The organism is Saccharopolyspora sp. 6V, from assembly GCF_020176785.1.
Lineage (GTDB): Bacteria > Actinomycetota > Actinomycetes > Mycobacteriales > Pseudonocardiaceae > Saccharopolyspora_C > Saccharopolyspora_C gregorii.
In genome coordinates, this window is sequence record NZ_JAIUKB010000042.1 from 1 (window position 1) to 56,835 (window position 56,835).

The 56,835-nt window shown below is 72.5% G+C and carries 48 protein-coding genes; 16 read left to right on the plus strand and 32 right to left on the minus strand.

The window, feature by feature from the left end:
- Nucleotides 1–544: 544 nt before the first annotated feature.
- Complete coding sequence (recA, locus tag LCD35_RS09770) at nt 545–1,588, minus strand: recombinase RecA (RefSeq protein WP_224955347.1); 1,044 nt, start codon at nt 1,586–1,588, stop codon at nt 545–547.
- Between the two features lie 223 nt (nt 1,589–1,811).
- Nucleotides 1,812–2,006, minus strand: coding sequence for a DUF3046 domain-containing protein (locus LCD35_RS09775; protein ID WP_224955346.1), 195 nt, complete (start codon nt 2,004–2,006; stop codon nt 1,812–1,814).
- Nucleotides 2,007–2,230: 224 nt separating this feature from the next.
- Between LCD35_RS09775 and LCD35_RS09780 the strand changes: the two genes are divergently transcribed.
- Nucleotides 2,231–6,820, plus strand: a complete 4,590-nt coding sequence (locus tag LCD35_RS09780; protein WP_225044067.1) for an ATP-dependent helicase — start codon at nt 2,231–2,233, stop codon at nt 6,818–6,820.
- A gap of 136 nt (nt 6,821–6,956) precedes the next feature.
- Here the strand turns inward: LCD35_RS09780 and LCD35_RS09785 are convergent, their stop codons facing one another.
- Nucleotides 6,957–7,739 carry a maleylpyruvate isomerase N-terminal domain-containing protein gene (locus LCD35_RS09785; RefSeq protein ID WP_225044068.1) on the minus strand — a complete coding sequence of 261 codons (783 nt, stop codon included), beginning with the start codon at nt 7,737–7,739 and terminating at the stop codon, nt 6,957–6,959.
- Nucleotides 7,736–8,272, minus strand: a complete 537-nt coding sequence (locus tag LCD35_RS09790) for an SAV_6107 family HEPN domain-containing protein (RefSeq protein ID WP_225044069.1) — start codon at nt 8,270–8,272, stop codon at nt 7,736–7,738. Before LCD35_RS09790 ends, LCD35_RS09785 begins: the two co-directional genes overlap by 4 nt.
- Before the next feature lie 388 nt (nt 8,273–8,660).
- Between LCD35_RS09790 and LCD35_RS09795 the strand changes: the two genes are divergently transcribed.
- Complete coding sequence (locus LCD35_RS09795) at nt 8,661–9,236, plus strand: GNAT family N-acetyltransferase (RefSeq protein WP_224955342.1); 576 nt, start codon at nt 8,661–8,663, stop codon at nt 9,234–9,236.
- 230 nt (nt 9,237–9,466) lie between these two features.
- Here the strand turns inward: LCD35_RS09795 and LCD35_RS09800 are convergent, their stop codons facing one another.
- Nucleotides 9,467–11,146: a DUF885 domain-containing protein gene (locus LCD35_RS09800; RefSeq protein WP_224955341.1), complete on the minus strand. Its 1,680-nt coding sequence runs from the start codon at nt 11,144–11,146 to the stop codon at nt 9,467–9,469.
- Nucleotides 11,147–11,261: 115 nt separating this feature from the next.
- On the opposite strand from LCD35_RS09800, the gene LCD35_RS09805 reads away from it, so the two are divergent.
- From LCD35_RS09805 to crtI, 3 genes are read left to right on the plus strand one after another with little or no spacing between them, the layout of a single operon-like run.
- Nucleotides 11,262–11,942 (plus strand): DUF3153 domain-containing protein, encoded by a 681-nt coding sequence (locus LCD35_RS09805; RefSeq protein ID WP_224955340.1) that lies wholly within the window; start codon nt 11,262–11,264, stop codon nt 11,940–11,942.
- Nucleotides 11,943–12,001: 59 nt separating this feature from the next.
- Nucleotides 12,002–13,150 (plus strand): polyprenyl synthetase family protein, encoded by a 1,149-nt coding sequence (locus LCD35_RS09810; RefSeq protein WP_374108059.1) that lies wholly within the window; start codon nt 12,002–12,004, stop codon nt 13,148–13,150.
- Nucleotides 13,150–14,613 carry a phytoene desaturase family protein gene (gene crtI, locus LCD35_RS09815; RefSeq protein WP_225044070.1) on the plus strand — a complete coding sequence of 488 codons (1,464 nt, stop codon included), beginning with the start codon at nt 13,150–13,152 and terminating at the stop codon, nt 14,611–14,613. Before LCD35_RS09810 ends, crtI begins: the two co-directional genes overlap by 1 nt.
- Before the next feature lie 103 nt (nt 14,614–14,716).
- Here the strand turns inward: crtI and LCD35_RS09820 are convergent, their stop codons facing one another.
- Together LCD35_RS09820 and LCD35_RS09825 are read right to left on the minus strand one after the other, a co-directional pair.
- A complete protein-coding gene (locus tag LCD35_RS09820) occupies nt 14,717–15,286 on the minus strand; it encodes a VanZ family protein (RefSeq protein ID WP_224955338.1) in 570 nt (189 codons plus the stop codon).
- A 356-nt stretch (nt 15,287–15,642) separates the two neighbouring features.
- Nucleotides 15,643–16,008 (minus strand): Rv2175c family DNA-binding protein, encoded by a 366-nt coding sequence (locus LCD35_RS09825; RefSeq protein WP_224955337.1) that lies wholly within the window; start codon nt 16,006–16,008, stop codon nt 15,643–15,645.
- A 167-nt stretch (nt 16,009–16,175) separates the two neighbouring features.
- On the opposite strand from LCD35_RS09825, the gene pknB reads away from it, so the two are divergent.
- Both pknB and mptB read left to right on the plus strand, forming a co-directional pair.
- Nucleotides 16,176–18,182 (plus strand): Stk1 family PASTA domain-containing Ser/Thr kinase, encoded by a 2,007-nt coding sequence (gene pknB / locus LCD35_RS09830; protein ID WP_225044071.1) that lies wholly within the window; start codon nt 16,176–16,178, stop codon nt 18,180–18,182.
- 106 nt (nt 18,183–18,288) lie between these two features.
- Nucleotides 18,289–19,986, plus strand: a complete 1,698-nt coding sequence (mptB, locus tag LCD35_RS09835; protein ID WP_224966420.1) for a polyprenol phosphomannose-dependent alpha 1,6 mannosyltransferase MptB — start codon at nt 18,289–18,291, stop codon at nt 19,984–19,986.
- A gap of 192 nt (nt 19,987–20,178) precedes the next feature.
- On the opposite strand, the gene LCD35_RS09840 is transcribed toward mptB, so the two are convergent.
- From LCD35_RS09840 to LCD35_RS09880, 9 genes are all read right to left on the minus strand, one after another.
- A complete protein-coding gene (locus LCD35_RS09840; RefSeq protein WP_224955334.1) occupies nt 20,179–21,180 on the minus strand; it encodes a zinc-dependent alcohol dehydrogenase family protein in 1,002 nt (333 codons plus the stop codon).
- A gap of 374 nt (nt 21,181–21,554) precedes the next feature.
- Nucleotides 21,555–22,373 (minus strand): carbohydrate ABC transporter permease, encoded by an 819-nt coding sequence (locus LCD35_RS09845; protein WP_224955333.1) that lies wholly within the window; start codon nt 22,371–22,373, stop codon nt 21,555–21,557.
- Nucleotides 22,370–23,293 carry a carbohydrate ABC transporter permease gene (locus tag LCD35_RS09850; protein WP_374108060.1) on the minus strand — a complete coding sequence of 308 codons (924 nt, stop codon included), beginning with the start codon at nt 23,291–23,293 and terminating at the stop codon, nt 22,370–22,372. The genes LCD35_RS09845 and LCD35_RS09850 overlap by 4 nt, the downstream gene beginning before the upstream one ends.
- Nucleotides 23,290–24,651, minus strand: a complete 1,362-nt coding sequence (locus LCD35_RS09855) for a sugar ABC transporter substrate-binding protein (protein ID WP_225044072.1) — start codon at nt 24,649–24,651, stop codon at nt 23,290–23,292. The genes LCD35_RS09850 and LCD35_RS09855 overlap by 4 nt, the downstream gene beginning before the upstream one ends.
- A 16-nt stretch (nt 24,652–24,667) precedes the next feature.
- Entirely contained in the window at nt 24,668–25,429 is a 762-nt protein-coding gene (locus tag LCD35_RS09860; protein WP_224955331.1) for a DeoR/GlpR family DNA-binding transcription regulator, read from the minus strand.
- Nucleotides 25,430–25,836: 407 nt separating this feature from the next.
- Nucleotides 25,837–27,255: a class II 3-deoxy-7-phosphoheptulonate synthase gene (locus LCD35_RS09865; protein ID WP_225044073.1), complete on the minus strand. Its 1,419-nt coding sequence runs from the start codon at nt 27,253–27,255 to the stop codon at nt 25,837–25,839.
- Between the two features lie 129 nt (nt 27,256–27,384).
- Nucleotides 27,385–28,422, minus strand: coding sequence for a 6-phosphofructokinase (locus LCD35_RS09870; protein WP_224978016.1), 1,038 nt, complete (start codon nt 28,420–28,422; stop codon nt 27,385–27,387).
- Nucleotides 28,423–28,578: 156 nt separating this feature from the next.
- Nucleotides 28,579–29,079, minus strand: coding sequence for a polyadenylate-specific 3'-exoribonuclease AS (locus LCD35_RS09875; protein ID WP_224955328.1), 501 nt, complete (start codon nt 29,077–29,079; stop codon nt 28,579–28,581).
- A 196-nt stretch (nt 29,080–29,275) separates the two neighbouring features.
- Nucleotides 29,276–30,043 carry a 1-acyl-sn-glycerol-3-phosphate acyltransferase gene (locus LCD35_RS09880; RefSeq protein ID WP_224955327.1) on the minus strand — a complete coding sequence of 256 codons (768 nt, stop codon included), beginning with the start codon at nt 30,041–30,043 and terminating at the stop codon, nt 29,276–29,278.
- A gap of 175 nt (nt 30,044–30,218) precedes the next feature.
- On the opposite strand from LCD35_RS09880, the gene LCD35_RS09885 reads away from it, so the two are divergent.
- Together LCD35_RS09885 and LCD35_RS09890 are read left to right on the plus strand one after the other, a co-directional pair.
- Complete coding sequence (locus LCD35_RS09885) at nt 30,219–30,986, plus strand: carboxylesterase (protein ID WP_224955326.1); 768 nt, start codon at nt 30,219–30,221, stop codon at nt 30,984–30,986.
- Entirely contained in the window at nt 30,983–31,432 is a 450-nt protein-coding gene (locus tag LCD35_RS09890) for a DUF308 domain-containing protein (RefSeq protein WP_224966976.1), read from the plus strand. Before LCD35_RS09885 ends, LCD35_RS09890 begins: the two co-directional genes overlap by 4 nt.
- A 57-nt stretch (nt 31,433–31,489) precedes the next feature.
- On the opposite strand, the gene LCD35_RS09895 is transcribed toward LCD35_RS09890, so the two are convergent.
- The 5 genes from LCD35_RS09895 to LCD35_RS09915 form a co-directional block, all read right to left on the minus strand.
- Nucleotides 31,490–32,449: an ROK family protein gene (locus tag LCD35_RS09895; RefSeq protein ID WP_224955324.1), complete on the minus strand. Its 960-nt coding sequence runs from the start codon at nt 32,447–32,449 to the stop codon at nt 31,490–31,492.
- A complete protein-coding gene (locus LCD35_RS09900; RefSeq protein WP_224955323.1) occupies nt 32,443–32,991 on the minus strand; it encodes a hypothetical protein in 549 nt (182 codons plus the stop codon). The genes LCD35_RS09895 and LCD35_RS09900 overlap by 7 nt, the downstream gene beginning before the upstream one ends.
- A gap of 33 nt (nt 32,992–33,024) precedes the next feature.
- Complete coding sequence (locus LCD35_RS09905; RefSeq protein WP_224955322.1) at nt 33,025–34,245, minus strand: ArsA family ATPase; 1,221 nt, start codon at nt 34,243–34,245, stop codon at nt 33,025–33,027.
- A 195-nt stretch (nt 34,246–34,440) separates the two neighbouring features.
- Nucleotides 34,441–34,881, minus strand: coding sequence for an SRPBCC family protein (locus LCD35_RS09910; RefSeq protein WP_224955321.1), 441 nt, complete (start codon nt 34,879–34,881; stop codon nt 34,441–34,443).
- Nucleotides 34,882–34,950: 69 nt separating this feature from the next.
- Nucleotides 34,951–35,739, minus strand: coding sequence for a metallophosphoesterase (locus LCD35_RS09915; RefSeq protein ID WP_224955320.1), 789 nt, complete (start codon nt 35,737–35,739; stop codon nt 34,951–34,953).
- 412 nt (nt 35,740–36,151) lie between these two features.
- Between LCD35_RS09915 and LCD35_RS09920 the strand changes: the two genes are divergently transcribed.
- Nucleotides 36,152–37,945, plus strand: coding sequence for a long-chain fatty acid--CoA ligase (locus LCD35_RS09920; RefSeq protein ID WP_224955319.1), 1,794 nt, complete (start codon nt 36,152–36,154; stop codon nt 37,943–37,945).
- Nucleotides 37,946–38,011: 66 nt separating this feature from the next.
- On the opposite strand, the gene LCD35_RS09925 is transcribed toward LCD35_RS09920, so the two are convergent.
- From LCD35_RS09925 to LCD35_RS09935, 3 genes are all read right to left on the minus strand, one after another.
- The gene (locus LCD35_RS09925) at nt 38,012–39,256 is read right to left on the minus strand and encodes a basic secretory protein-like protein (protein WP_224978014.1); all 1,245 of its coding nucleotides are present in this window, start codon (nt 39,254–39,256) and stop codon (nt 38,012–38,014) included.
- Nucleotides 39,257–39,389: 133 nt separating this feature from the next.
- A complete protein-coding gene (locus LCD35_RS09930) occupies nt 39,390–40,442 on the minus strand; it encodes an NlpC/P60 family protein (protein WP_224966978.1) in 1,053 nt (350 codons plus the stop codon).
- 394 nt (nt 40,443–40,836) lie between these two features.
- Entirely contained in the window at nt 40,837–42,255 is a 1,419-nt protein-coding gene (locus tag LCD35_RS09935) for an NYN domain-containing protein (protein ID WP_374108061.1), read from the minus strand.
- Between the two features lie 74 nt (nt 42,256–42,329).
- Here LCD35_RS09935 and LCD35_RS09940 point away from each other — a divergent pair, with 74 nt between their 5' ends.
- Nucleotides 42,330–44,048, plus strand: coding sequence for a DEDD exonuclease domain-containing protein (locus LCD35_RS09940; RefSeq protein ID WP_224966979.1), 1,719 nt, complete (start codon nt 42,330–42,332; stop codon nt 44,046–44,048).
- 72 nt (nt 44,049–44,120) lie between these two features.
- Here LCD35_RS09940 and LCD35_RS09945 read toward each other — a convergent pair whose 3' ends face one another.
- The 4 genes from LCD35_RS09945 to LCD35_RS09960 all read right to left on the minus strand — a co-directional run bounded on the left by LCD35_RS09945 (nt 44,121) and on the right by LCD35_RS09960 (nt 48,327).
- Nucleotides 44,121–45,788 (minus strand): cytochrome bc complex cytochrome b subunit, encoded by a 1,668-nt coding sequence (locus tag LCD35_RS09945; RefSeq protein WP_304612899.1) that lies wholly within the window; start codon nt 45,786–45,788, stop codon nt 44,121–44,123.
- Complete coding sequence (locus tag LCD35_RS09950) at nt 45,785–46,945, minus strand: ubiquinol-cytochrome c reductase iron-sulfur subunit (protein WP_224955315.1); 1,161 nt, start codon at nt 46,943–46,945, stop codon at nt 45,785–45,787. The genes LCD35_RS09945 and LCD35_RS09950 overlap by 4 nt, the downstream gene beginning before the upstream one ends.
- On the minus strand, nt 46,942–47,745 hold the full coding sequence (locus LCD35_RS09955; protein WP_224955314.1) for a c-type cytochrome: 804 nt from the start codon (nt 47,743–47,745) through the stop codon (nt 46,942–46,944). Before LCD35_RS09955 ends, LCD35_RS09950 begins: the two co-directional genes overlap by 4 nt.
- A 63-nt stretch (nt 47,746–47,808) precedes the next feature.
- On the minus strand, nt 47,809–48,327 hold the full coding sequence (locus LCD35_RS09960; RefSeq protein ID WP_224955359.1) for a heme-copper oxidase subunit III: 519 nt from the start codon (nt 48,325–48,327) through the stop codon (nt 47,809–47,811).
- A 265-nt stretch (nt 48,328–48,592) separates the two neighbouring features.
- Here LCD35_RS09960 and LCD35_RS09965 point away from each other — a divergent pair, with 265 nt between their 5' ends.
- From LCD35_RS09965 to trpD, 3 genes are all read left to right on the plus strand, one after another.
- Entirely contained in the window at nt 48,593–48,952 is a 360-nt protein-coding gene (locus LCD35_RS09965) for a hypothetical protein (protein ID WP_224955358.1), read from the plus strand.
- Between the two features lie 150 nt (nt 48,953–49,102).
- Nucleotides 49,103–49,510: a hypothetical protein gene (locus LCD35_RS09970; RefSeq protein ID WP_224955313.1), complete on the plus strand. Its 408-nt coding sequence runs from the start codon at nt 49,103–49,105 to the stop codon at nt 49,508–49,510.
- A gap of 27 nt (nt 49,511–49,537) precedes the next feature.
- A complete protein-coding gene (trpD, locus tag LCD35_RS09975) occupies nt 49,538–50,563 on the plus strand; it encodes an anthranilate phosphoribosyltransferase (protein ID WP_225044078.1) in 1,026 nt (341 codons plus the stop codon).
- 104 nt (nt 50,564–50,667) lie between these two features.
- Here the strand turns inward: trpD and LCD35_RS09980 are convergent, their stop codons facing one another.
- From LCD35_RS09980 to LCD35_RS09990, 3 genes are all read right to left on the minus strand, one after another.
- Nucleotides 50,668–50,946: an Lrp/AsnC family transcriptional regulator gene (locus LCD35_RS09980; protein ID WP_224955312.1), complete on the minus strand. Its 279-nt coding sequence runs from the start codon at nt 50,944–50,946 to the stop codon at nt 50,668–50,670.
- Between the two features lie 134 nt (nt 50,947–51,080).
- Nucleotides 51,081–51,479: a cytochrome c oxidase subunit 4 gene (locus tag LCD35_RS09985; protein WP_224955311.1), complete on the minus strand. Its 399-nt coding sequence runs from the start codon at nt 51,477–51,479 to the stop codon at nt 51,081–51,083.
- Nucleotides 51,480–51,515: 36 nt separating this feature from the next.
- Nucleotides 51,516–52,475, minus strand: a complete 960-nt coding sequence (locus LCD35_RS09990) for a cytochrome c oxidase subunit II (protein ID WP_224955356.1) — start codon at nt 52,473–52,475, stop codon at nt 51,516–51,518.
- 432 nt (nt 52,476–52,907) lie between these two features.
- Between LCD35_RS09990 and asnB the strand changes: the two genes are divergently transcribed.
- The gene (asnB, locus tag LCD35_RS09995; protein ID WP_224955310.1) at nt 52,908–54,836 is read left to right on the plus strand and encodes an asparagine synthase (glutamine-hydrolyzing); all 1,929 of its coding nucleotides are present in this window, start codon (nt 52,908–52,910) and stop codon (nt 54,834–54,836) included.
- Between the two features lie 67 nt (nt 54,837–54,903).
- Here the strand turns inward: asnB and LCD35_RS10000 are convergent, their stop codons facing one another.
- Nucleotides 54,904–56,355, minus strand: a complete 1,452-nt coding sequence (locus tag LCD35_RS10000; RefSeq protein WP_224955309.1) for an alpha-amylase family protein — start codon at nt 56,353–56,355, stop codon at nt 54,904–54,906.
- Nucleotides 56,356–56,600: 245 nt separating this feature from the next.
- On the opposite strand from LCD35_RS10000, the gene LCD35_RS10005 reads away from it, so the two are divergent.
- Entirely contained in the window at nt 56,601–56,816 is a 216-nt protein-coding gene (locus tag LCD35_RS10005) for an RNA-binding S4 domain-containing protein (RefSeq protein ID WP_225044074.1), read from the plus strand.
- Nucleotides 56,817–56,835 lie beyond the last annotated feature (19 nt).

Sequence of the window (56,835 nt, forward strand, 5' to 3'; positions counted from 1 at the left end):
CCCGCCCCCGGGCCTACAAACTTCCCCCCCCCCGCGCCCCCCCCGCCCGCGGCTACCCCCTGCCCCACAAGGGGGTCCCGCTGTCCGCCCGGGGGGGGGCCCCCCCCCCCCCCCCCCCGGTACACGATGTCGCGGGCCGAGGCCTCCGGGGACTGCGGCACGCCCGGCGGACGTTCCTCGCGGCGCTGCCCGCCACGCCGACCGCTCGGTGCGGGTTCGCCGAGTTCGGGTTCGCCGAGTTCGGGTTCGCCGGTGACCAGCTCGCTGCGGCGACGGCGCTTGCCGGTACGCGCGGCGGAACCGTCCGCCGACACGAACTCGGCGGACGCGCCGGTGTCCGGCGAGCTCGCCGCACCGGAGCCGGATTCCGCGGCATCGTCCGGCGAACGGGGCGCGTGGTCCGTGCTGCGCCACACGCCTCGCCCGCCGGAACCGCTGCGCCGCCGAGCCACCGAGCCGGCCCGCTGCCCGCGGGAACCGGCCCGGGAGGACTCGTCGTCCCAGGGCGAACGGGCGGAGTCGTCGTCTTCCGGCACGAGCGGGCTCAGAACTCGACGGGAGCCGGTTCCGCGGCCTGCTCGTCGTCGAGCTTGGCCCCGATGCCGAGCTTCTCCTTGATCCGCTTCTCGATCTCGTTCGCCACGTCCGGGTTCTCCCGCATGAACTTGCGGGCATTCTCCTTGCCCTGGCCCAGCTGGTCGCCCTCGTACGTGTACCAGGCACCGGACTTGCGGATGATGCCCTGCTCCACGCCCATGTCGATCAGCGAACCCTCGCGGCTGATCCCGATGCCGTAGATGATGTCGAACTCGGCCTGCTTGAACGGCGGCGCGGTCTTGTTCTTCACCACCTTGACCCGGGTGCGGTTGCCCACCGCGTCGGAGCCGTCCTTGAGCGTCTCGATCCGTCGCACGTCCAGCCGCACCGAGGAGTAGAACTTCAGCGCCTTGCCACCGGTGGTCGTCTCCGGGCTGCCGAACATGACGCCGACCTTCTCGCGGAGCTGGTTGATGAAGATCGCGGTGGTCTTGGCGTTGTAGAGCGCGGAGGTGAGCTTGCGCAGCGCCTGGCTCATCAGCCGGGCCTGGAGGCCGACGTGGCTGTCGCCCATCTCGCCCTCGATCTCGGCGCGGGGCACCAGCGCGGCCACCGAGTCGATCACGATGCAGTCCAGCGCACCGGAGCGGATCAGCATGTCCGCGATCTCCAGCGCCTGCTCACCGGTGTCGGGCTGGGAGACCAGCAGCGCGTCGGTGTCCACCCCGATCGACTTGGCGTACTCCGGGTCCAGCGCGTGCTCGGCGTCGATGAACGCGGCGGTGCCGCCGAGCTTCTGGGCGTTGGCCACCGCGTGCAGCGCGACCGAGGTCTTACCGCTGCTCTCCGGGCCGTAGATCTCCACGATGCGACCCCGTGGCAGGCCGCCGATCCCCAGCGCCACGTCCAGCGAGATGGACCCGGTGGGGATGACCTCGACCGGCGCCCGCGACTCGTCGCCGAGCCGCATCACCGATCCCTTGCCGTACTGCTTGTCGATCTGGGCGAGGGCCAGTTCGAGCGCCTTGCCCTTGTCCGGTGTCGCTGCCATCGGGGGTCCACCTCGGTCAAGTCGGACTTCGTCGTGTGCGCACGACGCTACGGGTTGGGACCGACACTCCGGTGGATGCCCTGGCCACCCGGTCGCCCGTTCTCCGGCGACGGGGCCCGGTCGAACACCGAGGTCCGGTCCGCGCATCCGATCATAGGCGAACGGATGTTCGATCACCGAGCCGACACGCCAACCCTGTCACCCTTGCGTGTGAAGAACGGGTTCAGCGGCGCGCGGCCGGGACCTCGAAGACGTCGCACAGCGCCAACCACACCTGCTTCGGCGAGTACCCGGCCTCCAGGGCCTGGTCCGCGGTGCGGCCGCCGAGCGTCGACAGCACGTGGTCCTCGGCGAGCATCTCGGCGCGCAGCCTGCCGAACTCCTCGGCCATGCGTTCGCGGAAATCGGTGTGTCGCATCGCGACCAGCCTACCGAGCGCACCGCCGGGTACCGTCGAGGTGTGCTGCCGATGCAAGCGGATCCGACCGGCCTCTCCAGCCCGCTGGGCCAGCTGGTGATCGCCGCGATGCTGCTGGTCGCGATCGTCGTCACCCTCCGCTGGCTCTGGCAGAACCGCCGCCGCTGAGGCCCCCCGCGCGGCGACCGGCGCCGGCTGTCGGTCCGCTGGTCCAGCATGGAGGGGTGGACGACGTGCTGGACCGCTTCTCCCCCGCCACCCGCGACTGGTTCCGGGGCGCCTTCGACGCGCCGACGCGGGCGCAGGACGGGGCATGGCGGGCGATCGGCGCCGGGGAGCACGCGCTGGTCGTGGCGCCCACCGGCTCCGGGAAGACCCTGGCCGCGTTCCTGTCCGCGCTGGACGGCCTGGCCACCGCACCGCTCCCGGAGGACCCGAAGCGGCGCTGCCGCGTGCTGTACGTGTCGCCGCTGAAGGCGCTGGCGGTGGACGTGGAGCGCAACCTCCGCGCCCCGCTCGCCGGGATCCGGCAGGCCACCCAGCGCCGCGGCGCGGCCCCGCCGGAGATCCGGGTGGGGATGCGCACCGGCGACACCCCGGCCGCCGAGCGGCGCACCTTCACTCGCACTCCCCCCGACGTGCTGGTGACCACGCCCGAATCGCTGTTCCTGCTGCTCACCTCGGCCGCGCGGGAGTCGCTGCGCGGCGTGGAAGCGGTGATCGTCGACGAGGTGCACGCGGTGGCGGGCACCAAGCGCGGCGCGCACCTGGCGCTGTCGCTGGAGCGGCTGGACGAGTTGCTGGCCGCGCCGGCGCAGCGCATCGGGCTGTCCGCGACGGTCCGCCCGGTCTCGGAGGTGAGCACGTTCCTCGGCGGCGGCCGACCGGTGCGCACCGTGCAGCCCGAGCACCCCAAGCAGGTCGAGGTGACCGTGGAGGTACCGGTCCCGGACCTCGCCGAGCTCGGGCAGCCGGCAGGCGAGGTGGACGGCCCGGCCGCCGGCGAGCAGCCGCGCACGTCCATCTGGCCGTCGGTGCAGGAACGCGTCCTGGACCTGGTCGACCGGCACCGCTCCACCATCGTGTTCGCCAATTCGCGGCGGCTCGCCGAGCGCCTCACCGCGGGCATCAACGAGCTCGCCACCGAACGCGCCGGGGAGGCCGCCGAACCGGACCGGTTCCCCGCGGAGGCGGTCGGCGGCTCCGGGATCACCACCGGCGCCGCCGTGGTGGTGGCGCGGGCGCACCACGGCTCCATGTCGAAGGACCAGCGCTCCGTCGTGGAGGAGGAGCTCAAGTCCGGCCGGTTGCCGTGCGTGGTGGCGACGTCCTCGCTGGAGCTGGGCATCGACATGGGCGCGGTGGACCTGGTGGTGCAGGTCGAGGCGCCGCCGAGCGTGGCGTCCGGGATGCAGCGCGTCGGTCGCGCCGGGCACCAGGTGGGCGCGGTCTCGCGCGGGGTGGTGTTCCCGAAGTTCCGCGGTGACCTGGTGAGCTGCGCGGTGGTGGCGGAACGGATGGCGGCCGGGCTCATCGAATCGCTGTCGTTCCCGCGCAACCCGCTGGACGTGCTGGCCCAGCAGGTGGTGGCGATGGTGGCGGTGGAGCCGTGGCCGCTGGAGTCGCTGGCACGCGTGGTGCGGCGGGCGGCCCCGTTCGCGGGGCTGCCGGATTCGGCGCTGCACGCGGTGCTGGACATGCTGGCGGGCCGCTACCCGAGCGAGGAGTTCGGGGAGCTGCGGGCCCGGGTCGTGTGGGACCGGGTGCAGGACGAGCTGCGGGCCAGGCCGGGTGCGCAGCGGCTCGCGGTGACCTCCGGCGGCACCATCCCGGACCGCGGCCTGTTCACCGTGACGACGCCGGGCGACGAGGAGGCCGGGCGCGGCGGGGTGCGGGTCGGCGAGCTCGACGAGGAGATGGTCTACGAGTCGCGGGTGGGCGACACGTTCCTGCTGGGCACCTCGTCGTGGAAGGTCCAGGACATCACCCACGACCGGGTGATCGTGGTGCCCGCGCCGGGGCAGGCCGCGCGGATGCCGTTCTGGAAGGGCGATTCGCCGGGGCGCCCGCTGGAGCTGGGCCGGGCGCTGGGCGCGTTCGTGCGGGAGCTGGTGGCCGCGGACCGGGACGACGCGGTCGAGCGGATGGCGCGGGCCGGGCTGGACGAGTGGGCGCGGGACAACCTGCTGGCGTACCTGGCCGAGCAGCGGGAGGCGACGCGGCACGTCCCGGACGACCGCACGATCGTGGTGGAGCGGTTCCGCGACGAGCTCGGCGACTGGCGGATGGTGGTGCACTCGCCGTTCGGCGCGCAGGTCAACGGCCCGTGGGGGCTGGCGATCGGTGCCCGGTTGCGGGAGCGGCGCGGGATCGATCCGCAGGTGGCGTCCTCGGACGACGGGATCGTGGTGCGGCTCGCCGACGCGCTGGACGAGGGGGGCGCGGACGTGCTGCCCAGCGCCGAGGACGTGCTGCTGTCCCCGGACGAGGTGCAGCAGGTCGTCACCGAGGAGGTGGGCGGTTCGGCCCTGTTCGCCGCCCGCTTCCGGGAGTGCGCGGCGCGGGCGCTGCTGCTGCCGCGGCGGGATCCGGGGAAGCGCTCCCCGCTGTGGCAGCAGCGGCAGCGGTCCGCGCAGCTGCTGGCGGTGGCCGCGCAGTACGAGCAGTTCCCGATCGTGCTGGAAGCGCTGCGCGAGTGCGTGCAGGACGTCTACGACGTCCCCGGGCTGGTGGAGCTGATGTCGCAGGTCGCGTCCCGCCGGGTGCGGGTGGTGGAGGTGGAGACGCCGTCGCCGTCGCCGTTCGCGCGCAGCCTGCTGTTCGGCTACATCGGCATGTTCCTGTACGAGGCGGACGCGCCGCTGGCGGAGCGGCGGTCGGCGGCGCTGAGCCTGGACCCGACGCTGCTGGCGGAGCTGCTCGGTTCGGAGGCGCTGCGCGAACTGCTCGACCCGGAGGTGGTCGCCGAGGTCGAGCGGCAGTTGCAGCGGCTCGCCCCGGAACGGCGGGCGAAGGACGCCGAGTCCGCGGTGGACCTGCTGCGGTTCCTCGGCGACCTGTCCGCGGCGGAGGCCGAGGAACGCGGAATCCGCCCCGAGTGGCTGGCGGAGCTGCGGGCGCAGCGGCGCGTGCTGGAGGTGCGCATCGCCGGGGAGGCCCGGTGGATCGCGGTCGAGGACGCGGGCAAGGTCCGGGACGCGCTGGGCGTCGCGCTGCCGGTGGGGGTGCCGGAGGCGTTCACCGAGCCGGTGGCGGACCCGCTGGGGGAACTGCTGATCCGGTTCGCGCGCTGCCGCGGCCCGTTCCCGGCCGAGGCCGCGGCGCGGCGGTTCGGCCTGGGTGTCGCCGTGGTGCACGACGTGCTGGACCGGCTCACCGGCTCGGGCCGGTTGGTGCGCGGCGAACTGCGCCCGTTGGAGGCCGGGGGTGGTGGCGCGCTGGAGTACTGCGACGCCGAGGTGCTGCGGCGGTTGCGGCGCGGCTCGCTCGCCCGGCTGCGGGCCGAGGTGGAGCCGGTGGAACCGGCGGCGCTGGGCCGGTTCCTGCCCGCGTGGCACGGCGTGGGCGCCCGGCTGCGGACGGCTCCGACGGTGGACGACGTGTACGCGGTGGTCGAGCAGTTGGCGGGGGCGCCGATCCCGGCGAGCGCGCTGGAGTCGCTGGTGCTGCCCTCCCGGTTGCCCGGGTACTCGCCCGCGCTGCTCGACGAGCTGACCTCCACCGGTGAGGTGTCCTGGGTCGGTTCGGGGGCGCTGGCCGGTGGGGACGGGTGGATCGCGTTCGCTCCGACGGACGTGGCGGACCTGCTGCTGCCGGATCTGCCGGAGGCCGCGGTGGAGAGCGCGCTGCACGACGCCCTGCTGTCCACGCTGGACGGCGGCGCGCAGTTCTTCCGCACGTTGGCCGACCGCGCAGGCGCGGTCCTGGTGGAGCGCGGCGAGCAGGCTCCGGCCGACGACGCGGTGATCGCGGCGCTGTGGGACCTGGTGTGGTCCGGCCGGGTCACCAACGACACGTTGGCACCGCTGCGGGCGCTGGTGTCCGGGAAGGGTGCGGCGCACAAGCCGCGCCGCAGCGCGCCGCGCGGCCGGTACGCGCGGTTGCGCACCGGCCGGCCCGCGATGCCGAGCCGCAGCGGCCCGCCCGCGGTGTCCGGGCGCTGGTCCCTGGCCCCGGCACCGGCCGCGGAGCCCACTCGCCGGGCGCACGCCAGGGCGGAGTCCTTCTTGGAGCGGCACGGCGTGCTGACCCGCGGCGCGTTGGAGACCGAGCGGGTCATCGGCGGTTTCTCCGCGGTGTACAAGGTGTTGCGCGCGATGGAGGAGTCCGGTCGCTGCCGCCGCGGCTATGTGGTGGAGGGCCTGGGGGCAGCGCAGTTCGCGGTCCCCGGGGCGATCGACCGGGTGCGCGCGCTGTCCGGTTCGGACGGCCGGGGGTCCGTGGCGGCCGACGCGGTGGTGCTGGCCGCCGCGGATCCGGCGCAGCCCTACGGCGCGGCGCTGCCCTGGCCGGACGCCGTCGGCGACACCCGGCACCGCCCGGGCCGCAAGGCCGGTTCGCTGGTGGTGCTGGTCGCGGGTGCGGCCGTGCTGTACGTGGAGCGCGGGGGCAAGTCGCTGCTGTCGTTCACCGAGGACGAGCAGGTGTTGCGCGCCGGGGCGGACGGGCTCGCGCGCGCGGTGCGGGACGGTTGGCTGGAGCAGCTGGTGGTGCAGCGGGCGGACGGCGAGGGCGCGTGGGGGTCCCGGTTGGCCGAGGTGCTCACCGACGCGGGGTTCCGCCCCACCCCGAAGGGCCTCCGCCTCCGCGCGTGACCACCCGCCGGATCGTGGCGGGCGGCGGAGCCGGCGAGGCGACCGCTGCGGTCCCGCCGGCCGAGCCCCGCGCGGGAAGGCGGACGGGGCGGTTCCGCCGCCTGCCCCGCCGCGCGGGACGAGCCCGCGCACGCGGTCATCGCGTCGCCAGGCGGAGCAGTCCCCAGAGCTGGGCCACGGCGTCCTGGTCCCCCGATGTCGTGATCTCCCGGTCCGGCAGCCGTCCCCACAGCCACAGGTAGAGCGCTTCCGGGTCGCCGCCGAGCACCGCGTCCGCGGACACGTGCGCGCCGGGACCGGTGCGGTGCACGACGGTGCGGTTCGGTTCGGCGTGCACCGACCAGTCGGCGCCGGTGGTGGACACGCCCAGCACGCACCGCCGGGTGGCGTGGATGCCGAGCGCGTGCAGCCGGTAGCCGAGCCACAGCCGCAGCGCCTCGTCGATCCCGTCGAGCGCCACGTCCGCGTCGATGCCGGTGCGCGGCACTCCGGCCGCGCCCTGCACGTCGACCCGGTGCACCGCGGTGGCGTGCAGCATCCGGCGGATCCAGAACCGCACCGAGTGCTCCTCCGGCCACCAGGTGGGACAGGCGTCGCCGGGTGGCCGGGTGCCGAACTCGGCGAGCAGTTCGGCGAGGCGGGCGGTGAAGCGGCCGGTGACCTCGCGCAGGCTCGCCGGATCGGGCACCACCCAGGCGCTCGCGTCCTGCTCGGAGGCCCCCATCCAGGTCAGCGCGTCTTCGCACTGCCCGCCGAGGAACCAGATCGTCTCGGCCACGGTCCGGCCGGAGGCGCCGGGCACGCGCGCGTCCGGGTGCACGTCGTGGGTGGCGGCGGTGAGCAGCTGCCCTTCCACCCCGATGAGCTCCAGCATCCGGCCGGTGTCGATCGAGAGGTCCGCGGGCGGGCGCAGGGTCATCGGGCGGCTCCGGACACGCCGCGTTCGACGACGCCGACGAACTCGGTGGCGTGCCGCAGGCAGAGCTCGGCTTCGCCGGGGCTGATCCCGGGACTGCCCGCCTCGGCCGCGGCGCGGCGCAGCGAGCCCGCGGTGAAGTGGGCGGCCCATTCGCGCAGTTCGGGGGCGACCTCGGTGAGCTGGAGCCACACGCTGCCGGAGAGCCGGGCGCGGTGCCGCCAGGACCGGGCGAGGACGACCGCGGTCGCCGCCCGCAGCGCCGCGAGGTGCGCGAACACGTAGCGCTCGGCGGCCTTGGTGGAGTCCTGCGCGTCGAGCAGGCACCCCTTGGCCTGCGCCAGCAGGGAACGAGCACCCGCGGGCGCGGGCGGGGCGGTCACCGGCAGCCAGTCGTCGCCGTCCTTGCGCCGGTCACCGCGACGCGCCGGGTTCGGCTCGCACCGCTGGCGCAGCGGCGCGTCGACCGGGCGCCGCGGCGCCGGGATGGGCAGCGGTCCGCGCCGGTACCGGGAGGTGGGCAGGTGCTGGGACATCGGTGTTCTCCGCTCGGTCACGACGGTGCCGATCCGGACGCCGGAGCGCGCCGGACCGCGGTGGGACGTGGTGAGCCGGGGGGAAGCCGGCCGTCCGGTGACGAGGTACTTCCCCCACCCCGCCACCGGACGTGACGTGCGAACCGAAGTCCCGCGAGTCCGGTACCCGTGGCGCGGATCCGACGGACTCGAACCTCAGTTCGACTGGCTCCAGACTAGACCGGCTCGGCGGCGCGCTCAAGGACCGAGCCGTAGATCACCTGTTCGAGTCACGTCCAGCGCGCCCCGCCCACCAGCACCGACACCGGAACCCCTGCGCACCGAGCCCGGCGCCGCCGAGCAGGACCGCACACCACCGGGCCTTGCCCGACCCTCTAGTGTTCGGCTCGTGACAGCCGCGCCCTCACCGCACATCGACCGCATCGTCGAGCTGACCGCAGACCAGCTCAGGGCACGCCTGGCCGAAGCGCTACAGGTCTACGTGGACGCGATGGGCTACCCGCCGTCCACCGCGCAGCAGCGCGCCCCCATGTGGTCGGCGCACATGATGCGGGCGGGCTGGCGCTGCGTGGCCGCGTTCGACCAGCAGGACGAGCTCGTCGGCATCGGCTACGGCTACCTGGGCGTGCCCGGGCAGTGGTGGCACGAGCAGGTGTTCCGCGGCATGCTCACCGTCACCCCGCGCGCCGAGGCCGAGCAGTGGATGCGGGACTACTTCGAACTCACCGAGCTGCACGTGCGCCCGGACAGCCAGGGCGGCGGGCTCGGCGAGACGCTGCTGCGCAGGCTGCTCGACGGGGCGGCCGGCAACGCCGTGCTGCTGTCCACGCCGGAGGGCCCGACCCGGGCGTGGAAGCTGTACCGGCGGGTCGGTTTCGGCGACGTCCTGCGCCACTACCGGTTCACCGGCGACCCGCGCCCGTTCGCGGTCCTGGGCCGCAGCCTTCCCCTGGAGACCGCCTGACCGATCCGGGCGGCGGAGCCGCTGAGCCACCGGCCACCCGAGCGGCGAGACCACCCGCGGGTTCTCCGCGGTTCCCCCACGAGGACGGCGATGTCGCTGTGCACGACCACCGATCCCGCAGCGGGGGGGAACCGCTGAGGTGCCCACCCGAGCACTCCGCAGCTGAAGTGGGAAGACGGGCGGTCCCGCCACCCCGGTGCCGCGCGGCACGAGCTTCGGGGGGCAGGCGGTCAGAGCGCGGCGAGCTGCTCCCGGAGGGTGTCGAGGCCCATCGACCCCAGCTCCAGCGCCCGCCGGTGGAAGTCCTTCGAGTCGAACTCCGCCCCGTAGCGCGCCCGCGCGTCGTCCCGCGCCGCCCGCCACAACCGCTCGCCGATCTTGTAGGACGGCGCCTGCCCCGGCCAGCCGAGGTAGCGGTCGATCTCGTCGTGCACCTGCGCCGGTTCGGCGACGGTGCGGGTGAGCATGAACTCCGCGCCGAGCTGCGGCGTCCACCGCTCCCCTTCGTGGAAGCCGGTCCCGGCGGGGATCTCCAGCTCCAGGTGCATGCCGATGTCCACGATCACCCGCGCGGCCCGGAACAGCTGGTCGTTGAGCATGCCGAGCAGGTCGCCGTCGTCGCCGAGGTAGCCGAGCTCGCGCATCAGCCGCTCGGCGTAGAGCGCCCAGCCCTCGGCGTGCCCGGACACCACGCAGGCCAGCCGCTGGAACTTGTTGAGCCGCTCGGCCTGGTGCACGGCGGTCGCGATCTGCAGGTGGTGGCCGGGAACGCCCTCGTGGTAGACGACGGTGGTCTCCCGCCAGGTGGGGAACTCCTCGCGGTCGGCGGGCACGGACCACCACATCCGGCCCGGCCGGGTGAACCCGTCGGTGGGTCCGGTGTAGTAGGCGCCGACGCCGCCACCGGGCGGGGCGATGCGGCATTCCAGCGCCATCAGCTCGTCGGGGATGTCGAAGTGGGTGCCGCGCAGGTCGTGCAGCGCCTGGTCGGACAGCCGCTGCATCCACCGCTGGAGGCCGTCCTGGCCGTGCACCCGGTAGCGCGGGTCGGCGTCGAGCTGCGCGGCGGCTTCGGCGAGCGTGGCGCCGGGGCGGATGCGGTCGGCGACCTGCTTCATCTCGGCTTCGATGCCGGCGAACTCGGCCCAGCCCCACTCGTAGGCCTCGCGCAGGTCGAGGGCGGCGCCGGTGAAGTAGCGGGACCACAACCGGTACCGCTGCTCACCGACGGCGTCGGCCTGCGGCGCGCGCGGCGCGAGTTCGGTGCGCAGGAAGCCCGCGAGCTCGGCGTAGGAGCGGGCCGCGCCGGTGGCGGCGGCGTCCAGTTCGGACCGCAGCGCGTCCGGGACCTCGGCGCGGCCGACGAGGCTCGCGAAGTAGGAGTCGCGACCGTTCGCGCCTGCCCAGGTCTCGCACTGCTCGGCGACCTTGGTGACCTGGCGGATCGCGGCGACGCGCCCCTGCGCGGCCGCTTCGGCGAGTCCGGCGCGCAGGTTCGCCACCGCGGCGGGCATCCGTTCGAGGCGTCGCGCGATGGTGCGCCACTGCTCGGGGGTGTCGGTCGGCATCAGGTCGAAGATCTGGCGGAGGTTCTGCACCGGGCTGGCGATCACGTTCAGCGAGGCCAGGTCCTCGCCCGCCTCGTGCAGTTCCACGTCGAGCCCGATGCGTTCCAGGAACACCGCCTTCGCGGCCCGCTCGCCCGCGTCGGCCGGTTCGGCGGCGGTCATCTCCGCGAGCGCCCGGCGCGCCAGCTCGCCGCGGGCGCGGTGGCCGTCGGGCGAGTAGTCGGTCAGCAGTTCATCACCACCCGGAAGGCCGAGGGCCGTCGCCTCGATCGGGTCCAGTTCGGCGAGTTCGTCGACGAAGCGGTCGCTGATCTGGTGGACGCCAGTGCGCTCGGATGCCATGGGGCGAAGGTTATCGCGCCGGGGTGCGCGCCCGGCCACCTTCGGTGTTCGACGGGTGATCGCGGGCGACCGCGGAACGCGGCGATCAGTCCCGGCCGGTGCGAGCATCACCGGCGTGCGAGGCGAAACGATGCGCGCCGGCCGCCGAGCCGGTCTGGGTTTGCTGCTGGTGCTGGTCGGCACGCTGCTGAGCGGGTGCCTGCACACCACGGCGTCGGTGGCGCTCACCGAGGACGACAAGACCTCCGGCGAGCTGGTGCTGACCACCGACACGCCCGACGGCCAGGTGCCGTTCCGGCTGCACCCGCCGGACGACCTCGCCGACCGGGTGCAGGTGGCGCCGTTCGAGGAGCAGGGCCGAGTGGGTTCGCGGCTGTCGTTCCAGGACTTGGAGTTCGAGGAGCTGGAGCGGCTCAGCAACGCGCTGAGCCCCTCGGAGTCCCGCTACCAGCTGCACCTGGAGCGGCGGGGGTCGCTGGTGGAGTTCACCACGATGCTGGACCTGACGCCGCTGGCCGACACCGACTCCGCGGTGCGCATCGAGCTGACCGCTCCGGGCGAGATCACCTCCACCAACGGCAAGGAGACCTCCGGGGTCGTGACGTGGGCGCCGGAACCGGGCGAGGTCAACCAGCTCAACGCCACCTTCCAGTACGCGGGCACCGGGATCGGCGTCGGCTGGATCTGGACGATGGTGCTGGCGGCCGTGGTGCTCGGCGCCGTGGTCGTCATCGGGCTGCTCGCGCAGCGCACGCACGAGCGGGACCGCGCCGAAGCCGGTGATCGCGTCCGGTGACCGGTGGTCGCGCCGGGCGCCCGGCCCCGTGCGCCGACCTGCCGGGCGCGTCGCGCAGGATGGTGCCCGTGCCCATCAAGGAATCCGCACCGCAGCTGAACACCCCCGCGGACACGACCACCGAGGACGCCGTGGACTCCGATCTGCCCGGTCAGGTGCAACGCACCCTCGCCGAACACCTGGAATCCCGGCTCGCCGAGTGCACCGAGCTCGACGGCGGGTTCGCCGCCGCGGCGCGGGAGGTGAGCCGCTTCGTGCTCGGCGGTGGCAAACGCATCCGCCCGACGTTCGCGTGGTGGGGATGGCGGGCGGCCGGCGGTGCCGCGGAGGGCCCGGCGGCCGAGGCGATGCTGCGGGCCGCGAGCGCGCTGGAGCTCATCCAGGCCTGCGCATTGGTGCACGACGACCTGATCGACGAATCCGACACCCGCCGCGGCCGCCCGACGGTGCACCGCGAGTTCGCCCACGCCCACCACCGGGAGCGCTGGGCCGGGGGTGCCGCCCAGTTCGGGATGAGCGCGGCGGTGCTGCTCGGCGATCTGGCGCTGGCCTGGGCCGACGACATGCTGCACTGCGCAGGGCTCCAGCCGGAGCAGCTGGCCCGCGGGCTGCGGCCGTGGCGGGCGATGCGGACCGAGATGCTCGCCGGGCAGTACCTCGACGTGTTCAGCCAGGTTCGCGGGGACGAGACCCCGGAGGCGGCGCTGCGGGTCGCGGAGCTCAAGTCCGCGTCCTACACCGTGGCCAGGCCGCTGCAGCTGGGCGCGGAGATCGCGGGAGCGGACGCCGCGGTGCTGGCGGCGCTGGAGAGCTTCGGGCACCACATCGGGGTGGCGTTCCAGCTCCGCGACGACCTGCTCGGCGTGTTCGGCGACCCGGCGGTCACCGGCAAGCCCGCCGGGGACGACCTGCGGGAGGGCAAGCGCACGCTGCTCATCGCGGAGGCGCTGCGGGTGGCCGGCGAACGGGGTGACGAGGAGCGGGCGGCCGAGCTGCGCGCGGTGCTCGGCGATCCGGACGTCTCGCCGGAGCGGATCGACTCGGCCCGCGAGGTGCTCGTGCGGCTGGGCGCGCAGCAGGCCGTGGAGGACCGGATCGCGCAGCTCACCGCCGCCGCGCACCGCACGCTGCACGAGGCGGACCTGGCCGAACCGGCCAAGACCCGGCTCGCGGAGCTCGCCGAGGCCGTCACCGACCGGACCCACTGATGCGCCGCGTCCCGGGCCGCACCGAGCACGTCGTCGTCGTGGGCGCCGGGCTCGCGGGCCTGGCGTGCGCGCTGCACCTGGCCGGTGCGGGCCGTTCGGTCACGGTGGTGGAGCGGGAGCCGCTGCCGGGCGGGCGCGCGGGCCTGCTGGAGCTGGACGGCTACCGGGTGGACACCGGTCCGACGGTGCTGACCATGCCGGAGCTGGTGGACGAGGCGCTGGCCGCGGTGGGTTCCTCGCTGGCCGAGCGGCTGGAGCTGATCCCGCTGCACCCGGCGTACCGGGCGCGGTTCGCGGACGGCTCGGCGCTGGACGTGCACACCGACGGCGCGGCGATGGAGCAGGAGGTGCGCCGGTTCGCGGGCCCGGCCGAGGCTGCCGGGTACCGGCGGCTGCGGCACTGGCTCACCGAGGTGCACCGGGCCGAGATGGGCCGGTTCATCGACGCGAACTTCGACTCGCCGCTGGACCTGGTCGGGCCGGAGCTGGGCAGGCTGGCCGTGCTGGGCGGTTTCGGCCGGCTCGGCCCGGCCATCGGGAGCTTCCTGCGCGACGAGCGGCTGCGGCGGGTGTTCTCGTTCCAAGCGCTGTACGCGGGGCTGGATCCGCGGCGGGCGCTGGCGCTGTACGCGGTGATCTCGTACATGGACACGGTCGGCGGCGTGTGGTTCCCGCGCGGCGGCATGCACGCGCTGCCGACCGCGCTGGCGGACGCCGCGGCCGCGGCCGGGGTCCGGTTCCGCTACGGCGCCGAGGTGCGGCGGCTGGAGCGGCGCGGCGACCGGGTGGTGGCGGTGCACGCCGGGCAGGAGCGGATCCCGGCGGACGCGGTGGTGCTCACCCCGGACCTGCCGGTGGTGCACCGGCTGCTCGGCGGGCGGCAGCGGCGGCGGTTGCGCTGGTCGCCGTCGGCGGTGGTGGTGCACGCGGGGACGACGCGTTCCTGGCCGGGGACCGAGCACCACACGATCTCGTTCGGCGCGGCCTGGGAGCGCACCTTCACCGAGATCATCCGGGACGGCCGGTTGATGAGCGATCCGTCGCTGCTGGTGACGCGGCCGACGGCGAGCGATCCGGGGCTGGCCCCGGCGGGCCGCGAGCTGCACTACGTGCTGGCCCCGTGCCCCAACCTGCGCACCGCCGGGTTCGACTGGGAGCGGATCGGCCCGGCCTACCGGGACGAGCTGTTCGCGGTGCTGGAGGCGCGGGGCTTCGACGGGTTCGCCGAGTCCGTCGAGGTGCAGCGCGTCGTCACGCCCGCCGGGTGGGCGGCGCAGGGACACGCGGCGGGCACCCCGTTCTCGGCGGCGCACACCTTCGCCCAGACCGGGCCGTTCCGGCCGCGGAACCTGCTGCGCGATCCGGAGAACGTGGTGCTGGCCGGGTCGGGGACGACGCCGGGGGTGGGGGTGCCGCCGGTGCTGATCTCCGGGAAGCTGGCCGCGCGGCGGATCACCGGTTGATCTCGGCGGCTCCCGCCGTGCATTCCGCGTGATTCCCGCGAATTCCGCTCTAACGCCCGCCGATTCGCGGTGCGGAATTCCGGCGCGCCGATTCGGCGGCGCATCACCGGGCGTACTGCGGCCGCAGCGCGTGCCGTGCGCGGAGCGGGCGGGCCGCGGTGAGCGTCCGCGGCAACCGGCCCCACCACGGCCGGGTGACCAATGCGCCGAGCAGCGCGCCGGAGGCGTTGAGCAGCACGTCGTCGGCCGACACCACCCGCCCGGTGAGCACGGTGTACTGCAGGAACTCGATGCCGCAGGTGACCGCCAGCGCACCGGCCGCGATCCGGCCCCAACCGCCGAACCAGGATACCCGCACCGGCACCAGCGCACCGAACGGCGCCAGCAGCAGCAGGTTCCCCACCAGCTGCAACCACGGCAGCAGGTCCCCGGGCGAGGCCTGCAGCGCCGCCCCCAGGTCGGTTCCGGGCACCAGCCGCACCGCGACGCCCGCAGGAGCCGGTTGCGGCGCCGCCACCAGGTAGCCGACGAGGAAGAGCGAGTACAGCAGCACCGCGTCCACGGCGGAGACCAGCAGCGCGGGGACGACGGTGAACCTGCGACTGCGCACGACCACCGCGAACAGGGCGGCGGAGATGGTGAGCAGCAGGTACGAGGACGCTGCCGGGATCAAAGCGCTCCAGACCGTGGTGAACGGGCGCAACTGCTTGCCTGCCTCCTCTTTCCGGGCGCGCCCGATCGCCGCGGCTGCACGGGAGCGGGCGCGGCGATGCGATCCGAGTTCTCCACCATGAGAACATCCGAATGTGAAATCACGTTTCAATCACGGGGCCCATCAGGTGAACGAACTCCAGGGCCCTCCGACGTGTTCCACCGCGGAGCCCTCGCGCTGCCCTGCGAGAACGACGATGCCGGGCCGCTCGTGGGAGCGACCCGGCATCGGAGTGGAACGGGTGTCGGCTGTGGTCGATCTCTCCGGACGCCGACGGTCCGGAACGCGCGGGGGCCGGTGGCGCCCGCGGCGGCGGCCTAGAAGCCCATCGCCTGCGCCCTCCGCTTCACCTCGCGACCGCGGTCGCCGCGCAGCGCCTCGATGGGCGTGCCGGGGAGCGAATCGTCGGGGGTGAACAGCCAGGTGAGGATCTCGTCCTCGTTGTAGCCGTTGTCGCGGAGCAGGGTGATCGTGCCACCCAGCCCCTTCACCACCGCGGTCTCGGTGAGGAACGCGGCGGGGACGACGAGGATGCCGTCGCGACGCATGGCGAGCAGGTGGCCGTCACGGATCAGCTGGTGCACCCGGGTCACCACCAGGCCCAGACGTTCTGCGACGTCGGGCAGCGGTGTCATCTCCACATCTGGAGCAAGCACATCCGGGGCAGCGGGGATAGCACTCACCCCGAACACGATGCCACAACGGCCCATCGGGAGCGTGCCCCGGAAGGGTCATCATCGATCCGGTGACCGGCGCGGCGCGCCGTAGCCCACCGGGCGGAGGCGCGGTCCGCGAGCCCTGGAACAATCGTCGCAGGCAAGCGGACATCCCTGCGGTTGGCGGACACACCATGACTCCTGGAACACGACCCGGCGGCGGCTCGGAGCTCGTCGGAGCCATGCTGGAGCGCCGCTACCGGGTGGATTCGGTGATCGCGCGCGGCGGCATGTCCGTCGTCTACCGCGGGCTGGACACCCGGCTGGACCGGCCGGTCGCGCTCAAGGTGATGGACTCGCACTACTCGGCGAACCCGTCGTTCGTGGAGCGCTTCGAGCTGGAGGCGCGGTCCGCCGCCCGGCTGCACCACCCGTCCGTCGTCGCCGTCTACGACCAGGGCGTGGACCGGGAGGTCGACGGCGACCGGGTGTACCTGGTGATGCAGCTCGTGGAGGGCTGCACGCTGCGCGAAGTGCTGCTGGAGCAGGGCGTGCTGCCGCTGCCGATGGCCGTGAGCGTGCTGCGCCCGACGCTCTCGGCGCTGGCCGCCGCGCACCACGCGGGCATGGTGCACCGCGACATCAAACCGGAGAACGTGCTGGTCGGGCTGGACGGTTCGGTGCGGGTCGCCGACTTCGGCCTGGTGCGGGCGACCGCATCGGCGGGCAGCACCACCGGCAACGTCGTCCTCGGCACCGTCGCCTACCTGTCCCCGGAGCAGGTCACGACCGGGGACGCGGACGCGCGCACCGACGTGTACTCGGCGGGCGTGGTGCTCTACGAGCTGCTGACCGGGCGCCCGCCGTTCGCCGGGGACACCGCGCTGTCGGTGGCCTACCAGCACGTGAACGCCGACGTCCCGCCGCCGAGCGAGATCACCCCGGAGCTGCCGCCCGCGATCGACGACCTGGTGCTGCGCGCCACCCGGCGCGACCCGGCGGGCCGCCCGGACGACGCCGCGGCGTTCCTGCGCGAGCTGGAGCGGATCAGCGCGGAGCTGGGGCTGCGCCCGGTACCGGTCCCGGTGCCGGTGTCCGAGCAGCGCACCGAGATGGTCTCGGCCGACCCGGGCGGGCCGCCGACCGAGCGGATCGCCCCGATCACCGAGGCCTCGGTGCCCGACGCCTACGGCCCCTCCGGCGGGCCGCGCGGGACCCGCGCCATGCCGCGGCCACCCGAACCCGAGGAGACCACGCACGAGATCGCGGCGGTGCGCCCGTCGCCCGCCGAGCGGCACGAGCAGGAGCGCAGGCGCGGCGGCCGCCGGTTCGCGCTGATCACGCTGGCGATCCTGGTGGTCGCGGGCCTGCTCGGCGGCACCGCCTGGTGGATGGGCAGCGGCCGCTACATCCAGGTGCCGCGGGTCGTCGGCGAAACCGAGGAGGTCGCCCAGCAGGTGCTGCGCGGCGCCGACCTCAGCGCCGAGATCACCCGGCAGCTCGACGACGAGGTGCCCGCGGGCACCGTCATCAGCTCCTCGCCGAAGCAGGGCGCGCGGATCCTCAGCGGGCAGTCGGTGGACCTGGTGGTGTCGCTGGGCAGGCCGAAGGTGCCGGACATCGCCAAGGGCACCGAGCTGGAGCAGGCGGAGCAGGCGCTGCGCGACGCGTCGCTGCGCCCCGAGCGGGACTCCTCCGCCGACCAGTACGACACCGAGGTCCCGGAAGGCGCCGTGCTCAGCGTCGACCCCGGCCCGGGCACCGAGCTGCCGATCAGCTCGACGGTGCGGATCGTGGTCAGCAAGGGCCCGCCGCCGGTGCCGGTGCCGGACGTGACCGGGGCGAGCAAGGACGAGGCGTTCGCCGCGCTCGCCGCCGCCGGGTTCGAACCGTACGAGGCGGGCAGGCAGTTCGACTCCAACGTCGAGGGCGACCACGTGATCACCACCGATCCGGCGCCGGAGACGGTCGTGAAGCTCTCCGGCAAGCCCCGGGTGGGCGTGGTGCTGTCGAACGCGGTGACCGTGCCCGACCTCAACGGCAAGCGCACCGAGGACGCGAAGCAGGAGCTGGCGGCACTGGGCCTGACGCTGGAGGTGCACTCGTTCTTCGAGCGCCCCGACAGCCTGATCCTGGGCCAGCTGCCGCTCGCGGGGAGCAAGGTGGAGCCGGGCTCGACGGTCGGCGTCACCGCGCTGTGACCCGGATTCGACCGCGCGTGCACCGGCGCCCGGTTGATCACGAAGTGGTCACCGGGGCCCGGTCCCGCCCGGCGGCGGATCACCGTGTGGAAACATGGAGCGCACGATGCCCCCGAGTCCGACCACCCGACCGGGCGCCGCGGCCGAGGCCCACCGGGCCCGACGCGGTGCCGGATCCCCAGCCCCGAGCACTGATCGCCCCACCGGCGAGGCAGCGCGCGACCTGAGCGCCCGCGGCGGCCGATTACCGCTGCGGACCATCGCCCTCGGGACGATCGGTTCGCTGCTGCTGCTGGCCGGTTCGTTCGGCGGCGCGGGCGTGCTCGTGCACGATCCGATCCTCGGCTCCGGTCCGCTGTCGGCGATGCGCTACGGCCACGGCCGGGATCTCGCGCTGGCCGTGCTCTACACCGGTTTCGGGGTGCTGGTCTGGGCGTGGGTGCGGCTGGGCCGCGGGGTGCTGGCGAAGCTGGTGGATTCCCGGGGCGTGCTGGCGGCGACGGCCGCGTGGATCCTGCCGATGCTGATCACGCCGCCGCTGTTCACCAGGGACGTCTACAGCTACCTGGGCCAAGGGCTGCTCGCGCTGCACGGCATCGACCCCTACGCGGTGGGGCCCTCGACGCTGACCGGGCCGATCCCGGACAACGTGCACCCGACGTGGCAGACCACCCCGGCCCCGTACGGGCCGCTGTTCATGGGCATCGCCAAGGGCGTGATCCTGATCGCCGGCGACGGCATGATCTCGAGTGTCATCGTGATGCGCCTGGTGCTGCTCTGCGGCCTGGTCATGTTGATCTTCGCATTGCCGGGTCTGGTCCGCGAACTCGGGGGCCGGTTGCCGGTCGCGCTGTGGCTCGTCGCCGCCAGCCCGATGACGGTCGTGCACCTGGTCGGCGGCCCGCACAACGACATGCTCATGATCGGCCTGCTGGCGATGGGCGCGCTGCTCGTGCTGCGCGGCCGGCACGCGGGCGGGATCGCGCTGGTCACGCTGGCCATGGCGATCAAGGCGACCGCCGGGGTGGCGCTGCCGTTCCTGGTGTGGATCTGGGCGGCGCGGCTGCCGGGCAACCGCTGGCAGCAGCTGCTGCGGGCGGGCACCGCCTCGGTCGCGATCTTCGTGCCCGTGTTCGCCGCCTGCATGGCGCTGGCCAAGGTCGGGTTCGGCTGGCTGCCCGCGCTCTCCGCGCCCGGCATGATCGTGAACTACCTGTCCGCGCCGACCGGCATCGGCCAGGCCGTGCACAGCCTGGTGTCGCTGTTCGTCGAGGTGGACCGCGGGCCGTTCGTCGAGGTCGGCCGCACGCTCGGCTCGCTGGCGCTGGCCGGGGTGCTGGTCTGGCAGTGGTGGCGCGCGCAGGAAGGCGGCACCACCGCGGTGCGCCGGGCCGCGATCGCGCTGCTCGCCGCCGCGCTGCTCTCGCCCGTGGTGCTGCCGTGGTACCTGACCTGGGGGTTGGCGTTGGGCTGCGCGCTGCGGTGGACGCCGCGGGCGCTGTCCTACGTGGTGGGCTCCTCGGTGGTGCTGGTGCTGGCCTACTACCCGGACGGCGAGCAGGCGATGTACAACTGGCCGTTCGTCGCGGTCGGGGTCGGCGCCGCGGTGCTCGCCGGGCTGTCGCTGGTGCGGTTCGACCCGCTGGGGCTGAACCGCTTCCGGCGTGGGTCCGGGCCGGCGGACCCGCCGGAGCAGGACCGCGCGGACCGGGAAGCGGGCCGTGGCCGGACCGCGCAGGTGACCCAGGTGGACGTGATCGCGCCGCCCGAGCGCCGCTCCCCCGCCGCGGACTCCACGCCCTAGCCGCACCCCCGGGCTCCGGGCGTCGTGGTGAGCGCGGCAGGGCCTGCGACGGCTCCGCCGTCAACGCGGCGGTGAACGGCCCGTTCGCGGGTGCGGGCCGCTGGGCCGTCCACCCGGTGGGCCCGCGTGCGCGGACCCCGTGTCCGCCGCCGCCCGGCCGGACGGGGGTGGGCCGGGCGGTGGCGGAAGCCGTCACTGGGAGGGCAGGACCAGCGTCTTCAGACCGGTGCCGGTGCGGAACTCCTCCAGCGCGGCGGCGTAGTCGTCCAGGCCCGCGGTGTTCGTGATCAGTGCGTCCGAGTCGATCGCCCCCGCGACCAGCAGGTCCCGCGCGCGGTCGAAGCTGTTGTGCACCGCCATCGAACCGACGATGGTGATCTCCTCGTTGTAGACCTTGAACGGGGAGAAGTTCGCGGTCTTCGCCGCGTCCGCGACGCCGAACTGCAGGAACGTGCCCGCCTTGCGGACCCGGCCCAGCCCGTCCTCGATGGCGGCGATGACGCCGGTGGCGTCCACCACCAGGTCCCAGCCCTCGGCCGCCTCGTCCAGCGCGGAGGCGTCGGTGGCGATCGCGCTCACGCCCATCGACTCGGCCACCGCGAGCCGGTCCTGCCTGCGGTCCACGACCGACAGGCTGCGCACCCCGGCGCGCTTGAGCAGCTGCGCCAGCAGCAGCCCCATCGTGCCCGCGCCGTAGATCAGCACGTCGTCGGTGAGGTCGTGCGGAGCCTTGTCCAGCCCGTGCACCGCGCAGGACAGCGGCTCGATCAGCGCCGCCGCGGTGGGCGAGATGCCCTCCGGCAGCGGGTAGCACTTCTTGGCCTGCACCTGGACGTACTCGGCCGCACCACCGGGCGAGCTGATGCCGATCGCCTGCCACGGCTCGCACAGGTTGCCCTTGCCCTTGCGGCAGTACCGGCACTCCCCGCAGGGCAGCGACGGGTCCACCGCCACGGCGTCGCCCTCGGCGAGGCGGGTGACCTCGCTGCCCACCGCGACCACCCGGCCGGCCAGCTCGTGGCCCGGGGTGATCGGGTAGTTCACCACCGGGATCTCCCCGTCCACCAGGTGGAGGTCGGTGCCGCAGAGCCCGCAGGCATCCACCGCCACCACGACATCGTTCGGGCCCGGGGTGGGATCGGGCACCGTGGTGACCGTGATCTGACCGGGTCCTTCGACGACGACCGCACGCATGCCGGCCATCCTTTCCTCTCGCCTCTCCCCGAACGGGCGGGCGCGCCCGTTCGCTCCTTGCACCGAGGTACCCACCCCGCTTCCCGACCAGGCCGGGAGACCGGGGCCGCACCTCCGCCGGATCGCGATCCGGCGGTCATGCCGGAGCGGGCCGAGGTGGCACCTGCCGCCTCGCCCCGCTCCTGCGGCCACCGCGGCGCCCGGTCCCGGGTGCCGCGGTGGCCGTCTGGCGGGTGACCGGGGGGGGACCGGGGCGGTGACGGGGGGGGGGCCCCGGGCCGCCCCCCCCCCCGCGGGGGGGGGGCCCCGGGGGGGCGGGGGGGGGGGGGGGGGGGGGGCCCGTCTGCCGGTTCACCGGAGGTGAACCGGTCCGATCACTTGAGGGCGCCCATGGACAGCCCGCGCACCAGCTGGCGCTGCGCGATCCAGCCGACGATGACGACCGGCAGCACCGCCAGCGTCGCCGCCGCCGACAACCGCGCCCAGTACAGGCCTTCGCTGGTGATGAAGCCGACCAGGAACACCGGCACCGTGGGTGCGTTGATCGCGGTCAGGTTCACCGCGAAGAAGAACTCGTTCCAGGCGAAGATCGCGCAGATCAGCGCGGTCGCGGCGATGCCGGGGGCCACCATCGGCAGCAGCACCCGGGTGAGTTCGGTGCGCAGCCCGGCACCGTCCACCTTCGCCGCCTCCAGCACCTCGGAGGGCACCTCCTGGAAGAACGAGCGCATCATCCACACCGCGATCGGCAGGTTCATGCCCGTGTAGAGCAGGACCAGCGACCAGACGTTGTCCAGCAGGTGCATGTTCTGCGCGGCCACGAAGATCGGCACGATCGCCGCGACCACCGGCAGCATCTTGGTGGAGATGAAGAAGAACAGCGCGTCCTTGGTGCCCTTCACCGGCCGGATGGACAGCGCGTAGGCCGCGGGCACGGCCAGCACCACCACCAGCAGGCACGAGATCACCGTGGCGATCAGCGAGTTCAGCAGGTACGGCCCGAGACCCCCGTCGAACACCAGCCGGTACTGGTCCAGCGTCGGGGTGAACAGGAACTTCGGGTCGTCGGTGTAGGCGTCGGCCTCCTGCTTGAACGACGTCAGCACCATCCAGAACACCGGGAACACGAACACGATCCCCAGCGCCCAGGCGATGATCGTCAGTGCGGTCCCTCCCGCCGTGCGGCGCTTCATTCCGAAACCTCCTTGCCGGAAATGGCGGTGAAGATCGCGCGCAACGCGAAGGTGGCCACGATGATGGTCAGGATCACGACCACGACGCCGAGCGCGGCCGCCTGGCCGACGTCGAAGCCCTGGAAGACCCGCTGGTAGAGGTAGTACGGCAGGTTGGTGGTGGCGATGCCGGGACCGCCCTGGGTCATCATGAAGATCTCGTCGAACGTGTTGACCACGTAGATCGAGCCCAGCAGCCCGGCCAGCTGGATGTAGCGGCGCAGGAACGGCAGCGTCATGAAGCGGAACGTCTGCCAGTGCGTGGCGCCGTCCATCTTGGCGGCCTCCAGCACGTCGCGCGGCTGGCTCTGCAGCCCGGCGAGCACGATCAGCATCATGAACGGCGTCCAGCGCCACACCAGCGCGGCCAGCACCGACACCATCGGGTGCTCCCCGACCCAGTCGACGCCGCCCAGCCCGATCGGGCTGAGCACCGCGTCCACCAGCCCGTAGGTGGGGTTGAGCATGCTCGTCTTCCACAGCAGCGCCGAGGCGACCGGCATGATCAGGAACGGGGTGATGAGCATGGTGCGCACCACGCCGCGCCCGAAGAACGGCCGGTCCAGCAGCAGCGCCAGCCCGACGCCCAGCGCCAGCGACACCAGCACGCAGCCGACGGTGATCACGACGGTGTTCAGCGCGGCCGTGTAGAACTCGCTGTCGGTGAAGACGTCCACGTAGTTCGACAGGCCGATGAAGCCCCACGAACCGGGGTTGAGCAGGTTCCACGAGTGCAACGAGTAGAAGATCGTCGCGAGGAACGGGGCCTGCGTGATGATGATCGTGAAGATCAGCGCGGGCAGCAACGGTCCCCGGCGGGACCACTTCTCCTTGCGGCTGAGGGTCGCGCCCTTGGCCGCGGTCATCTCCGCAGTGCTCATGGCCGGTAGTTCTCCCCCACGGTGTCGGCGTAGCGCTGCGCCTGCTCCAGCGCTTCGTCAGCGGTCTTGCTCCCGGCGATGGCCGCGGACATCTGCTGGCTCACGCGGGTGCCGAGGTCGACGAACTCGGGGATGCGCACGAACTGCAGGCCCTGGTAGGGCGTGGGCTGGGAGCTCGGGGTGGTCTGGTCGACGCGGCTGATGCCGTGCAGCGTCTGCTGCCCGAACGCCGCGGCGGCCTTCTCGTACTCCGGCATCTCGTAGGTGGACTGGCGGCTGCCCGGGGGCAGGTTCTGCCAGCCGAGCCGCTCGCCGACGGTCCGCAGGTACTGCTTGGAGGTGGACCAGGCGATGAAGTCGAACGCCTCGTCGGGCATCTCGGTCGTCTTCGGCACGCCCAGCGCCCAGGTGTAGAGCCAGCTGGCGGGCTTGCCGCCGGGGCCGGTGGGCGCGTTCGCGTAGCCGATCTTGCCGGAGACGGTGCTCTCCTTCGGGTCCTCCAGCGTGCCCGCCGAGGACGTCGAGTCGAACATCATCGCCGCGTTGCCCTGGCCGAACTCGGTGAGGCATTCGGTGAAGCCGCTGCTGGAGGCGCCGGACTCGCCGTGGTCGCGCACCAGGTCCACGTAGAAGTTCACCGCCTCGCGCACCTCGGGCGAGGTGAGCTGCGCGTTCCAGTCCTCGTCGAACCAGCGCCCGCCGAAGGAGTTGATCATGGTGTTGAGGGGCGCCATCACCTCGCCCCACCCGGGCAGGCCGCGCAGGCAGATCCCGGCGCGACCGCCGGGGCCGCCGTCGAGCTTCGCCGCCATGTCCGCGACCTGCTGCCAGGTCGGGTTCTCCGGCATCGTCAGCCCGGCCTCGGCGAACAGGTCCTTGCGGTAGTTCAGCAGCGCCGTCTCGCCGTAGAACGGGGCCGCGTACATGTGGCCCTGGTACGACAGCGAGTCCTTGATGGACGGGATGAAGTCGTCCTTGTCGTAGCCCGGAGTCGCGTCCATCCGCGGATCCAGGTCGTGCAGCCAGCCGTTCGCCGCCCAGATCGGCGTCTCGTAGTTGCTGACCATCACCACGTCGAACTGGCCGCTCCCGGTGGCCACCGACTGGGTGATCTTGTCCCGCGCCTGGTTCTCCGGCAGCGAGATGAACCGCACCCGCACGTCGGGGTGCTGCGCCTCGAACTCCCCGACCAGGTCCTGCATGTCCTCCATCTGCGGGTTCGACACCACCGCCACCCGCAGCACCCGGCGCCCGTCGCCGGACCCGATCGCTCCCGCTCCCGCGCAACTCGCGGTGAGCAGCACCGCCGCCGCCATGGCGACCAGCGACCACCATTTCCTGCCGAAATTCATCGGCATCCCTTTCTGCCGTTGCTCACGCTCGCACCACGCGCGGGCCGATCGCCTCGATGTCCTCGGCGATGCCCTGGTCCAGCCCGGTATCGGTGACCAGCACGTCGACCTCGGAGAGTTCGCCGTACCGGTGCAGGGAAACCGGGCCGATCTTGCTGTGGTCCGCGAGCAGGACCCGTCGTCGCGCCCCGCGCAACATCAGTGTTTTGATCTCAGCGGAATTCTGGTCCGGAGTGGTGAGGCCCCGATGCAGGGAAACCCCGTCGGTGCCCAGGAAGGCGACATCGGCGAACACCTCTCGCCACCGTTGCGCCGCCCAGGTCCCGACACCTCCGTTGGTGGTCACGCGCACGCGTCCGCCCGGGGTGAGCACCGACAGGTTGGGCCGCGCCGCCAACGAGACGGCGATGCTCAAGCTGTCCGTGATCACCGTGAGCGGGCGGTCGGCCGGCAGCAGTTCCGCGAACCGGGCACACGTGGTGCCGGATTCGATGAGGATGGCGCCTTCGGCAGGCAGTTCGGCGAGAGCGGCCCGCGCGATGCGGGTCTTCTCGGCGACCATCACGTTCTCTCGGGCGGACAGCTGCGGATCGAAACTCCACCGCTCCACCGGGATAGCACCCCCGTGCACGCGGTGCAGGAGTCCGTGCTCTTCCAGCACGGTCAGGTCGCGCCTGATCGTCTCCGGGGTCACTTGCAGCTCCCCCGCGAGTCCGGTCACGTCGACGCGGCCCTCCTGCCTCGCACGCTCGACGATGAGCTGCTGGCGTTCACGCGCGTACACCCTGGTCGGCCTCCGGTCTCGACCCGACTCCGATGCCCGAATCGGTCCGCTTTCATCTGACCGAGTTTGTTTACCGGTGTTCGCAGTCACCGTCAAGGGTGCACGACCAGCAATAGGACCAGCGTCCGCCCCGATCAGCCCAAGGTGAATTCGGAGCGTGACCACAGGAATACGCGCAGAAGCAAAAGGAGTCGGAAGCAGACGGCGGCAGCGACCATCTGGCCCAGGATGTGCGGCAACGGCACCACAGGACCGCGCGGAACCGTGGTCTCGGAACCGATGAAGATCCCATTCGAGCAACGATCGACCGGAGATCGCCGGTCACGGTCCCGTCGGCGGCCGGAACGCGAACGGGCCGGGGTGGTCGCCCACCCCGGCCCGCCGGTCCTCGCGGCCCGCCGCGCGCGTCAGCTGCGCAGCATCTCCGCGACGAGGAACGCCAGCTCCAGCGACTGCTGGGTGTTCAGCCGCGGGTCGCAGGCCGTCTCGTACCGGCCGGCCAGGTCGGTGTCCGAGATGTCCTGGGCGCCGCCGAGGCACTCGGTGACGTCCTCGCCGGTCAGCTCGATGTGGATGCCGCCCGGGTGGGTGCCCATCCGGTGGTGCACCTCGAAGAAGCCCTGCACCTCGTCGACGACGCGGTCGAAGTGGCGGGTCTTGTAGCCGGTGCTCGACTCGTGGGTGTTGCCGTGCATCGGGTCGCACTGCCACACCACCTGGTGGCCGGTGGCGCTGACCTTCTCCACGATCGCGGGCAGCACGTCGCGCACCTTGCCGTTGCCCATCCGGCTGATCAGCGTCAGGCGGCCGGGCTCGCTGTTCGGGTCGAGCCGCTCCACGTACTCCACGGCCATCTCCGGCGTGGTGGACGGGCCGATCTTCAGGCCGATCGGGTTCGCGATCTGCTCGGCGAAGGCCACGTGCGCGTGGTCGAGCTGACGGGTGCGGTCCCCGATCCACAGGAAGTGCCCGGACAGGTCGTAGAGCCGCGGCGAGCTCTGCGAGCCGTCCAGCCGCAGCATCGCCCGCTCGTAGTCCAGGACCAGCGCCTCGTGGCTCGCGTACAGGTCGACCGCGTGCAGGCTGGTGTCGTCCACCCCGCAGGCCGCCATGAAGCGCAGCCCGCGGTCGATCTCGGCGGCGACGGACTCGTAGCGCTCGCCCGCGGGCGAGTTGAGCACGAAGTCCTTGTTCCAGTCGTGCACCTTCGTCAGCGCGGCCATGCCGCCGCTGGTCAGCGCGCGGGACAGGTTCATCGCGGCGCTGGCGTTGGCGTAGGCGCGGATCAGCCGGGACGGGTCGTGCCTGCGGGCCTCCTCGGTGGCGACCAGCGAGTTGACCATGTCACCGCGGTAGCTGGGCAGTCCGAGCGCGTCGGTGCCGCTGGAGCGCGGCTTGGCGTACTGCCCGGCGAGCCTGCCGAGCTTGACCACCGGCATGCTCGCGCCGTAGGTGAGCACGACCGCCATCTGCAGCAGGGTGCGGATGTTGCCGCGGATGTGCGGCTCGGTGTTGTCCGCGAAGGTCTCCGCGCAGTCCCCGCCTTGCAGCAGGAACGCCTCGCCGCGGGCGACGGCGGCGAGTTGTCCGCGCAGCCGATCCACCTCGGAGGGCACGGTCACCGGCGGCACGCTCTCCAGCACCTTGCGGACCTTCGCGACCTGTTCCTCGGGCCACTCGGGCTGCTGTGCGGCGGGCAGCTTCAGCGCCTCGTCCAGGCGGGCGCGCATCTCAGGGGGCAGCGGAGGAAGTTCCGGAAGTTCATCGACCGGAACATCGACGGTCCAATTCACATTTGCCAGGATAGGCCGTGCTGGCCAGTGCATTTCACCTGGGAGAGACGGAGCGCACGCCGGGCGAATCGATTCACCCGCTCGGCCGCCCGGGACGACCGCCCGGGACGCGCGGACGCCGCCCCACCCGGTGGGCGGGACGGCGCCGGAACGATCACCGCGTCAGCCGAACAGCACCTCGGCCTCGGCGTAGCGGGACAGCGGAACGGTCTTCAGCTTCGCCGTCGCCTCCCCCAGCGGGACCCGCACGATGTCGGTGCCGCGCAGCGCCACCATCTTGCCGAAGGCGCCCTCGCTGACCGCGTCCACCGCGTGCAGCCCGAAGCGGGTCGCCAGCACCCGGTCGTAGGCGGTCGGCGTGCCGCCGCGCTGGGTGTGGCCGAGCACGACCGCGCGGGATTCCTTGCCGGTGCGCCGGGCCAGCTCGTCGGCCAGCCAGGTGCCGACACCGCCGAGGCGCACGTGGCCGAACGCGTCGGTCTCCCCGGTCAGCAGCACCTCCTGGCCGTCCTGCGGGACGGATCCCTCGGCGACCACGATGATCGGCGCGTACTGCCGCTCGAAGCGCTGCTGCACCCACTCGCAGACCTGGTCCACGCTGAACGGCTTCTCCGGCCCGAGGATCACGTTCGCGCCGCCGGCCAGCCCGGAGTGCAGCGCGATCCAGCCCGCGTGCCGCCCCATCACCTCCACCACCAGCGCCCGGTGGTGCGATTCGGCGGTGGTGCGCAGCCGGTCGATCGCCTCGGTGGCGATGTGCACGGCGGTGTCGAAGCCGAACGTGTAGTCGGTGGCGTCGAGGTCGTTGTCGATCGTCTTCGGCACGCCCACCACCGGCACGCCGTCCTGGTTGAGCCGCTCGGCGACGCCGAGGGTGTCCTCGCCGCCGATCGCGATCAGCGCGTCCACCCCGTGCTCGGCGAGGGTCCGCTTGATCTTCTCGACGCCGTCCTGCTCCTGGTACGGGTTGGTGCGCGAGGAACCGAGGATGGTGCCGCCGCGGGCGAGGACGTCCTCGACCTGCTCCAGCCCGAGCGGCATCGTGAGCCCGTCCATCGGCCCCCGCCAGCCGCTGCGGAACCCGACGATCTCGTGCCCGTGCACCGCGATCCCCTTGCGGGTGACCGCGCGCAGCACCGCGTTCAACCCCGGGCAGTCGCCACCGCCGGTCAACACTCCGATACGCGTTCCAGCCGGCATCGTCGCCGCCTCCCTTGATCCGCTCCATGAGTGATCTGGATCTCGTGGGGAGCCTGTCACGCCCTGTATCGGTGCAGCAAGTACTCCGACCGGGCGACAAATCGGGCGCGAATGATGCGAAGATCGGCGAAGTACCTGGTCAGCGAGGACGGGCGCTCACAGCGGGAACCCGCGCTTGCGCTGCACCTCCTCGATCACCTTCCACCGGGTGAGGTTGTGCCGGGCGTCGGCGAGGGCGTCGTGCGCGTTCGCCGGCGCGGAGGGCAGCCGCGGCTTGCCGACGTCCTCCCAGCGCTGCCGCAGGTCCCGGGTGAACTTGGGGACCTTCGGCGGCAGGGCGGGCATCGCGCCCCACAGCTGCGCCAGCGCCACGTGGTCGTAGGAGGCCAGCCAGGCCCACAGCTCCACGTCCTGATCGCGCGCGGTCAGGAACTCGTAGAGGTCGTCCCGGATCCGGCTGCGCGAGCGCCACGCCCGGTCCGCGGGCGGCGGCAGCTGCGGCAGCACGTTGCGGCGCACCCACTGCCCCGCCTTGGACTCGTCGAACTCGGTGGACACGGCGTAGAACTCGCGGCCGGTCTCGTCCACCACCCCGATCGAGACCAGGTCGATGGTCTGGCCGTCCTCGATGAACTCACAGTCGTAGAAGAACCGCACCGGTCCAGCGTAAGGACGGCGCCCACCGGTCAGGACCGGCCCCGGGGACCGTCGCCCGATGAGCGGTGTGCTGGGCCGCCGACGTCCTCGGCGGTCTTCCGCCCGAGGACGGCGACTTCCGGGGGACCGGCCGGAGATCCGGCCCGGTGCGGGCGATCAGGGCCGGCGAGCCGGGCGCGGCAGGAGCGCGCGGCGGTCAGCCGGCCTGGGAGCGCGGCAGCCGGTCGGCGCCGCCGGGACCGTCCGGCCGGCCCTGCACGGTCCAGCCCGCGACGTGCTTGCCCTGCGCGGCCAGGTCGTCCTTGGCCTTCGCGGCGTAGACGTCCACGTACTCCTGGCCGGACAGCTCCATCAGCGCGTACATGATCTCGTCGGTGATCGAGCGCTCCACGAACCGGTCGCCCGCGAGCCCTTCGTAGCGGGAGAAGTCCAGCGGCTCGCCGACCTTCACCTTCACCTTGTGCGGGTACCACATCTTGGAGCCGATGGGGTTGACCTTGTCGGTGCCGAACATCGCGATCGGGATGACCGGCACGTCGGCCTCCAGCGCCATGCGTGCGACCCCGGTCTTGCCCTTGTAGAGCCGGCCGTCCGGGGAGCGGGTGCCCTCCGGGTAGACGCCGAGGAGCTTGCCCTCGCGCAGCAGCCGCACCCCGGTGTCCAGCGCGGCCTGCGCCGCGGCACCGCTGGAGCGGTCGATCGGCACCTGGCCGACGCCGGAGAAGAAGTACTTCTGCAGCTTGCCCTTGATCCCGGTGCCGGTGAAGTACTCCCGCTTGGCCAGGAACGTCACCCGGCGCGGCATCATCAGCGGCATGAAGAACGAGTCGGCGACCGCGACGTGGTTGCTGACCAGGATCGCCGCTCCGGACTCCGGCACGTGCTCGACGCCCTCCACCCGTGGACGGCAGAACAGCTTCATGAGCGGACCGAGCACGATGTGCTTCATCACCCAGTACAGCACGCGCCGCTGCCTTTCTGAACACCCGGAATGCCTCGTTCAAGGTTACGGAGCCCGGTCTGCCCGCACAATGCGACCCCGCCCGAGACGGATCACGCGCTTGGAGATCGCCCCGCGGAGGCCCCTCGCGTGCGACGATGTCCGGACAGCGGCGGATCGATGGCGGTAGGAGGCTGCGGTGCCCGTTCTTCCCGGCGCCGAACCGTTCGTGCACGACGGGTCCGACGAGATCGGCGTCCTGCTGTGCCACGGGTTCACCGGAACTCCGCAGAGCATGCGGGGCTGGGGTGAGCACCTGGCCGCCGATGGCTTCACGGTGCGCTGCCCGCGGCTGCCCGGGCACGGAACCCGCTGGCAGGACCTCAACCGCACCGGCTGGACCGACTGGTACGCGGCCGTGGAGCGGGAGCTCGCCGAGCTGACCGGGCGCTGCCGCTCGGTGTTCGTCTTCGGCATGTCGATGGGCGGCACGCTCACGTTGCGGCTCGCGCAGCAGCACCCGGAGCTGTCCGGGATCGTGCTGGTGAACCCGTCGGTGACCACGCTGCGCAAGGACGCGTTCCTGCTGCCCGCGCTGTCCCGGGTGCTGCCGTCGATCCCCGGCCTGGCCGGGGACATCGCGAAGCCGGGCGCCGTCGAGCTCGGCTACGACCGGACGCCGCTGCGCGCGGCCGCGAGCCTGCAGCGGTTGTGGCGGCTGGTCCGCCGCGACCTCGGGAAGGTGCGGCAGCCGGTGCTGCTGGCGCGCTCCGCCACCGATCACGTCGTCGAGCCGGTGAACTCGACGATCGTGCTGGAGGGCATCCGAAGCGGCGATGTCACCGAAGTCGTGCTGCGCGACAGCTACCACGTGGCGACCCTCGACCACGACGCCGCGTCGGTGTTCGCCGGTAGCGTCGAATTCGTCCGCAGGATCCACCGCGAGCGTGTCGAGGAACCCGCATGAGCACCCGCCATGAGAACGCCGACGGCCCGGAGGACATCGACGCCGCCTTCGCCGAGATCGTCGCAGGTCTCGAACAGGACGAGCCGATGGCGCGGTGGCCGGAGGAGCAGGACCGGAGCACCGAGGACGCGTCGCCGAAGCCCGCCGCGCCCGAGGCCGCGTCCGCGCCGCGGGACTGGACGCCGCCCGCCGACGCGCCCGACGAAGGGCACTACGAGCCGCCGGAACCGCCGCCGATGCCCCGGCCCGGGGTCGCCACGGTCGGCGGCATCCTGCTGGTCGTGCTGGGGATGACGCTGCTGCTGGTGCCCGGTCTCGTCGGCCTGGGTGCCACGGCGGCGCTGCCGATCGGGCTGGTCGCGGTGAGCGGCGGCATCGGCTGGCTGCTGTTCCGGATGCGCCGGACACCTCCCGCGGACCCCACCGACGACGGCGCCCAGCTCTGACCACGTGCGCCGGCGGGTCCGGCGAGCGGCCCGCTCACGCGCGGCGCCGCGAGGTGATCATCTGAGGTGCGTGGCGGTGGCGGCCACGTGCTCCCTGGCGAGGGTGGCGGCGCCGACGATGCCCGCTTCGTCGCCGCGCTTGGCGACCCGCACCTGGGCCAGCGGGCGGTGGCCGGTGCCGGTGAGCGCCGCGGCGTAGTGCCGCCGGGCCGCGGGCAGGAACAGGTGCGCCGAGCCGGACACGCCACCGGCGAGCACCACGACCTCCGGGTCGTAGACGTCGGCGACCAGCGCCAGCCCTTCGCCGAACCAGCGCGCGAGCTCGTCCACCGCGCGCGCCGCCACCGGATCGCCCTGCTCGGCGGCTTGGGCGACGCGTTCCCCGGTGATCTCGCCGGGGTCCTTGGCGGCTTCGGCGGCCAGCGGGGAGGACGGGTCCTCGGCGAGCAGTTCCAGCGCGGTCGCGGCCAGCGCGGTGCCGCTGCAGTAGCGCTCCCAGCAGCCCCGCTTCCCGCAGGGGCAGGCCCGTCCGCCGGGCACCAGCCGCAGGTGCCCCAGTTCGGGGGCGACGCCGTGCGCGCCGCGGAACACGTCGCCGTCCAGCACCAGCGCGCCGCCGATGCCGGTGCCGAGCGCGACGAGCGCCGCGACCTTCGCCCCGGCCGCCGCGCCGAAGCGCTGCTCGGCGATCGCGGCCGCGTTCGCGTCGTGCTCCAGCACCACCGGCAGCCGCACGCGGTCGGCGATGTTGTCCGCGACCGCGACGTGCCGCCACGGCAGGTGCGGGGCGAACCGCACCACCCGCCGGTCCTCGCTGACGAAGCCAGCCACGGCGAGCCCCACCCCGGCGACCGGGTACTGGTCGGCGAGGCACAGCACGGTGTCGGCGATCGCCGAGTCCAGTTCCGGGCCGGTGCCCGCGGACGGCACCCGCAGCGTGTCGAGCACGGTGCCCTGCGGGTCGACGACGCTGGCGCGCAGGCTGGTGCCGCCGACGTCCACCCCGACGGTCAGCACTCGGCACCTCCGCTCGCGGCTTGCGCGGCGGTCCGGCCGCGAACCCGCCGCACGTCGATGCGCTGCACCTTCGACGGCGCCGGTTCCGCCGGTTCGGGCGGCGGGGCCGCGGCTCCGGCCGGGCGGGGCTCGGCGGATTCGCGGAGCAGGTCCAGCAGCCCGGCGAGCTGGTCGGCGAGCCGGGAGGTCAGCTCGGGACGTTCGCCGCGCAGCAGGCTCGCGATCGCGCAGACCGGGCACCAGCCGCAGGACGGGCCGGCGCGGTCCTCGCGGACGCCGTCCCGCTCGCCGGGGGCCGGGCCGCCGGGAGCGGGGCCGCCGCCCGTGCCGAGGTCGTCGGTGCCCGCGTGCGCGGCGTGCTCGGCGCCGCCGAGTCCGCGCAGGTACTCCTCCGCGCGCCCCGCGGCCGCGTCGAGCAGCAGCCGGAACTCCTCGGCCATCCGGTCGCGGCCGGATCCGGTCGCCCGGGACTCGTCGGCGGAGCCCCCGGTACCGGCGCTCGTCGTGCCCGTCCCCGCGGCATCGGGTCGTTCACCGCGCATCTGGTCCACCACCTCCACTGCTCGGGTCCGCTCTCATCGCATCCACTGGCCGGGGTCCGGCCGGAACGACACGGTCAGCCCGTCGTCGGCGGCCACCGCGCCGGTCACGGCGCAGCGGCGCAGCACCGCGGGCAACGCGATCAGCCGCCGCCTGCCGTCGACGGTGACGGCGAGCTCGTCGCCGATCCGCGCGAGGTCCACCTCGGCGTCCTCGTGCAGCGGCAGGCCCAGCCGCAACGTGTACTCCGCGTCCAGCGATCGGCCACCGCCGCCGAGCTCCACCTCCGGTGCGCTCGCGGCGCCGGCCAGCGGATCGTCCTCCCCGTAGAGCTCGTCGGCGAGTTCCAGCAGCGCCGCCCCCACCGGTTCCGCCGCCCGGTGCAGCACCGCGCGCACCGGCAGGTCGGTCGCCGCCCGCACCTCGGCCAGCACATTCTCCTGCTCCCGGCGGCGGGTGCGCAGCCAGGTCGCCGCCTCGCCCCGGGCCGAGCCGGGGTGCGGCACCAGCCGGTTCGCCACCAGCCCGTCGACCCGGACCTGCTGCAGCGCCAGTGCGGTAAGCGTGCGCCGGGTCTCGGCAGCCACCACCGCTTCCGGGGTGAGCACCAGGCGCACCCCGGTCCGCGGCGAGAGCAGCATGGTCCGCAGCTCCAGCAGCCGGTCCGCGAGCCGCCCGAGCGCGTCGGCCACCCCGTCCCAGCGCTCCACGTTCTCGCTGCCCGCCACGCCCGCGAGCAGGCCGCGCACCACGCGCCGGTGCGCCGGGAACAGCCGTTCCAGGTAGCCGGACAGCGATTCGGGCAGCGCCAGCAGCCGCAGCGTCTCGGCGGTGGGGCCGCAGTCGACGACGACGGTGTCCCACATCCCGCCCGCGGCGAAGCGGTGCACCTCGGCGAGCGCGAGCAGGTCCTCGACCCCGGGCAGGTGGGTGAGCTCCTCGGCGTCGAGTTCGCCGACGCCGGCGCCGAGCAGCATCGTGCGCAGGTGTTCCCGCAGGTCCGCCCAGGCCCGGTCGAGCAGGTCGCGGGTCTGCACCTCGGCCGCGTGCAGCCGGGCGGTCCGCTGCCCGGCGCGGAGCTCGACCTCGGCGGGATCGGCGCTCAGCGCCGCGCCGAGGGAGTCGCCGAGGGAGTGCGCGGGATCGGTGGAGACCACCAGCACCTTCTGCCCGAGCTCGGCGAGGCGTGCGGCGGTCGCGGCGGCGAGGGTCGTCTTGCCGACGCCGCCTTTTCCGGTGAACAACAGGATGCGCAAGGGCGGTCTCTGGATCGGGTCGGGGCTGTTGCCGGGGCGGACCGACCGGTCGCCGAGCTGCCCGGCCACCGGAACGGCGGGTCACCGCGCCGAGGAGTGCTGCGGTGTGGATCTGGTGCGGCGCCGCCCGGGACACCGGTCACGACCGGGTGCGGATCTCCGGCGCCGCCGCGCCGCGGTGCTGGAGCGCCCGGGTCAGGAGCGGGCTTCGACCCGGCGCTTGAGCTCCTTCAGCGCCGTGTTCATGATCATTTTTTCGGCCTTGCGCTTGAACATGCCGATCATCGGGATCGCCAGGTCCACCGCGAGGCTGTAGGTCACCTCGGTGCCGCCGTCCTTCGGCGCGAGCCGGTAACTGCCCTGCTGCGCCTTCTGGACCTGCCCCTCGGACAGCGTCCAGCTCACCGACAGCCCGTCCTCGGCCCACTCGTAGACGTTGACGTAGGTGTCCTTGACCACCCCGGCGTCGAGCACGAAGCGCACCTTCTCGGCCTGCCCGGAGCCGGTGGTCGAGAGCACCTCGGTCTCCTTGACCGCTTCCACCCATTCCGGGTAGCTGGCGAAGTCCGAGATCACCGCCATGATCTCGGCCGCGGCTGCCTGGATCACGATGGACTGGGTGGACTGATCGACCATGCCCCGAAGATTACAGGTCCGCGCACGACCGGCGGGGCGGTGTCCGGCCGGCTCCACCGTTCGAGATCGTCACCAGCGGAGCACGTACGGTCGCTCGGTGCGCTGGAAGTGCCCGACGTTGACGCACTCGGTGCGCCCGACGCGGACCCGGGAGGCCAGCGGCTGGTGCACGTGCCCGAACAGCGACCAGCGCGGCCGGTCCCGGTGGATCCGTTCCAGCAGCGCCGCGGAGCCGTGCTCGGGGCGGCGGGCGATGACGTCGTAGACCAGTTCCGGAACCGCGGGCGGCAGGTGGCTGCACAGCACGTCGACCGGGTCGAGGGCGGCGACGGCGGCGTCGTACTCGTCCTCGGGGCGCAGGTACGGCACCCAGGCCGCGTCCCGGCGCAGCACGCCGCCCGGGGACAGCACGGTGCCGCCGACGAAGCCGAACCGCAGGCCGCCGATCTCGGCGTTGGTGCCGTCGACGAAGTGCACGCCGTCGCGGGCGAACTCGGGCCACAGCTCCGGCTCGTCCACGTTGCCCGCGATGGCGTAGGTCGGGGCGCTCATCGCGGCGAACAGGGTGGCGTACTGCTCGCGGACGGCTTCGCGCACGACGCGCTTGGGATCGTCCAGCGAGGCCCACAGCGAGCGCGCGTAGGCGCCGATCTCGGCACCGCGGTGGTTGCGGCGCAGCTCGGCGAAGTGCGCGACCTTCTCGGCTCCGAAGACCGCGCCGAGGATGCCGCGGCCGTGCTCGTGGTAGTCGACGAAGTCGATCAGGTCGCCGAGCACGACGAGCGCGTCGGCACCGTCACCGGCCCGTTTCAGGGCTTCGGCGTTGCCATGGACATCGGACACCACGTGCACGCGCACGATCTACTCCTCACCGCAGTTCTGCCGACCGGGTCGCGAGCGCGGACGCCGTTGTCCGCCGCACCGCCATGCTGCCGCGCCGCGCGGGATCGAACCAGCAGCGATCACCGTCCGGGACGGGTGCGACCGTTCCGTTCGGCGGCGCCGGGAGTGGTCCGCTCGGACGGTTCCGCGCGGCTTGGGCTGCTCCGGACGTGGTTAGCGGTGGCGCAGGACAGCCTGCCATGATCCTCACCACCGGCGGAAACGACTCGGGCGGGCACCGGTGCGCGGCGGATCCCGGCGTGGCAGGCTGCGGGCGGGAGCAGTAAACGAGTCGGGCTAGTTTCGTAATCAAGGTTCGGGACTACCGCTCGGTAACTATCAGCGTTAGGTTTGTGCGCACATTTCGCGTTCCATCGGAGGTTTCAAGGTGCGAGAGTTCAGCGTCCCCGCCACTGAGGCCGTGGCCGAAGACGAGAACCTCACCGACATGGTGTGGGCGAACGCGGAACGCTTCGGTGGCACCGTGAGCTTCCGCCGCCGGGTCGACGGCACCTGGATCGACGTCACCGCCGCCGAATTCGCCGCCCAGGTGCTCGCGGTCGCCAAAGGGCTGATCGCCGCCGGGCTGCAGCACGGCGACCGGGTCGGGCTGATGTCGCGCACCCGCTACGAGTGGACGCTGCTGGACTTCGCCATCTGGTCCGCCGGCTGCGTGACCGTGCCGGTGTACGAGACCTCCTCCGCCGACCAGGCCGAGTGGATCCTGAGCGACTCCGGCGCCCGCGCCGCGTTCGTCGAGACCGACGCGCACCGCGCCGAGATCGGCGACGTCGTCGCGAAGCTCCCCGCGCTCGAACACGTCTGGCAGATCGACGCCGACCGCGCGGCGGTCGACGAGCTCACCGCGCTCGGCGCCGACGTCAGCGACCAGGACGCCCACCAGCGCCGCCGCGAAGTCCGCGCCGACGAGCTCGCCACCCTCATCTACACCTCCGGCACTACCGGCCGCCCCAAGGGCTGCGAGCTCAGCCACCGCAACCTGCTCGCCGAGGTCCGCGGCGACGTCAGCGTCTTCCCGCAGCTGCTGCGGCAGGGCAACTCGATGCTGATGTTCCTGCCGATGGCGCACGTCCTCGCCCGCGCCATCGCCACCGCCTGCGTGTACTCCCGCACCACGCTCGGGCACACCGGCGACGTGAAGGAACTGGTCAGCGACCTCGGCTCGTTCCGCCCCACGCTCATCCTCGCCGTGCCGCGCGTGTTCGAGAAGGTCTACAACACCGCGAAGCAGAAGGCGCACGGCGACGGCAAGGGCCGGATCTTCGACGCCGCCGAGGACACCGCCGTCGCCTACAGCCAGGCGCTGGACACCGGCGGCCCCGGCATCGGCCTGAAGGCCAAGCACTTCCTGTTCGACAAGCTCGTCTACGGCAAGCTGCGCGCCGCGCTCGGCGGGCGCTGCCTCGGCGCCGTCTCCGGCGGGGCGCCGCTGGGCGACCGCCTCGCGCACTTCTACCGGGGCGTGGGCGTGCCGGTGCTGGAAGGCTACGGGCTCACCGAGACCACCGCGGCCGCCGCGGTCAACGTCGAGGAGGCCTACAAGATCGGCACCGTCGGCAAGCCGATCCCCGGCACCAGCGTGCGCATCGCCGAGGACGGCGAAGTGCTGCTCAAGGGCGACGTCGTGTTCCGCCGCTACTGGAACAACGAGACCGCCACCAAGGAATCCCTGGAGGACGGCTGGTTCCACACCGGCGACCTCGGCTCCCTCGACGAGGAGGGCTTCCTGCGGATCACCGGGCGCAAGAAGGAGATCATCGTGACCGCGGGCGGCAAGAACGTCGCCCCCGCCGTGCTCGAAGACCACCTGCGCGCGCACCCGCTGATCAGCCAGTGCATGGTCGTCGGCGACAAGAAGCCGTTCATCGGCGCCCTGATCACCCTCGACCCCGAGTTCCTGCCCGCCTGGCTGAACAACCACGGCCGCGCCGCGGACACCCCGCTGACCGAGCTCGTCGACGACCCCGAGGTGCACGCCGACGTGCAGGCCGCGATCGACGACGCCAACAAGGCCGTCTCCCGCGCCGAGGCGATCAAGAAGTTCCGCATCCTGCCGAAGGACTTCACCGAGGCCACCGGCGAGATGACGCCCAGCATGAAGCTCAAGCGCAACAAGGTCGCCGAGAACCACGCGGCCGACATCGAAGCGATCTACGGCTGAGCTCCGCGCCCGTCGCGCGGCAGCCGGGTGGCGGGACCGCCGCGGTTCCGCCACCGAGCTCCCGGATCAGAACGTCCTGCGCAGTTCCGATCTCCAGGACCTGAGCAGTTCCGCGGTGGACAGCCCGGCGATCTCGTGCAGCGCCGGGTCCACTTCGGACGGTGATCCGGAGCCCGCGATGCGCTTGTACAGCTCCACGACCTTCGGTTCCCCCACCCGCCGCACCAGGTGCGCCACCAGCGACCAGGACTGCTGGTACGCCAGGTCCAGATCGCGCCCCGAGGTGTGGAAGTCCGCGTCCGGCGGCGGCCCCGCGGGCGGTTCCCCGGTGCGCACCCGCCGGGCCAGGTCCGGTGCGATCCGCTCCGGCGGCAACCCGCTCGCCCGGTAGCCGACGTAGTCCGCGAAGCCCTCCAGCAGCCACATCGGCGCACCGTCCGCGGTGTCCGCCCGTGCCGCCACGTGCGCCATCTCGTGCCGCAGCACCACCCGCAACGAGGTGTCCGAGAGCCGGTCGGCCGTCTCGGTGTTGAGCACGACCCGCGGGCCCTCCACCCGCCGGGCGGCGGTGTCCACCTTGTCCGCGACGGCGACCGCCGCGATGCCGTCCACCGCGAACTCGGCACCCACCAGCTCGCGCAGCTCCTCCTGCGAGCGCGGCAGCAGCACGCCCACCTGGCGCCGCCACTCCGGCCCCCACACGGCGGTCACGGCGGCCTCCGCGGAGTCCAGCTCCGCCGCCACCCGGTCGGCGAGCTCCTCGGAGCCGTCGTGCCCGATGACCACGCCGTGCGGCAGCACCCGCACCCGGCAGTCGCCGAAGTCCCACGGCCCGCGCCACGACCGGCCGCGCGCCCGTTCGTCGCCGCTGAGCAGCCAGCGCCCGTCCCGGTGGGTGAAGGTGAACCCGGTCGGGCGCTCGGTCGGCACCTCGTCCACCCCGGCCAGGGCGTAGCGCAGCACCACCTCCGGCGTGCCGCTGCCGCCGGTGGACCCGCGCACCTCGTAGTCCCACTCGGCCAGCGGCACCTCGGCCAGGTTCTGGAACAGCTCGCGCTGCCTGCGCTGGAAGTCCTCCGGCGCGGCCGGGTCCAGCGACGCCGTGAACGCCGCCTCGTCGCGCGTCAGCACCGCTCGGGCGCGGTGCCGCAGCACCGCCTGCCACTCCTCCTCCGCGGTCGCCGGAGCGGCGCTCTGGAAGGCGGGAGCGGGGGCCGGTGGGGCCTGGGCCGGGAACGGGACGAACGCGCCCACGGCCAGTGCGGCCGCGGCGGCGACCGCCGCAGGCCACCCCCTCGAAGCCCCAGGCACGAGCCGGATCGTAAGTCGGCCCGCGGCGCCCAGCCCGTCGCGAGCGGCCGCCCGTCACCCACACGCGACGAGGGCCGCCGCCCCCTGCTGGGGACGACGGCCCTCGCGTGCGTTCCGCGCGGTGCCGCAGGAATCAGCCCGCGACGCGCCGGATCGAGTTGACCGGGGCGATGCTGTCGTACTTGGCGACCTTCACCACGTCGCCCTCGGTGGGGGCGTGCACGGCCTTGCCGTTGCCGACGTACATCGCGACGTGGCTGACCGGGCTGTAGTAGAAGATCAGGTCGCCGGGCTGGAGCTGGCTGGCCGAGACGCTCTTGCCCTCGGTGACCTGCGACTTGGTCGAGCCGCCGATGCTCACGCCCGCCTGCTTGTAGGCCCACTGCATCAGGCCGGAGCAGTCGAAGGTGCTCGGACCCTTGGCGCCGTAGACGTACGACGAGCCCTGCTTGCTCAGCGCCGCGGTGACCGCTGCGGCGGCCGAGCCGCTGCCGCCCGCGAACTCGTAGTCGGTCTCGCCGCCACCGGTCAGCGAGGACTGCTCGTCCTCGGTGAGCTCGGCGTAGCGCTCCTTGACCTTGGCGATCTGCGCGTCCATGTCGGCCTTCTTGCGGCCGATCTCGTCCTGGATGCGGGCCGCGTCGGCCTCGGCCTGGGCCGCCTGGTTGCGGGCGTCCTGGGCGCGCTTGGTGGCGTCCTCGGCCTGGTGCACCGCGGCGGACAGGCGCTTGATCGCGTCGTTGTTGTCCTTGGCCAGCACGTCCAGCGCGGAGGCGCGGTCGAGGAAGTCGTTCGGGGATTCGCTCACCAGCAGCGCGGAGAGCTTGTTCAGCCGGGCGCCCTGGTAGGAGGCGGTGGTCAGCTGGTCGACCTGGCCGCGGAAGCGCTCTTCCTCGACCCGGGCCTGCGCGGCGACCTGCTCGGCCTGGTCCGCCTCGGCGGTGGAGCGGTCGAGCTCCGCCTTCTTGGCCGCGTGGTCGTCCTCGGCCTTCTTGTAGTCCTCGGTGACGACTTCGGCCTGGTGCGAGAGCTCGCGCACCTGCTTGGCCGCGTCCGAGGCGTTGTCGGGGAGTTGGGGGTCTGCGATCGCCGGCGCGGAGGTCATGCTGACGGCGGCGGCGACCGCCGAGGCCGCCAGGGCTCCGCGCATCGTGCGCTTCAATCGGTGCGACGCCACGTCGCGCATAGCTCCTTCGTTGTCGACCGCCTACCGAGAACGCAGGGGTGGTCCGGAGCGATCCCGGACTCCGGGCGCGTTGCGGCGCCCGCTCACCCCACGGGGGCAGGTCCCGGTTCGGCTCCCCGACTAGCCGATTCGGCGGCGCTTCGCGGAGGACCCGGAGTGGGTCGCTGATCGCCGCGAAGACGCGGTAAGGCTACGAAAGGTGAAGCGTGACGTCTAGAAGAGGGGGGGTAATTCTTCTGAACACTGCGCAATAGCACAATGGGATTATCTTCATACGCGGAGCGTGATCAGATGGCCCGATCTTCTGACCAGCGGCTCCCCGAAGGGTCGGCCCGGACCGGATCAGCCCAGCGCACCGGAAGATCGCGCTATGAGATCCACCACGCCCCCGGCCTCACACCCGGTTCAGGCGCTCCAGCAGCACCGCCGACGCCACCGCGTACGCGCCCGTGCGCCGCACCGACGTGACCACCGCGCGGTCCGAGGTCGCCACCACCAGCTGCCTGCCCTGCGGCTCGGCCACCACCAGTTCCCGGATCACGTCGTCCGCGATCACCCCGGGCGGGCTGAACATCACCCGCACCCCGCGCGGGCCCGCCGTCGGCACCGACAGCACGTCCGCCCCGTCGAACACCACCGTCACCTCGGCACCGGTGCGCGCCGCCAGCGCGGCCAGCTGGTGCGCCAGCCGGTTGCGCTGGTCGGCCAGCGGCAGGTCCGGGTAGCCGGTCTTCGTCACGTTGTAGCCGTCGACGATCAGGTGCACCGCGGGCAGCGCCAGCAACCGGTCCAACGCCGCCGCGTCGGCGACCCGGCCCGTCTCCCCCGAATCCGGCCGCACCCGCTGCACCACGTCCGCCGGGCGCGGCCCGTGGCCGACCGCGCGCAGCTCCCGGCGCAGCCCGCCGAGCGCGCCCTCCATCGTCTCCAGCAGCAGCGAGATCCGGACCTCGTCGCCCTGGCGGGCCTCCCGGGCCGACTGGCGGGCCACCTCGGTCTCGGCCGCCGCGCGCTGCGCGCGGTCCCGCTCCTCCTGCGCGCGGGCGCGCTCCCGGTCCCGCTGCGCGCGCAGCTCCGCCAGCTCCGAACCGATCCGCTCGTGCGCCTCGGCGAGTTCCGCCCGGGCCGCCTGCGCGTCGTCCTTGGCCTCCTTGAGCCGCACGCCCTGCTCCCGCAGCCGCTTGCGCAGCCGGTCGGCCTCCGAACCGGACTCGTCTCCGGCCCGTTCCCCGGCGCGGCGGGCCTCGGCCAGCTCGGCCTGCAACCGGTCCACCTCCCCGGCGAGGCGCTGGGCGCGGGCCTGCGCCGAATCCCGCTCGCCGCGCAACCGGCCCTGCTCCACGCGGAACGCGACCAGCTCCAGGTAGTGGCCCGTGTTCGGCAGCGCCAGCAGCACCCCCGCCGCGGCCACCACCACCGGGTCCGGGTGCACCCCGTCCAGGCCCTCAGGGCGGTTCTCCCGGCACCAATCGACGACCGCGGTGCGGAACACCGGGGAGTCCCGCAGCGCCGCCACGAGCGGGCCTTGGCCGAGCTTCGCGCGCTTCGCCGGGGCGAACCGGACCACCGGTCGCAGCGGGGCGGGCACGTCCGAGGGCCGCACGTCGTCGAGGGCCTCCGCCGCCAGCTCGGCGAGCCGGGCGCGCACCGGTGCGGGCAGCTCCTCCGGGTCCTCGGCGCCGTACTCCCCGGACCGTTCCGGTGCGGACTGGTCGAGACCGGTCTCCGGGGCACCGACCGGCGCCTGCCGCGGACCGTCCACAGCAGACTCTTCGGTGCGCGGGGAGTCAGCACCCGACGTCGGCGGAACCACGCCCCCAGGCTAGTCGGCCGCTCCCCGTTCACCCGATCCGGAGGTTGTCGGGGACCCGTCGTAGCGTGCACGCGATGACCGGGCAGCTGACCTTCGACGAGATCGACGACGAACTCCCGCTGCACCGCGCCACCTTCGTCGTCGTCGACCTGGAGACCACCGGCGGCAGCTCCCGGCAGGACACCGTCACCGAGATCGGCGCGGTGAAGGTGCGCGGCGGCGAGGTCCTCGGCGAGTTCGGCACCCTCGTCGACCCCGGGCGCGAGATCCCGCCGATGGTCGTCTCGATCACCGGCATCACCCAGGCGATGGTGCACGGCGCTCCCCGGTTCGACTCGGTGCTGCCCGCGTTCCTGGAGTTCGCCCGGGACGCGGTGCTCGTCGCGCACAACGCCCCGTTCGACGTGGGATTCCTGCGGGCCGAGTGCGAACGGCTCGGCGTCGCGTGGCCGAAGCCGGCCGTGCTGTGCACCGCGAAGCTCGCCCGCCGGGTGCTGAGCAAGGACGAGACGCCGAACCACAAGCTCGGCACCCTCGCCCGGGTGCTGCACGCCCGCACCACCCCGGTGCACCGCGCCCTCGACGACGCCCGCGCCACCGTCGACGTGCTGCACGCGCTGCTGGAGCGCCTCGGGCCGCTGGGGGTGCGGACCGTGCCGGAACTGCTGGAGCACCTGCCCGACGTCACCCCGCAGCAGCGCCGCAACCGCGGCCTCGCCGACCCGCTGCCGCACGCCCCTGGCGTGTACCTGTTCCGCGGCCCGAACGAGGAGGTGCTCTACGTCGGCACCGCCTCCGACCTGCAGCGCCGGGTCCGGCAGTACTTCACCGCCGGGGAACGCCGCGCCCGCGTCAAGGAGATGGCGGGGCTCGCGCAGCGGGTGGACCACGTCGAGTGCGCGCACCCGCTGGAGGCCGAGGTGCGGGAGCTGCGGCTGCTCGGCGCGCACCAGCCCCGCTACAACCGCCGCTCCAAGTTCCCGAAGCGCACCTGGTGGGTGGTGCTCACCGAGGAGGCGTTCCCGCGGCTGTCGATCGTGCGCACCGCCCGCGACGGCGCGCTCGGCCCGTTCCGCTCCCGCACCGCGGCCGCGGCGGCGGTGGAGGCCCTGCACGCGGGCGGTTCGCTGCGCCGCTGCACCGAGCGGATCCCGGCGCGCGACCAGCGCGGCCGCCCGTGCGCGCTGCACGAGCTGGGGCGCTGCGCGGCACCGTGCGCCGGGCTGCAGGGCGTCGAGGAGTACGCACCGGAGGTGATCTCGGTGCGCGAGGTGATCTCCGGCTCGCCCCGCTGGGAACCCGGTGGGCTGCTCGACCGGCTGCGCGCGGAACTGGGCCGCTTCTCCGCCGAGGAGCGCTTCGAGGACGCCGCCGCGGCCCGCGACCGGCTCGCCGAGCTGGTGCGGGCGCTGGACCGGGCGCAGCGCTGGGCGGCGCTGGCGGCGGTGCCCGAACTGGTCGCCGCCCGCCCCGACGGTTCCGGCGGCTGGCAGCTGGCGGTGGTCCGCCACGGCAGGCTCGCCGCCGCCGGGAACGCGCGCCGCGGGGTGCCGCCGATGCCGGTGGTCGACGCGCTGCAGGCCGCCGCGGAGACGGTGCTGCCCGAGCCGGGGCCGCTGCGCGGCGCCCCCGCCGACGAGGTGCGGGTGGTGCACCGCTGGCTGACCACCGGCGGCACCCGGCTGGTCCGCTGCGCGCAGCCGTGGTCGGAACCGGCCGGTTCCGCGGCGTCCTGGCGGGAGTGGCTGGAGCGGGCCGCCAAGGCCAGGGCCCCGTACCCGGCCGCCGACTGACCGACCGGTCCTCGAACGAGCGAACGGCCCGGCACCCCTGGGGGCACCGGGCCGTTCAGCCGTGCGTGCGGCTCACTCGGAGGGCTGCTGCGGCTTCCCGCCGGAGACCAGCTCGCGCTGCTCCCGCTCCTCGTGCGCCAGGCGCTCGTTCTCGGCGCGCGCCCGCGCCAGCGCCTCGGTCTCCTCCGCCGGGTCCGGCTTGAGCCAGCTGCCCTCGACGGGGGTGCCCGCGGCACCGAGCTTGTTCATCTTCTTCGGCACCGAAGCGCCCTGGTACGGCAGCTCCTCGGGGTGGCCGTGCGAGTCGACCGGGCCGAGCGGCTGGTGCACCTCGATGAACTCGCCGTGCGGCAGCCGCTTGATGATGCCGGTCTCCACGCCGTGCTCCAGCACCTCGCGGTCCGAGCGCTGCAGGCCCAGGCAGATCCGGTAGGTCACCCAGTAGGCCAGCGGCGGCAGCAGCAGCAGACCGATGCGGCCGCCCCACGTCATCGCGTTCAGCGAGATGTTCAGCTCGAACGCGATCACGTCGTTCATGCCGGACACCATCAGCACGCCGAAGAACGCCAGCGCCATCATGCCGAGGCTCGTGCGTACCGGGTTGTCCCGCGGACGCTGCAGCAGGTTGTGGTGCGCGTCGTCCCCGCTGAGCTTGCGCTCGATCATCGGGTACGCGATGAGCAGCGTGAACATGATGCCCATGCCCAGCGCACCGCAGAAGAACACCGGCGGCACCGTGTACGGCCCGATGTAGAGCTCCCAGGCCGGCCAGATCCGCAGGATGCCGTCCGCCCACATCAGGTACCAGTCCGGCTGCGAGGCGGCGGAGACCTGCGAGCCGATGTACGGCCCGAGGTTCCAGATCGCGTTGATCTGGAAGACACCGCTCATGATCGCCAGGATGCCGGTGGTCAGCGCGAAGAACGCACCGCTCTTGAGCGCGAAGGTCGGCATGATGCGGATGCCAACGACGTTCGACTCCTTGCGCTTCGGCCCGGGGAACTGCGTGTGCTTCTGGTACCAGACCAGCGCCAGGTGCGCCGCGACCAGACCGAGCATGATCCCGGGCAGCACCAGCACGTGCAGGATGTACAGCCGCGGGATGATCTCCGTGCCGGGGAACTCCCCGCCGAACAGCGCCCAGTGCATCCAGGTGCCGAGCACCGGGATGGACAGCACGATGCCGGACATGGTGGCGCGGACGCCGGTACCGGAGAGCAGGTCGTCCGGCAGCGAGTAGCCGAAGAAGCCCTCGAACATGCCCAGGATCAGCAGCAGCGAGCCGATGACCCAGTTCCCCTCACGCGGGCGCCGGAACGCACCGGTGAAGAAGATCCGGAACATGTGGGCCATCATCCCGGCCACGAACAGCAGCGCCGCCCAGTGGTGCAGCTGCCGGATGAACAGGCCGCCGCGGACCTCGAACGAGATGTCGAGGGTGCTCGCGAACGCCTTGGACATCTCGACGTCCTGCAGGTTCCGGAACACCCCGTCGTAGGTGACCTCCTCCATGGAGGGGTCGAAGAACATCGTGAGGTAGATCCCGGTCAGGATCAGGATGATGAAGGTGTAGAGCGCGATCTCGCCGAGCAGGAACGACCAGTGCGTCGGGAAGACCTTGTTCAACTGGCGGCGGATGCCCGGCGCCATGTTGTAGCGCTTGTCCGCCTCGTCGGCCGCGGAGGCCGCCTTCCGGTAGAGCTTGCTCTCCGGTTTGGTGGGCGTCGTGATCGAACTCATGAGTTGCGCTCCCAGTACGCTGGGCCGACCGGCTCGATGAAGTCGTGCCTGGCCACGAAATATCCCTCTTCATCCACCGTGATCGGTAGCTGCGGCAGGGAACGGGTGGCCGGACCGAAGACCGGCTTGGCGTAAGTGTTGACCACGTCGAACTGCGACTGGTGGCACGGGCAGAGCAGGCGACCGGTCTGCTGCTCGAACAGCGAGGTCGGGCAGCCCACGTGGGTGCACACCTTCGAGTAAGCGTAGTAGTCGCCGTAGTTGAAGTCCTCCTGGCCCTTGCGCTTGATCGGAGCGCTGCCCGGCCGGAGCCGGATGAGCATCACCGGGGCGTCGCTGCGGCGCAGCACCGAGACGAGCTTGTGCTCGTCCTCGCGGTCGGACTCGCGGAACGGGAAGACCGTCTCGAAGCCGCCCGCGTCGATGTCCTCCGGGCGCAGCAGCGACACGTCGTGCGGGTCGCCGGTGTCGCGCCGCAGGTAGACCTTCTCGTCGCCCTCCTTCATCCACGCCGTGTGCTTGAGGGAGTCGGGTCCCTCGGTCGCCCACGGGTTGCGGATGAAGCCGCCGATGGCGATGACGCCGGTGCCCAGGCCGAGCACGGCACCGCTGAAGGCGAGCGTGCGCTGGATCATGGAACGCCGGGCGAAACCGCTGCGCACGCCGGTGTCGGCGAGGATCGCGGTGGTCGTCTGCCGGTCGACCTCTTCGGAGCCGTGCCCGTCGTGGCGCTGCTGGATCGCGACCTCGTGCGGGATGAGCCGCTTCGCGTAGAGCACCACGCCGACGCCGATCGCGAAGATCGACAGGCCGAGGAACAGGCCGACCAGCGGCGTGTACAGGTTGTAGAGGAAGTACTCGCGGCCGCCCTGCTGCGGGGTCACGTAGCCCCAGGGCCAGAACACGAACACGGCGATGAAGGCGATCGCGGAGAGCCCGGCCAGCGCGAACCAGGCCGCGACCGCGCGCTCGGCCCGCTTCTCGGCGCGGGTGTTCTCCACCGGGAACGGATCTTCGTAGTGGAGGAGCTCGACGCCGTCCAGCGCCAGCCCGAGCCGCATCTTCTCGTCGCGGCTCATCTCGGCCAGTTCGGCCTCGGTGTAGTCCCGCCTGGGGGTTTCGTGCCCCTCGTCCCGCGGGGTGTCACTTGCACTCATGCCCTGGCTCCGATCCACAGGGTGACGCCGATCAGCGCGCCGAGTCCGACGACCCAGGCGATGACGCTCTCCGAGGCGGGGCCGAAGCCGCCGAGGGAGCTGCCACCCGGGTTGTTGTTGTTGTTCGTCACGGACTTGACGTACGCGATGATGTCCTTCTTCTCCTCCGGCGTGAGCTGCCGGTCGGAGAACTTCGGCATGTTCTGCGGCCCGGTGAGCATCGCCTCGTAGATCTGCTGCTCGGTGGGAGCGTCGAGGCTGGGCGCGAACTTGCCGGACGACATCGCGATGCCGCGTCCGGTGAAGTTGTGGCAGGAGGCGCAGTTGAGCCGGAACAGCTCACCGCCTCGCGAGGAGTCGCCGGTGGCGGCGGCTCCGGTGGTGTCCGGGGACTCGGGGCCCCCGCCGTAGGTCTGCACGTAGGCGGCCATCGCGTCGATCTCCTCGGGGGAGAACTTCGCCGGCTTGCGGATCGCCTGGGCTTCCTGGCGGACCATCGGCATGCGGCCGGAGGAGACCTGGAAGTGGACGGCGGCCTCGCCGACGCCGACCAGGCTCGGGCCGCGGTCCTTCACGCCGCCCAGGTTCGCGCCGTGGCAGCTGATGCACGCGTTGTTGTAGAGCTGCTCGCCCTGCCTGACCAGCGCCGGGTCCGCCGCGGCGTGCGCGGTCTGCGGCTCGGGGGTCAGGACGGTGTACAGCCCGCCCGCGCCGACCAAGGCGATCCCGAGCGCGAGGACACCGGAGAGCCTGCGCCGGAACTTGGATCCCGCGCGGTTCCGTTTCTTGATGGTGGTCATGAGTGCGGCAACCCTTGCTGTCAGGTTCGGGGTGTTACGTGGCGGCCCGGTGGGGCCGGTGGATCACGGAACGAGGTAGATCACGGCGAACAGTCCGATCCAGACGATGTCGACGAAGTGCCAGTAGTACGACACGACGATCGCCGCGATGGCCTGTGCCGGGGTGAACTTGCTCAGCTTGGTTCGGATGAGCAGGAACACGAAGGCGATGAGCCCGCCGATGACGTGCAGGCCGTGGAAGCCGGTCGTCATGAAGAACACCGTGCCGAACGCCGACGAGGCGATCGTCGTGTGGTGCGCGGTGACCAGCGTGTAGTACTCGCCGGCCTGTCCCAGCACGAAGATCGTGCCCATGATCAGCGTCACCACGTACCAGCGGCGCAGGCCGAACACGTCGCCGCGCTCGGCCGCGAACACACCCCACTGGCAGGTGAACGAGGACGCCACCAGGATCACCGTGAAGGGGAGGGCGTATGCGATGTTCAGCTCGCTGGGCGGCGGTGGCCACGCACCCTCGTTCTGCGCCTTCACCGTGAAGAACATGGCGAAGAGTCCAGCGAAGAACATCAGCTCGCTGGCCAACCAAACGATGGTGCCGACGCTGACCATGTTCGGCCGGTTCAGCGAGTGCACGCGTTGACTGATTGAGGGCGCTGCCGTTGTCACGCGACGCATTATGTCCCGTGCGTTTTCCCGCTGCGCCCTCGGGTCCCGGGCGTGGCTCGTCGGTGATCGGATCGCGACCTGGAGGTAACTCATCGTGATTAATTTCCGCAGCGTTTTGTCCCGTCTGGGCTTACGCGCCCGGTCAGCGGGGCCCGCCGCGCCGGATTGGGACGATTCGGACCTGATCGTCGTGGTCAGCGCGTTCGACGACGCGGAGGCCGCGTCCGCGGTCCTCGCCCGCTCCCCGGAGTGGGTCGAGGCGGGTGCCGCCGTGCTGCGCCACCACCTGCTGCTGCCGCCCGGAGCCGTCGCACAGGCCGCTGAACTGCTGGAACCGGACGGCTGGCGGTTGCGGCCCGCCCCCGAGGCGGAGCAGGCGGCCTTCGGCACCGCACCGGCGCCCGGCGAGGAGCCCCTGTTCGCGGAGCGTGTGCAGAAACTCGACGCGTTGCATTGCTCACAGGAGAACGCCCGGATGGCCGGACTGGCCCAGCGGCTCGGCGGACGCGCCGTCGGCTGGGTGGCGCTGCAGTCCGGCTGAGCACCCGCGCCGCGACCTCGTGGCGGGTACTGCTCACCCCCGTTGAGCGGCTAGCATCCGGAGATCACCGTCATCGAGGACACCCTCTCGTCATCGGGCCGGGTCACCGCGACGCAGTGCGCGGACCGCCTGGCCAGCGAGGAGCAGCTGATGAGCACGTCGACCACCACCGTCCTGGTCTTCAGCCACCGGGCCGAAGTGCGCGAATCGATCATCAACGCGATCGGCAGGCGCCCGTCGCCGGACCTGCCCCGGGTGACCTACGTGGAGGCGGCGTCGGTCGCCGACGTGCTCAGCGAGGTCGACGCGGGCCGCGCCGACCTGGTCGTCCTCGACGGCGAGGCGCAGCCCACCGGCGGCATGGGCGTGTCCCGGCAGCTGAAGAACGAGATCGCGCACTGCCCGCCCATCGTGCTCACCGTGCGCAGGCGGGACGACCGGTGGCTGGCGACCTGGTCGCAGGCCGACGCGGTGCTGGTGCACCCGCTGGACCCGCTGTCGTCCGCCGAAACGGTCGCCGAACTGCTCCGCACCGCGCTACCCGCGGTGCGGGCCTGAACCTCCCGGAGAACAATCGTGGGCACCATGTCGGGTAGCTGGCCGGAACTCCTCGGACACCTCGTGGCGGGCAACGATCTGTCCGCCGAGGACACCGCGTGGGCGATGGACCTGGTGATGACCGGCGCGGCCACCCCGGCCCGCGTCGCCGCGTTCGTCGTGGCGCTGCGCGCGAAGGGCGAGACCGCGGCCGAGGTCCGCGGCATGGCCGACACGATGCTCGCGCACTCGCTGCCGCTGGAGGTGGACCGGCGGGCCGTGGACGTGGTCGGCACCGGCGGGGACCGCTCCGGCAGCGTGAACATCTCCACGATGACCGCGATCGTGCTCGCCTCCTGCGGCGCGGTGGTCGTCAAGCACGGCAACCGGGCCGCCTCGTCGAAGTGCGGCACCGCCGACGTGCTGGAGACCCTCGGCGTCACCATCGACCTGCCCGCGGAGGGCGTGCGGGACTGCGTCGCCGAGGTCGGCATCGGGTTCTGCTTCGCGCCGGTGTTCCACCCGGCGATGAAGTTCGCCGCCGGTGCCCGCCGCGAGATCGGCATCCCCACCGCGTTCAACGTGCTCGGGCCGCTGACCAACCCGGCGCGGCCGAGCAGCGGGCTCATCGGCTGCGCGGACCAGCGGATGGCGCCGGTGATGGCGGAGGTGTTCGCGGCGCGCGGCAGCTCGGTGCTGCTGGTGTCCGGGGACGACGGGATGGACGAGATCACCACGACCTCGACCACGACCTGCTGGGTCGTCGGCGACGGGCAGGTCCGGCGGGAGCGCATCGTCCCGGAGGACCTGGGCGTCCCGCGCACCACGCCCGAGGCGCTGCGCGGCGGCGACGCCGAGGTGAACGCCGAGGTGGTGCGGCGGCTGCTCGCCGGTGACCGCGGCCCGGTGCGGGACGCGGTGATGCTCAACACCGCGGGCGCCCTCGCCGCCCACGACGGCATCGGCGAGGACCTGGACGTCCAGCTGCGCGCCGGCATCGCCCGCGCCGAGCGGGCCATCGACTCCGGCGCCGCGGCCGACCTCCTCACCCGCTGGGCGGCTTTCCGCCGGTAGTCCCGCACGAGCCGGGTTCCCGCGGTCCCCGCCTTCGGCCCGTCGCGGGAACGGGTCCGTCGTGCCGGGGAGGAGGAGCCCCGGTGGAGATCACCCGGCGGGGCTCACTCCAGGCCGATGGAGAAGGTCGCCTCGGTGTCCTCGCGCGAGTAGGAGCGGAACGCGATGTGGGTGTCGGTGTCGAGCACCCCGGCCACCTTGTTGATCTTCCCGGGGACGATGTCGGCGATGTCCTCGTGGTTCGCGACCCGCAGGATCGCGATCAGGTCCACGTCCCCGGCGCAGGAGTACACCTCGGCGACGCCCTCGATGTCGGCGACCTCCTGGGCGGCCTCGGTCAGCCGGTCGGCGACGGTCTGGATGAGCACGATCGCGGTGATCACGGGAGGGCCTCCTGGCTGCGGGACGTCGTCGCCCCGATCCTAGGCTCCCCCGCCGCCGCGCTCGCCCGCGCCCGGACGCGACGAGGCCCCCGGAACCAGGGGGTTCCAGGGGCCTCGGTCCGCTGTCGCGGAGCTCAGTCGTGGTTCGGGCCCGTGTGGTACTCGAACACCAGACCCGCGACCATGATCAGCAGCACGCCGATCGAGATCACGATCAGCACCACGTGGAAGAACGCCAGCGCGATACCGGCGAACGCGGCGGCCGCCGCCAGCCCGACGGGCCAGTAGCTGCCGGGGCTGAAGAAGCCCAGCTCGCCCGCACCGTCGCTGATCTCGGCGTCCGGGTTGTCCTCCGGTCGCGGCTCGATGCGCCGCGCCACGAACTGGAAGTAGCTGCCGATCAGCAGCGACAACCCGCCCACCAGGATCAGGGCCACCGTGCCCACGGGTTCGTGCGACCACACCCCGTAGACGATCGCCGACAGGAAGAAGAAGCCGGTGATCATGTTGAAGATCTTCGCTTCGACCTTCATGGATTCCTCACTCTCGCGCCCTACGCCCTGCCGGGATCAGTCGCCCGCTTGCCGGCCGCCGATGGTGGACGGCAAGCCGGACGTGCGGTCGGTGTCGAACGGGACCGAGGTCACCGCCCGCGGCGCGCACAGCTCACCGCAGTTCATCTGGGACAACGCCTCGGCGGCGGTGTAGTACTGGCCGGTGGCCGGGTTGGTCTGCGTACGCAGGTTGATGTACTGGTCGAACTTGTCCGGCGACAGGGCGCGGACCTCGAAGTTCATCATCGCGTGGTAGGTGCCGCACAGTTCGGCGCACCGCCCGACGAAGGAACCCTCGCGTTCGATGGTGTTCTCGAAGACGGCTTCCTGGTCGTTCTTGTCCGGGTGCGGGAAGGTGTCCCGCTTGAAGTGGAACTCGGGGACGAAGAACGAGTGGATGACGTCGGTGGAGCTCAGGTTGTACTGGATCGTCGATCCGGTCGGCAGCACCAGCAGCGGGATCTCGCTGCTGCTGCCGACGGTGCGGACCGGCTGGCCGTCCGGCGTGCGGTGGTCCGGGTAGTTGAACTCCCAGTTCCACTGGAACGAGACGACGTTGACCTTCTCGTCCGGATCGGCCGACTTGGCCATCACGTAGTTCTGGGTGGTGGCGGTGAAGTAGAACAGCACCACGACCATCACGAACGGCACCGCGGTGTAGATGACCTCCAGCGGCACGTTGTACTGGAACTGCCGGGGCAGCTCCTCGCCCTTCTTGCGGTGGAAGGCGACCGTCCAGAACATCAGGCCCCACACCAGGACGCCGACCGCCAGCGCAGCGATCACCGACCAGGTCCACAGCTGCCGCATGGACTCGGCCTGCGGGGTGACGCCCTCCGGCCAGCCGAACCTCAGGACCTCGTCGGTCGAACAGCCCGTGGCCGCGACCGCGACCAGGCCTGCCAGCCCGGCGACTTTGACCAGCCGTGGCACTCGGGTCCCCTCCTCCAGACGTTCCTGCCGCAAGCTCCCCATCCGAAAGCCCACTGCGCGACGCCTCCTCGCTGCGTGTTCCCACCGTCGCCGCGGGTTCTGGGCACAACGCGCACCCACCATGCCCCGCGGCCGGAATGCTGCGGGGGAGCCTAGCCCAGCAGTAGCCGCGATACTGCTCCGGGGTGGCGAGGTGCGCTGCACATCACCGAGATCGTCCTCGCCCGCCGCGGTGATCGGATCGGCGGGCGGGACCACTCGAACCGGTGGACTTGCCCGGCGGCGCCGGTTCCCGCGGCTCGCGCGCCCGCGCGCGGGGAACCAACCGCCCGGCCCCGGCGGTCGCGCCCGCGCTCACCGCGCCTGCACAGCGCGGCGGCACACCCGGCATACTGGGACTCCCGCCGCCGAGATCCCCGACCGGGACGCGGGGCGGAGCCCGACCCATCGCCGACGCGAGAGGTGCATGGACGCGTGTGCGGCCTGCTTGGACTTGTCTGTCCCACTGAAGAGAACGCCGGTTTCGCCGTCGACGCCGTGGCCAAAGCCCTGCCCTGCCAACGGCACCGGGGACCGGACGAGAGCGACACCTGGCACGGCGGTGAGGTCGTCTTCGGCTTCAACCGGCTGTCGATCATCGACCTGGAGCACTCGCACCAGCCGTTGACCTGGGGCCCGCCGGAGAACCCCGGCCGCTACACGATCAACTTCAACGGCGAGATCTACAACTACCTGGAGCTGCGCGCCGAGCTCGCCGAGCACTACGGCGCCCGCTTCCACACCGACGGCGACACCGAGGTGATCGTCGCCGCCTACCACTACCTGGGCACGGCGATGGTCGGCCGGCTGCGCGGCATGTTCGCGTTCCTGATCTGGGACAGCGAGCGACGCGTGGTGTTCGGCGCGCGCGACCCGTTCGGGATCAAGCCGCTGTACTACGCGTCCGGGCCCGGCGGCGTCGCGTTCGCCAGCGAGAAGAAGTCGCTGCTGAGCCTGGCGACGACGCTGCGCATCGGTGAGGACATCGACCACAAGGCGCTGCAGCACTACCTCACGCTCCAGTACGTGCCGGAGCCGGAGACGATGCACCGCCAGATCTCGCGCATCGAGTCGGGCACCTCGTTCACCGTCTCCCCCGGCGGCCGGCTGGTCACCGAGCGGTACTTCGTGCCGAACTTCACCTCGAAGCCGGTGCGCAACGACTCGGACGCGCGACGGCTGCACGACCAGATCGTCGACGTCATGCGCGATTCGGTCGCCAAGCACATGCGCGCCGACGTCACCGTGGGCTCGTTCCTGTCCGGCGGCATCGACTCGACGGCGATCGCCTGCCTGGCCAAGGAGCACAACCCGAACCTGATCACCTTCACGACCGGGTTCGAGCGGCAGGGCTACTCCGAGGTGGACGTGGCCGCCGAATCGGCCGCGGCGATCGGCGTGAAGCACGTGATCCGCACCGTCTCCCCCGAGGAGATGATGGAGACGCTGCCGCTGATCATCTGGTACCTGGACGATCCGGTGGCCGACCCGGCGCTGGTGCCGCTGTGGTTCATCGCCCGCGAAGCCCGCCAGCACGTGAAGGTGGTGCTCTCCGGCGAGGGCGCCGACGAGCTGTTCGGCGGCTACACGATCTACCGGGAACCGCTGTCGCTGGCGCCGTTCGAGCGGGTGCCGGGCACGCTGCGCAAGGCGATGGGCAAGGTCTCCACGGCGATCCCGGACGGGGTGCGCGGCAAGGACCTGCTGCGCCGCGGGGCGCTGTCGCTGGAGGACCGCTACTACGGCAACGCGCGGATCTTCCGGGACGACCAGCTCAAGGCCGTGATGGCGGCCTTCGACCCGGGCGTCTCGCACCGCGACGTGACCGCCGCGCCGTACCGCTCCTCGGCGAGCTGGGACCCGGTGACCCGGATGCAGCACGTGGACCTGTTCACCTGGCTGCGCGGGGACATCCTGGTCAAGGCGGACAAGGTGACGATGGCGAACTCGCTGGAGCTGCGGGTGCCGTTCCTGGACAACGAGGTGTTCCGCGTCGCCAGCGGCATCCCGCTGGACCAGAAGATCACCCCGGAGACCACGAAGTACGCGCTGCGCCAGGCGATGAAGCAGGTCGTGCCCGCGCACGTGCTCAACCGCCGCAAGCTGGGCTTCCCGGTGCCGATCCGGCACTGGCTGCGCGACGAGATGCACGACTGGGCGCGCAACATCATCCAGCAGTCGCAGACCGAGCGGCTGCTGAACAAGACCGCGATCCTGCAGCTGCTGGAGGAGCACCGGTCCGGGGTGTTGGACCACAGCCGCCGGTTGTGGGCGCTGCTGGTGTTCATGATCTGGCACGGCATCTTCGTCGAGGGACGGCTGTCCCCCGAGGTCCCGGAGCCGTACTACCCGGTCAAGCTCTGACCGCGCGACAACGTCGAACGGCCGCTCCCTCCCACCGGGAAGGAGCGGCCGTTCCGCTTCGCGCGGGTCAGCTCAGCTTGGCCCCGGCGTGCAGCGCGACACCGGAGTTCGCGGGCACCGAGGTCGTCAGCCAGCCGTCCTCGTTGACGTCCACGGTGCCGCCGGTGCAGGACCCGTCCTGCAGCGAACCGGACATCACGTCGCAGTAGGTCCCGGCGGGCAACGAGGTCTGGAACGGCTGCTGCTCGATCGCCGCGTCCTCGCGGTTGAGCACCACGAACCCGGCGTCACCGCGGCCGAACGCGACCCGGCCGGCCCCGTCGTCCCACCAGTTCGTCAGCTCCGCGCCCTGCACCTCGCGGTGGAACCCGGCCATGCCGGCGATGATCGGCCGCGCGTGCTCGCACACCCACGCCTGGTCGGAGCAGCTCGCCGGGCTGGTGCGGCCCTCGGAGTCGGCGGGCGGGCCGGCGTCCGGGTCGTCGAAGGCGAACCCGGAGATCAGCTGCGGGGTGCCGTACGGGAAGGCGAGCATGAACGCGTTCGCCAGGTCGTAGGCGGTGCCGTCCTTGTAGGTGAGCGTCGGCTCGCTGCGCTGGGTGTCGTGGTTGTCGATGAACACCACGGCCTGCTCGCTGGGCAGCGTCATGTGGTCGGCCACGTCCTTGAGACCGGCGAGCGAACCGTTCTTGAAGGCCTCGCTGACCTCGTGGTGGTAGGCGAACTCGGTGACGTCTCCGTTGCCGGCGTACTCCCCGGCCGAGGTGGCCTGGTCGGCGATGACCTCCTGGAACACGTACGGCCGCGCACCGGTGCCGGGCACCTCGTCCAGCCCGTCGAAGATCGCGCCGACGTCCTCCGGCGGCATGTGCTTGACGCCGTCGACGCGGAAACCGGAGACGCCGAGGCTGATCAGGTCGTTCAGGTAGGCCTTCTCGGCGGAGCGCACGTAGTCCGACTCGGTCGCGAGGTCGGAGAGCCCGACGAGCTCGCAGTTGCGGACCTCGCCCTTGTCGTCGTAGTTCGCGATGTCGCGGCGGCAGTCGTGGAAGTCGGCGTCGCTGTACAGGCCCGGGTACACGTACTTCTCGTGCGTGGTGCCCGCGCTGCCGATCGCGTCGCTGGCGGCCATGTGGTTGACCACCGCGTCGGCGTAGATCTGCACCCCGGCGTCGTTGCAGGCGGAGACCATGGCCGCGAACTGCTCGCGGTTCCCGCGCCTGCTCTCCAGCTGGTAGCTCACCGGCTGGTAGTCCTGGTACCAGGGGTGGTCCTCGCCGTCGAGGCGCACGTGCTCCTGCGGCGGGGACACCTGGACGGCGCCGAAGCCCTTCGGTCCGAGGGTGCTGCGGCACTCCTGCGCGATGGAGTCCCAGGGCCACTGGAACAGCTGCACGATCGGTCCGGCCACGGGTGCCGCGGCCGGTTCGGGGGCGGCGGGAGCTGTCATGGCCCCGGCCGCGGGCACGACGGACGTGGCGGCGAGCGCCACCGCTAGGGCGTATGCGGGTAGAGGCATCGGGCAACTTTCTCGATTGAGTACTTGCCCGTCGATCACAGGTTCTTTCCCGCGTCCAGTCAATGCGCCATTGGCACCAGCGCTGACCTGCCCGTTCACCCGGAACGGCGGTGCCGCGCGCGTTCCACCGCAGGTCACCGCGAACGTCGCGGAGCTTGGCGGACACACCTCGCCGGGAACGTGACCCGCGCTACTCGCGACCGGTGGCCGCGAACCGCACCGCGCCCCCGGCGGAGAATGCGGGCATGCGCGATGTGGAGATCCGGGAAGGCACCATCCGGCTGGGCCAGCTGCTGAAGCTGGCGGGCCTCGCCGAGCACGGCGCCGACGCGAAGGCCCTGCTGGAAGAGGGCGAGGTGCTGGTCAACGACGAGGTCGAGACCCGGCGCGGCCGCCAGCTCGCCCCGGGAGACCTGGTCGCCCTCGGCGACGAGGAGGTGCGGGTCGTCGTGGCCCCCTGACGGCACGCGAACGGCCCGG

What these genes read in the sequence shown, in the direction of transcription:
- recA (WP_224955347.1), bottom strand. Translation starts at nt 1,588, where the DNA reads ATGGCAGCGACACCGGACAAGGGCAAGGCGCTCGAACTGGCCCTCGCC.
- LCD35_RS09775 (WP_224955346.1), bottom strand. Translation starts at nt 2,006, where the DNA reads ATGCGACACACCGATTTCCGCGAACGCATGGCCGAGGAGTTCGGCAGG.
- LCD35_RS09785 (WP_225044068.1), bottom strand. Translation starts at nt 7,739, where the DNA reads ATGACCCTGCGCCCGCCCGCGGACCTCTCGATCGACACCGGCCGGATG.
- LCD35_RS09790 (WP_225044069.1), bottom strand. Translation starts at nt 8,272, where the DNA reads ATGTCCCAGCACCTGCCCACCTCCCGGTACCGGCGCGGACCGCTGCCC.
- LCD35_RS09800 (WP_224955341.1), bottom strand. Translation starts at nt 11,146, where the DNA reads ATGGCATCCGAGCGCACTGGCGTCCACCAGATCAGCGACCGCTTCGTC.
- LCD35_RS09810 (WP_374108059.1), top strand. Translation starts at nt 12,002, where the DNA reads ATGGTGCCCGTGCCCATCAAGGAATCCGCACCGCAGCTGAACACCCCC.
- crtI (WP_225044070.1), top strand. Translation starts at nt 13,150, where the DNA reads ATGCGCCGCGTCCCGGGCCGCACCGAGCACGTCGTCGTCGTGGGCGCC.
- pknB (WP_225044071.1), top strand. Translation starts at nt 16,176, where the DNA reads ATGACTCCTGGAACACGACCCGGCGGCGGCTCGGAGCTCGTCGGAGCC.
- mptB (WP_224966420.1), top strand. Translation starts at nt 18,289, where the DNA reads ATGCCCCCGAGTCCGACCACCCGACCGGGCGCCGCGGCCGAGGCCCAC.
- LCD35_RS09840 (WP_224955334.1), bottom strand. Translation starts at nt 21,180, where the DNA reads ATGCGTGCGGTCGTCGTCGAAGGACCCGGTCAGATCACGGTCACCACG.
- LCD35_RS09845 (WP_224955333.1), bottom strand. Translation starts at nt 22,373, where the DNA reads ATGAAGCGCCGCACGGCGGGAGGGACCGCACTGACGATCATCGCCTGG.
- LCD35_RS09850 (WP_374108060.1), bottom strand. Translation starts at nt 23,293, where the DNA reads ATGAGCACTGCGGAGATGACCGCGGCCAAGGGCGCGACCCTCAGCCGC.
- LCD35_RS09855 (WP_225044072.1), bottom strand. Translation starts at nt 24,651, where the DNA reads ATGCCGATGAATTTCGGCAGGAAATGGTGGTCGCTGGTCGCCATGGCG.
- LCD35_RS09865 (WP_225044073.1), bottom strand. Translation starts at nt 27,255, where the DNA reads ATGCACTGGCCAGCACGGCCTATCCTGGCAAATGTGAATTGGACCGTC.
- LCD35_RS09870 (WP_224978016.1), bottom strand. Translation starts at nt 28,422, where the DNA reads ATGCCGGCTGGAACGCGTATCGGAGTGTTGACCGGCGGTGGCGACTGC.
- LCD35_RS09890 (WP_224966976.1), top strand. Translation starts at nt 30,983, where the DNA reads ATGAGCACCCGCCATGAGAACGCCGACGGCCCGGAGGACATCGACGCC.
- LCD35_RS09900 (WP_224955323.1), bottom strand. Translation starts at nt 32,991, where the DNA reads ATGCGCGGTGAACGACCCGATGCCGCGGGGACGGGCACGACGAGCGCC.
- LCD35_RS09910 (WP_224955321.1), bottom strand. Translation starts at nt 34,881, where the DNA reads ATGGTCGATCAGTCCACCCAGTCCATCGTGATCCAGGCAGCCGCGGCC.
- LCD35_RS09930 (WP_224966978.1), bottom strand. Translation starts at nt 40,442, where the DNA reads ATGCGCGACGTGGCGTCGCACCGATTGAAGCGCACGATGCGCGGAGCC.
- LCD35_RS09940 (WP_224966979.1), top strand. Translation starts at nt 42,330, where the DNA reads ATGACCGGGCAGCTGACCTTCGACGAGATCGACGACGAACTCCCGCTG.
- LCD35_RS09945 (WP_304612899.1), bottom strand. Translation starts at nt 45,788, where the DNA reads ATGAGTTCGATCACGACGCCCACCAAACCGGAGAGCAAGCTCTACCGG.
- LCD35_RS09950 (WP_224955315.1), bottom strand. Translation starts at nt 46,945, where the DNA reads ATGAGTGCAAGTGACACCCCGCGGGACGAGGGGCACGAAACCCCCAGG.
- LCD35_RS09955 (WP_224955314.1), bottom strand. Translation starts at nt 47,745, where the DNA reads ATGACCACCATCAAGAAACGGAACCGCGCGGGATCCAAGTTCCGGCGC.
- LCD35_RS09970 (WP_224955313.1), top strand. Translation starts at nt 49,103, where the DNA reads ATGAGCACGTCGACCACCACCGTCCTGGTCTTCAGCCACCGGGCCGAA.
- trpD (WP_225044078.1), top strand. Translation starts at nt 49,538, where the DNA reads ATGTCGGGTAGCTGGCCGGAACTCCTCGGACACCTCGTGGCGGGCAAC.
- LCD35_RS09985 (WP_224955311.1), bottom strand. Translation starts at nt 51,479, where the DNA reads ATGAAGGTCGAAGCGAAGATCTTCAACATGATCACCGGCTTCTTCTTC.
- LCD35_RS09990 (WP_224955356.1), bottom strand. Translation starts at nt 52,475, where the DNA reads ATGGGGAGCTTGCGGCAGGAACGTCTGGAGGAGGGGACCCGAGTGCCA.
- LCD35_RS10000 (WP_224955309.1), bottom strand. Translation starts at nt 56,355, where the DNA reads ATGCCTCTACCCGCATACGCCCTAGCGGTGGCGCTCGCCGCCACGTCC.
- LCD35_RS10005 (WP_225044074.1), top strand. Translation starts at nt 56,601, where the DNA reads ATGCGCGATGTGGAGATCCGGGAAGGCACCATCCGGCTGGGCCAGCTG.